This window comes from Paracoccus mutanolyticus (genome assembly GCF_003285265.1).
Lineage (GTDB): Bacteria > Pseudomonadota > Alphaproteobacteria > Rhodobacterales > Rhodobacteraceae > Paracoccus > Paracoccus yeei.
In genome coordinates, this window is sequence record NZ_CP030239.1 from 2,918,319 (window position 1) to 2,974,068 (window position 55,750).

General features: G+C 66.4%; 50 protein-coding genes and 18 pseudogenes (2 of these 68 only partly in view). 24 read left to right on the forward strand and 44 right to left on the reverse strand.

Annotated features, from left to right (window positions below; all coding sequences use genetic code 11):
* From DPM13_RS15885 to DPM13_RS24010, 4 genes and pseudogenes are all read right to left on the reverse strand, one after another.
* Positions 1-296: pseudogene (locus tag DPM13_RS15885) on the reverse strand (IS256 family transposase); its annotated part reaches 151 nt to the left of the window's first position; the annotation flags it as partial.
* A 368-nt stretch (positions 297-664) separates the two neighbouring features.
* A pseudogene (locus DPM13_RS15890) lies at positions 665-882 on the reverse strand (replication protein); the annotation flags it as partial.
* Between the two features lie 219 nt (positions 883-1,101).
* Positions 1,102-1,308: a hypothetical protein gene (locus DPM13_RS15895; RefSeq protein ID WP_223252096.1), complete on the reverse strand. Its 207-nt coding sequence runs from the start codon at positions 1,306-1,308 to the stop codon at positions 1,102-1,104.
* Positions 1,309-1,942: 634 nt separating this feature from the next.
* On the reverse strand, positions 1,943-2,167 hold the full coding sequence (locus DPM13_RS24010; RefSeq protein ID WP_223252097.1) for a hypothetical protein: 225 nt from the start codon (positions 2,165-2,167) through the stop codon (positions 1,943-1,945).
* A 1,556-nt stretch (positions 2,168-3,723) separates the two neighbouring features.
* Between DPM13_RS24010 and DPM13_RS15910 the strand changes: the two genes are divergently transcribed.
* Entirely contained in the window at positions 3,724-3,936 is a 213-nt protein-coding gene (locus tag DPM13_RS15910) for a hypothetical protein (RefSeq protein ID WP_145963434.1), read from the forward strand.
* 72 nt (positions 3,937-4,008) lie between these two features.
* A complete protein-coding gene (locus tag DPM13_RS21320) occupies positions 4,009-4,173 on the forward strand; it encodes a hypothetical protein (protein ID WP_189654734.1) in 165 nt (54 codons plus the stop codon).
* A gap of 59 nt (positions 4,174-4,232) precedes the next feature.
* Here the strand turns inward: DPM13_RS21320 and DPM13_RS24015 are convergent, their stop codons facing one another.
* The 3 genes and pseudogenes from DPM13_RS24015 to DPM13_RS15925 all read right to left on the reverse strand — a co-directional run.
* On the reverse strand, positions 4,233-4,553 hold the full coding sequence (locus DPM13_RS24015) for a hypothetical protein (protein WP_223252098.1): 321 nt from the start codon (positions 4,551-4,553) through the stop codon (positions 4,233-4,235).
* Positions 4,554-4,615: 62 nt separating this feature from the next.
* Positions 4,616-5,120: pseudogene (locus tag DPM13_RS15920) on the reverse strand (IS5 family transposase); the annotation flags it as partial.
* 472 nt (positions 5,121-5,592) lie between these two features.
* Positions 5,593-6,447, reverse strand: a pseudogene (locus DPM13_RS15925) (IS110 family transposase); the annotation flags it as partial.
* 1,001 nt (positions 6,448-7,448) lie between these two features.
* Here DPM13_RS15925 and DPM13_RS25310 point away from each other — a divergent pair.
* A complete protein-coding gene (locus DPM13_RS25310; protein ID WP_262983156.1) occupies positions 7,449-7,583 on the forward strand; it encodes a hypothetical protein in 135 nt (44 codons plus the stop codon).
* A gap of 560 nt (positions 7,584-8,143) precedes the next feature.
* Here the strand turns inward: DPM13_RS25310 and DPM13_RS21325 are convergent.
* Complete coding sequence (locus DPM13_RS21325; protein WP_189654958.1) at positions 8,144-8,380, reverse strand: hypothetical protein; 237 nt, start codon at positions 8,378-8,380, stop codon at positions 8,144-8,146.
* A gap of 465 nt (positions 8,381-8,845) precedes the next feature.
* Positions 8,846-9,799: pseudogene (locus DPM13_RS15935) on the reverse strand (IS5 family transposase).
* 65 nt (positions 9,800-9,864) lie between these two features.
* On the opposite strand from DPM13_RS15935, the pseudogene DPM13_RS27740 reads away from it, so the two are divergent.
* Positions 9,865-9,982, forward strand: a pseudogene (locus DPM13_RS27740) (IS110 family transposase); the annotation flags it as partial.
* 229 nt (positions 9,983-10,211) lie between these two features.
* Here the strand turns inward: DPM13_RS27740 and rpsO are convergent.
* From rpsO to DPM13_RS15955, 4 genes and pseudogenes are all read right to left on the reverse strand, one after another.
* Positions 10,212-10,481, reverse strand: a complete 270-nt coding sequence (gene rpsO, locus DPM13_RS15945; RefSeq protein ID WP_028719540.1) for a 30S ribosomal protein S15 — start codon at positions 10,479-10,481, stop codon at positions 10,212-10,214.
* A 142-nt stretch (positions 10,482-10,623) separates the two neighbouring features.
* Positions 10,624-11,112, reverse strand: coding sequence for a calcium-binding protein (locus tag DPM13_RS25315; RefSeq protein WP_262983157.1), 489 nt, complete (start codon positions 11,110-11,112; stop codon positions 10,624-10,626).
* The gene (locus DPM13_RS25320) at positions 11,082-11,516 is read right to left on the reverse strand and encodes a calcium-binding protein (protein WP_262983158.1); all 435 of its coding nucleotides are present in this window, start codon (positions 11,514-11,516) and stop codon (positions 11,082-11,084) included. The genes DPM13_RS25315 and DPM13_RS25320 overlap by 31 nt, the downstream gene beginning before the upstream one ends.
* 179 nt (positions 11,517-11,695) lie before the next feature.
* A pseudogene (locus DPM13_RS15955) lies at positions 11,696-12,628 on the reverse strand (IS5 family transposase).
* 308 nt (positions 12,629-12,936) lie between these two features.
* Here DPM13_RS15955 and DPM13_RS15960 point away from each other — a divergent pair.
* Positions 12,937-13,269, forward strand: coding sequence for a fumarylacetoacetate hydrolase family protein (locus DPM13_RS15960; RefSeq protein WP_262983159.1), 333 nt, complete (start codon positions 12,937-12,939; stop codon positions 13,267-13,269).
* 249 nt (positions 13,270-13,518) lie between these two features.
* Positions 13,519-13,823 (forward strand): annotated as a pseudogene (locus DPM13_RS24020) (antitoxin of toxin-antitoxin stability system); the annotation flags it as partial.
* A gap of 711 nt (positions 13,824-14,534) precedes the next feature.
* Here the strand turns inward: DPM13_RS24020 and DPM13_RS15975 are convergent.
* A pseudogene (locus DPM13_RS15975) lies at positions 14,535-14,684 on the reverse strand (IS3 family transposase); the annotation flags it as partial.
* A gap of 667 nt (positions 14,685-15,351) precedes the next feature.
* On the opposite strand from DPM13_RS15975, the gene DPM13_RS25325 reads away from it, so the two are divergent.
* The 4 genes and pseudogenes from DPM13_RS25325 (at position 15,352) to DPM13_RS15995 (ending at position 18,823) form a co-directional block, all read left to right on the forward strand.
* Positions 15,352-15,477 carry a hypothetical protein gene (locus tag DPM13_RS25325; RefSeq protein WP_262983160.1) on the forward strand — a complete coding sequence of 42 codons (126 nt, stop codon included), beginning with the start codon at positions 15,352-15,354 and terminating at the stop codon, positions 15,475-15,477.
* A 395-nt stretch (positions 15,478-15,872) separates the two neighbouring features.
* Positions 15,873-16,488 (forward strand): annotated as a pseudogene (locus tag DPM13_RS15985) (IS256 family transposase); the annotation flags it as partial.
* A 381-nt stretch (positions 16,489-16,869) separates the two neighbouring features.
* Positions 16,870-17,873 (forward strand): IS3 family transposase gene (locus DPM13_RS15990; RefSeq protein ID WP_112888378.1). Its coding sequence is split into 2 segments (ribosomal slippage): positions 16,870-17,083 and positions 17,083-17,873, totalling 1,005 coding nucleotides; the frame shifts between segments, so codons are not numbered across the junction.
* A gap of 119 nt (positions 17,874-17,992) precedes the next feature.
* Positions 17,993-18,823, forward strand: coding sequence for a GntR family transcriptional regulator (locus DPM13_RS15995; protein WP_223252099.1), 831 nt, complete (start codon positions 17,993-17,995; stop codon positions 18,821-18,823).
* A gap of 3 nt (positions 18,824-18,826) precedes the next feature.
* Here the strand turns inward: DPM13_RS15995 and DPM13_RS16000 are convergent, their stop codons facing one another.
* Positions 18,827-19,876 (reverse strand): NAD(P)-dependent alcohol dehydrogenase, encoded by a 1,050-nt coding sequence (locus DPM13_RS16000; RefSeq protein WP_112888379.1) that lies wholly within the window; start codon positions 19,874-19,876, stop codon positions 18,827-18,829.
* 100 nt (positions 19,877-19,976) lie between these two features.
* Positions 19,977-20,657 (reverse strand): SOS response-associated peptidase, encoded by a 681-nt coding sequence (locus DPM13_RS16005; RefSeq protein ID WP_112888380.1) that lies wholly within the window; start codon positions 20,655-20,657, stop codon positions 19,977-19,979.
* 558 nt (positions 20,658-21,215) lie between these two features.
* Between DPM13_RS16005 and DPM13_RS20045 the strand changes: the two genes are divergently transcribed.
* Both DPM13_RS20045 and DPM13_RS20050 read left to right on the forward strand, forming a co-directional pair.
* Positions 21,216-21,401, forward strand: coding sequence for a hypothetical protein (locus DPM13_RS20045; RefSeq protein ID WP_145963435.1), 186 nt, complete (start codon positions 21,216-21,218; stop codon positions 21,399-21,401).
* Positions 21,398-22,264: a hypothetical protein gene (locus DPM13_RS20050; RefSeq protein WP_145963436.1), complete on the forward strand. Its 867-nt coding sequence runs from the start codon at positions 21,398-21,400 to the stop codon at positions 22,262-22,264. Before DPM13_RS20045 ends, DPM13_RS20050 begins: the two co-directional genes overlap by 4 nt.
* 206 nt (positions 22,265-22,470) lie before the next feature.
* On the opposite strand, the gene DPM13_RS21335 is transcribed toward DPM13_RS20050, so the two are convergent.
* Entirely contained in the window at positions 22,471-22,641 is a 171-nt protein-coding gene (locus DPM13_RS21335) for a hypothetical protein (protein WP_189654736.1), read from the reverse strand.
* Between the two features lie 64 nt (positions 22,642-22,705).
* Between DPM13_RS21335 and DPM13_RS27745 the strand changes: the two genes are divergently transcribed.
* Positions 22,706-23,269: a hypothetical protein gene (locus DPM13_RS27745; protein ID WP_449579229.1), complete on the forward strand. Its 564-nt coding sequence runs from the start codon at positions 22,706-22,708 to the stop codon at positions 23,267-23,269.
* Between the two features lie 249 nt (positions 23,270-23,518).
* On the opposite strand, the gene DPM13_RS20055 is transcribed toward DPM13_RS27745, so the two are convergent.
* Positions 23,519-23,854, reverse strand: a complete 336-nt coding sequence (locus tag DPM13_RS20055; RefSeq protein WP_145963437.1) for a hypothetical protein — start codon at positions 23,852-23,854, stop codon at positions 23,519-23,521.
* A gap of 419 nt (positions 23,855-24,273) precedes the next feature.
* Here DPM13_RS20055 and katE point away from each other — a divergent pair, with 419 nt between their 5' ends.
* Positions 24,274-26,394, forward strand: a complete 2,121-nt coding sequence (gene katE / locus DPM13_RS16020; RefSeq protein WP_223252100.1) for a catalase — start codon at positions 24,274-24,276, stop codon at positions 26,392-26,394.
* Between the two features lie 98 nt (positions 26,395-26,492).
* Here katE and DPM13_RS21345 read toward each other — a convergent pair whose 3' ends face one another.
* The 4 genes and pseudogenes from DPM13_RS21345 to DPM13_RS25330 all read right to left on the reverse strand — a co-directional run bounded on the left by DPM13_RS21345 (position 26,493) and on the right by DPM13_RS25330 (position 28,717).
* Positions 26,493-26,690: a hypothetical protein gene (locus DPM13_RS21345; RefSeq protein WP_189654738.1), complete on the reverse strand. Its 198-nt coding sequence runs from the start codon at positions 26,688-26,690 to the stop codon at positions 26,493-26,495.
* A 211-nt stretch (positions 26,691-26,901) separates the two neighbouring features.
* A pseudogene (locus tag DPM13_RS24030) lies at positions 26,902-27,357 on the reverse strand (calcium-binding protein); the annotation flags it as partial.
* Positions 27,336-27,470, reverse strand: coding sequence for a hypothetical protein (locus DPM13_RS27390; RefSeq protein ID WP_397246415.1), 135 nt, complete (start codon positions 27,468-27,470; stop codon positions 27,336-27,338). The gene DPM13_RS27390 and the pseudogene DPM13_RS24030, both read right to left, overlap by 22 nt.
* On the reverse strand, positions 27,407-28,717 hold the full coding sequence (locus tag DPM13_RS25330; RefSeq protein WP_189654739.1) for a calcium-binding protein: 1,311 nt from the start codon (positions 28,715-28,717) through the stop codon (positions 27,407-27,409). The genes DPM13_RS27390 and DPM13_RS25330 overlap by 64 nt, the downstream gene beginning before the upstream one ends.
* Positions 28,718-28,896: 179 nt before the next feature.
* Here DPM13_RS25330 and DPM13_RS16040 point away from each other — a divergent pair, with 179 nt between their 5' ends.
* The 3 genes from DPM13_RS16040 to DPM13_RS24040 all read left to right on the forward strand — a co-directional run bounded on the left by DPM13_RS16040 (position 28,897) and on the right by DPM13_RS24040 (position 30,618).
* Positions 28,897-29,346, forward strand: coding sequence for a DUF1810 domain-containing protein (locus DPM13_RS16040; RefSeq protein ID WP_112888384.1), 450 nt, complete (start codon positions 28,897-28,899; stop codon positions 29,344-29,346).
* 136 nt (positions 29,347-29,482) lie between these two features.
* Positions 29,483-30,373 (forward strand): MFS transporter, encoded by an 891-nt coding sequence (locus DPM13_RS16045; protein ID WP_223252101.1) that lies wholly within the window; start codon positions 29,483-29,485, stop codon positions 30,371-30,373.
* A gap of 29 nt (positions 30,374-30,402) precedes the next feature.
* Positions 30,403-30,618, forward strand: coding sequence for a hypothetical protein (locus DPM13_RS24040; RefSeq protein ID WP_223252102.1), 216 nt, complete (start codon positions 30,403-30,405; stop codon positions 30,616-30,618).
* A 101-nt stretch (positions 30,619-30,719) separates the two neighbouring features.
* Here DPM13_RS24040 and DPM13_RS16050 read toward each other — a convergent pair whose 3' ends face one another.
* The 8 genes and pseudogenes from DPM13_RS16050 to DPM13_RS26235 all read right to left on the reverse strand — a co-directional run.
* Positions 30,720-31,304: a protein-tyrosine phosphatase family protein gene (locus tag DPM13_RS16050; protein ID WP_112888385.1), complete on the reverse strand. Its 585-nt coding sequence runs from the start codon at positions 31,302-31,304 to the stop codon at positions 30,720-30,722.
* Positions 31,305-31,321: 17 nt separating this feature from the next.
* Positions 31,322-32,353, reverse strand: coding sequence for an MBL fold metallo-hydrolase (locus DPM13_RS16055; protein WP_223252103.1), 1,032 nt, complete (start codon positions 32,351-32,353; stop codon positions 31,322-31,324).
* Entirely contained in the window at positions 32,341-34,062 is a 1,722-nt protein-coding gene (locus tag DPM13_RS16060) for an ABC transporter permease (RefSeq protein WP_112888386.1), read from the reverse strand. Before DPM13_RS16060 ends, DPM13_RS16055 begins: the two co-directional genes overlap by 13 nt.
* Positions 34,063-34,068: 6 nt before the next feature.
* A complete protein-coding gene (locus DPM13_RS16065) occupies positions 34,069-35,037 on the reverse strand; it encodes an ABC transporter substrate-binding protein (protein WP_112888387.1) in 969 nt (322 codons plus the stop codon).
* The gene (locus DPM13_RS16070; protein WP_262983161.1) at positions 35,028-35,918 is read right to left on the reverse strand and encodes an ABC transporter ATP-binding protein; all 891 of its coding nucleotides are present in this window, start codon (positions 35,916-35,918) and stop codon (positions 35,028-35,030) included. The genes DPM13_RS16065 and DPM13_RS16070 overlap by 10 nt, the downstream gene beginning before the upstream one ends.
* A 97-nt stretch (positions 35,919-36,015) precedes the next feature.
* Positions 36,016-36,363: pseudogene (locus DPM13_RS27395) on the reverse strand (hypothetical protein); the annotation flags it as partial.
* Between the two features lie 60 nt (positions 36,364-36,423).
* Complete coding sequence (locus tag DPM13_RS16075) at positions 36,424-37,026, reverse strand: LysR substrate-binding domain-containing protein (RefSeq protein WP_262983360.1); 603 nt, start codon at positions 37,024-37,026, stop codon at positions 36,424-36,426.
* Positions 37,027-37,221: 195 nt separating this feature from the next.
* Positions 37,222-37,350, reverse strand: a pseudogene (locus tag DPM13_RS26235) (helix-turn-helix domain-containing protein); the annotation flags it as partial.
* A 111-nt stretch (positions 37,351-37,461) separates the two neighbouring features.
* On the opposite strand from DPM13_RS26235, the pseudogene DPM13_RS27400 reads away from it, so the two are divergent.
* Positions 37,462-38,648 (forward strand): annotated as a pseudogene (locus tag DPM13_RS27400) (serine hydrolase domain-containing protein).
* Between the two features lie 11 nt (positions 38,649-38,659).
* Positions 38,660-39,808, forward strand: a complete 1,149-nt coding sequence (locus tag DPM13_RS16085) for an MFS transporter (RefSeq protein WP_223252104.1) — start codon at positions 38,660-38,662, stop codon at positions 39,806-39,808.
* 102 nt (positions 39,809-39,910) lie between these two features.
* Here the strand turns inward: DPM13_RS16085 and DPM13_RS16090 are convergent, their stop codons facing one another.
* Positions 39,911-40,222, reverse strand: coding sequence for an ArsR/SmtB family transcription factor (locus DPM13_RS16090; protein WP_051577892.1), 312 nt, complete (start codon positions 40,220-40,222; stop codon positions 39,911-39,913).
* A gap of 43 nt (positions 40,223-40,265) precedes the next feature.
* Positions 40,266-41,141, reverse strand: a complete 876-nt coding sequence (locus tag DPM13_RS16095; protein ID WP_262983162.1) for a cation diffusion facilitator family transporter — start codon at positions 41,139-41,141, stop codon at positions 40,266-40,268.
* A gap of 39 nt (positions 41,142-41,180) precedes the next feature.
* Here DPM13_RS16095 and DPM13_RS25350 point away from each other — a divergent pair, with 39 nt between their 5' ends.
* Positions 41,181-41,306 (forward strand): hypothetical protein, encoded by a 126-nt coding sequence (locus tag DPM13_RS25350; RefSeq protein WP_262983163.1) that lies wholly within the window; start codon positions 41,181-41,183, stop codon positions 41,304-41,306.
* Positions 41,307-41,721: 415 nt separating this feature from the next.
* Here DPM13_RS25350 and DPM13_RS16100 read toward each other — a convergent pair whose 3' ends face one another.
* From DPM13_RS16100 to DPM13_RS16150, 10 genes and pseudogenes are all read right to left on the reverse strand, one after another.
* Positions 41,722-42,384: an ABC transporter ATP-binding protein gene (locus DPM13_RS16100; protein WP_262983164.1), complete on the reverse strand. Its 663-nt coding sequence runs from the start codon at positions 42,382-42,384 to the stop codon at positions 41,722-41,724.
* A 472-nt stretch (positions 42,385-42,856) separates the two neighbouring features.
* Positions 42,857-43,073, reverse strand: a pseudogene (locus DPM13_RS27405) (transposase); the annotation flags it as partial.
* Positions 43,039-43,278: an ATP-binding cassette domain-containing protein gene (locus DPM13_RS16115; protein WP_223252105.1), complete on the reverse strand. Its 240-nt coding sequence runs from the start codon at positions 43,276-43,278 to the stop codon at positions 43,039-43,041. The gene DPM13_RS16115 and the pseudogene DPM13_RS27405, both read right to left, overlap by 35 nt.
* 64 nt (positions 43,279-43,342) lie before the next feature.
* Complete coding sequence (locus tag DPM13_RS26240) at positions 43,343-43,867, reverse strand: iron chelate uptake ABC transporter family permease subunit (RefSeq protein ID WP_317616332.1); 525 nt, start codon at positions 43,865-43,867, stop codon at positions 43,343-43,345.
* Between the two features lie 721 nt (positions 43,868-44,588).
* Positions 44,589-48,181 (reverse strand): annotated as a pseudogene (locus tag DPM13_RS16125) (vitamin B12-dependent ribonucleotide reductase).
* Between the two features lie 390 nt (positions 48,182-48,571).
* Positions 48,572-49,132, reverse strand: coding sequence for a 5-formyltetrahydrofolate cyclo-ligase (locus tag DPM13_RS16130; protein WP_112888390.1), 561 nt, complete (start codon positions 49,130-49,132; stop codon positions 48,572-48,574).
* Positions 49,117-50,277, reverse strand: a pseudogene (locus DPM13_RS27410) (magnesium transporter); the annotation flags it as partial. The gene DPM13_RS16130 and the pseudogene DPM13_RS27410, both read right to left, overlap by 16 nt.
* Before the next feature lie 38 nt (positions 50,278-50,315).
* Entirely contained in the window at positions 50,316-50,480 is a 165-nt protein-coding gene (locus DPM13_RS21365; RefSeq protein ID WP_189654741.1) for a hypothetical protein, read from the reverse strand.
* Positions 50,481-50,543: 63 nt separating this feature from the next.
* Complete coding sequence (hisN, locus tag DPM13_RS16145) at positions 50,544-51,383, reverse strand: histidinol-phosphatase (protein WP_112888391.1); 840 nt, start codon at positions 51,381-51,383, stop codon at positions 50,544-50,546.
* A gap of 77 nt (positions 51,384-51,460) precedes the next feature.
* Entirely contained in the window at positions 51,461-51,820 is a 360-nt protein-coding gene (locus DPM13_RS16150) for a helix-turn-helix domain-containing protein (protein WP_028720973.1), read from the reverse strand.
* A 191-nt stretch (positions 51,821-52,011) separates the two neighbouring features.
* Between DPM13_RS16150 and DPM13_RS16155 the strand changes: the two are divergent.
* The 4 genes and pseudogenes from DPM13_RS16155 (at position 52,012) to DPM13_RS16170 (ending at position 55,281) form a co-directional block, all read left to right on the forward strand.
* Positions 52,012-52,958: pseudogene (locus tag DPM13_RS16155) on the forward strand (NADPH:quinone oxidoreductase family protein).
* A 122-nt stretch (positions 52,959-53,080) separates the two neighbouring features.
* Complete coding sequence (locus DPM13_RS16160) at positions 53,081-53,851, forward strand: Bax inhibitor-1/YccA family protein (RefSeq protein ID WP_028720975.1); 771 nt, start codon at positions 53,081-53,083, stop codon at positions 53,849-53,851.
* 459 nt (positions 53,852-54,310) lie between these two features.
* A complete protein-coding gene (locus DPM13_RS16165; protein ID WP_112888392.1) occupies positions 54,311-54,583 on the forward strand; it encodes a hypothetical protein in 273 nt (90 codons plus the stop codon).
* Positions 54,580-55,281, forward strand: coding sequence for a Hint domain-containing protein (locus DPM13_RS16170; RefSeq protein ID WP_112888393.1), 702 nt, complete (start codon positions 54,580-54,582; stop codon positions 55,279-55,281). Before DPM13_RS16165 ends, DPM13_RS16170 begins: the two co-directional genes overlap by 4 nt.
* On the opposite strand, the gene grxD is transcribed toward DPM13_RS16170, so the two are convergent.
* Positions 55,221-55,598, reverse strand: coding sequence for a Grx4 family monothiol glutaredoxin (grxD, locus tag DPM13_RS16175; protein ID WP_112888394.1), 378 nt, complete (start codon positions 55,596-55,598; stop codon positions 55,221-55,223). The genes DPM13_RS16170 and grxD overlap by 61 nt on opposite strands.
* 79 nt (positions 55,599-55,677) lie before the next feature.
* Positions 55,678-55,750: the end of a BolA/IbaG family iron-sulfur metabolism protein gene (locus DPM13_RS16180; RefSeq protein WP_080622308.1), read on the reverse strand. 170 nt of this gene lie beyond the right edge of the window; 73 of the gene's 243 nt are visible here — the last part of the coding sequence; the start codon falls outside the window, past its right edge; it ends in the stop codon at positions 55,678-55,680.

The window sequence follows — 55,750 nt, forward strand, 5'->3', positions numbered from 1 at the left end:
GCCCCCTCGTTGTCGGCGATCCACAGGCCCAGAACCTCCCGCTCCCCCTCGCGGGTGACGCCGAGGGCGATGTAAACGGCCTTGTTCTTGACCATCCGGCTGTCGGCATCGCGGATCTTAACCCGCAGCGCGTCGAAAATGACGATCGGATACATCCGGTCCAGTGCCCGGTGCTGCCATTCCCGGACCTCCCCCAGCACGGCATCGGTGACACGGCTGATCAGGTCGGGCGAGACCCTCAGGCCATAAAGCTCTTCCAGATGGGCCTGGATGTCGCGCACCGACAGCCCGGCGGCATCCGTTTGTGGATCATGGCCGTGCAAGCTTCGCCACGCGAAGACACCTAGCTATCGGGCACCGAATTCTTCATGTCGGTGTTCAGTGACACAGCAGCCTGGGCAGCCGCACGACCCTTTGAGGCCGCATCGTGGGGATGCGGGCGGCCGATCTGAAAGCGGTCGGCAGGCCGCTCACAAGGCGGCATGAGCGCTGCGCGAGAGGAGTATTCGGACCGCCGGCCTAGCCCAGAGTGCGACAAAGGCAGCCAGAAGCAACCACGAGTCTGCCCCTTACGCCGGGGAGGCGCTCCGTCGCCCGACGGGCAACTGCGCGTCGGGCGATGCCCGTCCTTGCGGGCACGCGGGCCACAGCCCGCACAGGTTCAGCTGCGGATATAGCTGCGCTTCTGATAGCCGGCGGACTGACAGGCGCGGCCAGCTTGGCGGTCAGCGGGTCCATGGCGTAATGCAGGGCGAGCTGGGCCATCTCGGCGAAGGATATGTCCTTGCGCACCAGGTTCTCGTCCACCATGCGGCGGTAGAGGCGTTCCAGTTCGTCGCCACGCGCCGCGATGCCGGCCGGGATCCGGCCCCAGGTTTCGGCAGCTGCCGCTGCGCCGGAGCCGGGGATCGCCAGGGCAAGCGCGCTGGTGCCGGACCAGGAACGGGACGGGGAAAGCATCAAGGGTCCTTTCAGGGCGGAGGCGAGGGGGAAAGCCTGACCATTTTGTTAACCTTGCCATTTCCCGGCGCGTGCGGGCAAGCGGCCGGTCCCGCGCGACGGCCATCCCGTCCCGCCTGGTGCGTTCCTGCACGTATTTGTTCAGCGCATGCCATAGATCGAGGCGAGATTCGGCTGCTTCCATTCCGGCGTCGCCACCGGGGTCAGCGGGCGGCCCCGCGCGTCCACCGGGTCCCATTGCTTCAGCCCGTCGCGGATGCCCACGCGCTCGGCATCCTGGACCATCCCGCCGTCGGCATCCTTGTAAAGCCCCTCGCCAGATCGGATCCCGTGAGATGCGATTGGCATCCTCGGGCGTGAAGGCGCGCACCTGGATCTCGGTCATGCCGGTCGCGGAATCGACGCTGATCGTTACCATCCGACGCCAATAGGCTACCAATTCTTCGAGCGTGGCGTCCTCGTCAGCAACAGGCCAGAAGTCATGTTTCGACACGCCCATGGTGATGGGATAGCCGACCGGCTTGCCGTCGCGGCCTCAAGGATCTGCGCCAGCGTCCGCAGCCGGTCCTTGATCGACTTGCGTAGGCCTTGGGCAGCTGGTTAGGACGACCATGAATCGTGCGAATGCTTGCCGCAGATGCCGGACAGCGGTCCCTCGGTTGCCCGATGAACAGGTCATAGACCTTGCGCATCTGTCGATCATCTGCGCCGACATTTTCTGGCGCTTCTTCTGCGCCATCAGGCGGTCGGCCACGGCCTGATCGCCGGTCTAGAGCGGCGCAAGGCAAGGACGGCGGCGCAAAGGGCGGCGGGACGGCGAAGGCGCAAGTCGGGGACTCCGTTGAACATTTCGGCGGCGAGGGGGGTGATGCCCGCCTTATCGCTAGGGCGAATGCGGCGGCGCTGGCAAGCATTTGGCTGGCCAAGGCTGGCGACTGTTGCGCGCCGCGCCCGCGCTGGACGATCTGGCGGCCTGGATGTCTCACCCTGGCTGCGGCTCGCGGTTCAGTCGTCTGGTCGCATCCGTCGATGCCGTGCGCGTTCTGGCCCAGCTTCGGATATCGGCCAGCCGGAAGGCTTCCTCATCCGTCAGATCGCGCACTTCGATCAGGTAGCGGAACTGGGCGATAGTTGTTTGCCGCAGCCACGAGATCGCGAAGGGCGCCGCCGCCGCGCCGCGATGACCCGTACTCCACGCCCTGCCCATGGCCCAGTCGTCGCTCAGCGCGCGCTGCCAGGCACCGGGGGCGGGACGGTCCGGGATATTGGCGCGGGCGGCTTCGACCTGCTCCAGGGTGCGCTGGATGAAGCCCCGAGAACACCCTATGACTATGCGACCTTGTTTTTTCTTGACATAAATAATATCGAGAGAATATACCCTTACCTTTCTTACGGGCCGAGCGATGTGTCGTCATGGTCAGCAACTAAAAGTGATATTGCCGACCTGCATCAGCGCCTGTATGCGGCAAACACGCCTCATTGATTGCTGGCCGTTAGAAACGAAAAGGAGCGTGAGCGCCAAGAACAGCAACACCCGTTGGAGGAGCCGATTTCGCCAGCGTCAGGCATCACAAGTTTGGGTCAGATGTATGACACACACATGCAACGCAGCACGCAAGGTGCTTTTATCCAAACAAAACCAATATGCTAGCTGAGTTTGGCTCCGGCGGTAGGGATCGAATGAAGGACGAGGATATCGATTATTTTTCGCCGTGATGCCTGACGCTGGCGAAATCGGCTCCTCCAACGGGTGTAGCGTGACAGACATTTTTGCAGTGCCTGCCACCCAAATTTGCAGCACGACATTTGTGCTGGCGGTCATGCTGGGCCGCGAAATACGGGCTGAAGGCCCTGACCCCCTGCCGGGGGCGTGGGCACTTGCGAAATGGGTCCATCACGCGTCGAGCCTGATCGCGCACCGTGCATCGCCGTGCCCGCGCGAGGGCCGGGTCGATCGATCCGCCAGCTCGGCCAGCCGAACCTGCCGCGCCCTTTCCAGGCGCTGGCCCGTGCCTGGACGGACCGGGGGCACCGGGCCAGTTTTCTGGTCCTGCCCGGAGGCCCGCCCATGCCGGGGTTTGATGCGTTGACCCTGCCCGCCGCCCTTCGGTGGCGCCGCGCCGGCACCTAAGCTACCGCTTGATCCTGAACTGTGCTGCTCTGCCGCACGCCCTGGAGCAGCTACTCGAGCCTGCAACAGATCACAGCGTCTGCGCGCAAGAAACGCCTCGCGGTCAAGGATCGGCCAGGGCGTCGCGCGCGATCCGATCGCCGATGCCAGGCCCGGCCCGAGCGCTGACAGTACTGGAAATCGCGAAAGACGATGGGGTTTCGTACAAGGTCGGTCCGGACGATGCGGGGGCCGAAATGCTCGCAGCCCCATTCCAGCGCCGGCAGCGTCGACCGCCAGATGCGGCATCTTCGGGCAAGGTTGCAGCTGACCAGCCGCCTGCAGCCATCTCTCGTGCCTAGGTCATGCGAACAGTTCGTCTTCGACGCGTCGCTGAGGTCGATCTGGTCCGGCCCCGGCAAAACCCCCATCGGGGTCATGAAAGAGGTGGCTTGTGGGCGTGATGCCCGCGGCTTGGCCCAGTTGCCGTCGATCCTGAGCTATGCCGTTTTTTCCTGCGCGCCCGCGATCAGATCCTGAAATCGTCATCCGGCCCTTGGGCCAGCGGGGCCGGGCCAGCCCACGCAGATCGGCCGCATCTCGTCCTCGGTCATCCGCGTTAGGCCATGTCCTGTGACCTCGGGCGCGGCACCATGCGGCAAAAACTGCAGCGCACCGATGCAGTCGCGGCCCAGCACCAGAGCGCGATGATCACGTCCTTGTCTGGTGCTTGCGACCTGTTCGGCGATTATTTGTGCGAAATTCCGCACGGCATCCGGCAAGAGATTGACTACGAAAGCGGCAAAGACATGCTGCACCTCTTGCGCGCCCTGCACCAAAGGCAAGATCAGCTGGCGACCGGATAGGCATCTTCGTTCGACAGCCAGGTTATGCATAGCTGAGCCGATCCCGCCGTCCGCAGCCTTGCGCTGATCCTGATGTATCTTACGATGTATCCGGCGCTGGCCTTCATCGACATGTCGGTGGCCGGGGCGGCATTCTATACCGCGCCGTTCTTCATCGTCGCGCTGTCGGCCCTGTTTCTGGGACAACTCGCCGCCACGGGTGCGTCAACTGGAGGGACGTCAAGCGGCCGTCGATGAACAATCCGAATTGAGAATACATGGTTTATCCAATTTCCCTGGTTGCGACCGTGCGGCCCTCAGCGGCGGAACGGATCGCGGCCTCGGCGAGCAGCAGCGCCTGCCTGCCGTCCTCGATGCACGGATGATCGCACAGCGATGGCAAGACATTGGCAACAGGCTGGAGACCTTGAATGACAACACCCCCATTGAGGCGACTTACAGCACCCCAGGCCGGAGGTAACGACGGATCCCACATAAAGAATGTCGATGAAGTTCTGGCCCATGACCCCGGCGACCGACACGGTCAGGGTGCGGATCAGGAAGGGCGCGATCTCGATGGCCAGGACCAGGGCCGGCAGGATCGTATAGGCAAAGCCCTTGTAGCCGATGGCGGGCATCAGCTGCAGCTTGACGACTGGACCAGCTCCAGACGCGACTGGACCAGCGCCAGGCACGTATGAGGCGCGTCACCGATCCCATCGTCCCAAGATCCAAATGCCCGCATTGCCACCTTTTCGGTCAATTCCGATGTGGATCTTGCGCCAGACCCTGCGTTTAGCGCCGCCATGCTTGCGGGCGTTCCACTCGCCTTCGCCTTCAACCTTGATGCCAGTGCTGTCGACCAGCAGGTGCAGCGGCCCATCCGACCCACGATAGGGAATGCTGACCTTCAGGGTTTTCTGGCGACGGCTAAGCGTGCTGAAGTCCGGCACCGCCCAGTCCAGACCGATCAGCCGTAGCAGGCTCTCGACGAACCCAGTGGTCTGTCTTAGCGCCAGGCCGAACAAAACCTTCATCGTCAGGCAGGTTTGGATGGCGGCATCGCTATAGTCGTGCTGGCGGCCACGCTTGCCGGTGGGCTCGGCTTCCCAAGTCATGGCGGGGTCAAACCATATCGTCAGCGAACCCCGACGCTTAAGCGCTCTATTGTACGCGGGCCAGTTCCTGGTCTTGTAGGTTGGCGGTCTAGCGACTTAATCCGTTCAGGGTCGTCGCTTTTGGCGATCGCGTGAGTAAGCAGAACGCGTGTTGCGATTGGTGCAATGCATGGTCAGTACTCAGAGCCTTGCGCAAGAACGATTTCCAGCTGTTTTCCGCGTGTCGTGTGATGACAGGATAAACGACCGTCATGATGCGACCGTCTCCATGCCGCGGGCCCGTATGGTGTTCGCGGATAAGGACCGGGAAATCATCAGGGCGCTGGCCCCTGCCGGGTATTACATGGGAATCCGAATCCGCCAGTCCAAGGCGGATCTGGTGTTCAACCCTCAACCCCCCGAATGCGCAGCGAGCGGACTATGCCGCCATGGCCGGTTTCCGGGCTGGGGACATCGTCCACCCCCACCGTTTCTGCCATAAGTACCGTCTGCGGAGGTTGCAGGCTTTCGGTGCTGGAGATGTCCGACCGCAGGCGCGAGCGAAACTCGAAATGCTCCGAGATGCCGCTGTTCGCTCCGATGTCAGAAGCCTCCCAGAGCACGCTCGCCCATCCTGGCTTGTAGCCCCCAACACAGACTCCGCCGGTCGAATGCTGTTGTGGCACCAGACCAAGCCAGGCGGCAAGATCACGTGCCTTGCGGAACGTCTCGGGTGGCGGAGCCAGAACAGCAATGGCCTTGGCAATCAGCGGCCCGATGCCAGGAATGATCATCAGCCGGCGCACCACTTCGCTCTCTCGCGCACGGCGATCGATCTCGGCGTCCAGAACTCCGATCTGCCGGTCAAGCTCGGCGAGATCCCTGCCAGCACATCCAGTGAGGCCCGCGCAGTGGCGGGCAGGTCCGAAGCCTCGCTTTCGATCAGTGCGATCAACCGGCCCACGTTCCTCACGCCTTGAGGCACGACATGGCCATATTCGCCCAGATGTCCGCGCAGGGCGTTGATTGCCTGGGTCCGCTGCCGGATCAACAGTTCCCGGACACGGAAGACGCTGGCAGCGCCCTGTGTTTCCTCGCTCTTGATCGGGACGAAGCGCATGCTCGGTCGTTGCGCCGCTTCGCAGATCGCCTCGGCATCGTTCGCATCATTTTTCTGACGCTTGACGAACGGCTTCACATAGGCGGGCGGAATGAGCCTGACGTCATGGCCAAGCTTGACCAATTCCCGCCCCCAGAAGTGCGCGCCTCCGCAAGCCTCCATCGCCACCACACAAGGCGGCAGCGTCGCGAAGAAAGCCAACACCTGCGCGCGCCGCAGCTTCTTTCGAAGCAATGCGCCGCCGCGAGCATCTGCTCCGTGGAGCTGGAATACATTCTTCGCCAGATCGAGTCCGACAGTGGTAATCTCCGACATGACCGCCTCCCAGAATGGATTGTTGCGATCCCACCTTGGCACATCGATGCCGTCGGGGGGCGGTTACACCATCAACGCCCATTGAATAACCGAAAGATATACATCCTCCTGGCGGATATCCTTCGCTGGGGACCAGAATCATGCAGATCGCGAAATGTCAATTCCGCTATTTTTTCTTCAGAAGCTTTCATGCTTTGGACAAGCGTCATCGCACTGGAGCTGCGCGCCCTGTCCCATTCCCCTCACCGGCGGCAGGAGGGCTTCGAGCGCGTCAGTCTGCTGATGGAAGGACTACGTGGAAGCACCCTGAGTGTCGAGTCGGTCCGATGGAGCAGGTATGTTGTTCACCGAGTGGCGAGCAAGTTATTAGACTGAGGCGGGTGGCCTTCAGCTATTCCTGGCACTTCCTGGTCTCGTCCTGGACGGCGCTCTGGCGCGGGCCATGTCGCTGGCGGTGCTGGGATACGGCCTTGGTGCGCTGTCGCGGCTGAATCCGGGACGGGCGCTGTCAATCGGGCTGGCCAGGCGGTGGCTCGGATCGGCAAGCGCCTCGCGGTCGCCTCGCGAGGAACTTCGCGGCCGCAGGCAGTCCGATGTCCTGGCGCAATTTGCGTCCGAAGCCGGTCCTGATCGGGTTCGTCGGTCCTGGCAGGGCTATAGACGAACCAAAGTGCGTTTGCGAACCGGTGCCGTTTTCGATCGCCGCCATCCCGCCACCGAGAGCAAGGTGTTTTTGGTCTTTTGCCTGCGGAACCGGCGGGCAACCATTCAGGAAAACGCAGCAAGTTCAGCCTGCGGACGCGTTCCGGCTGACACCTGGCGCTGGGCATGCTCGGGCGCCGTGGTGATGGAGGTCGTACCCGATACCGACGCGCTGGTCGCCCAGGTGCGGCTTCCACCCGAGGCCATCGACACCGTCTGTGGGACGCAAGGCACGGGTCCGGCTGACGGCCTATCCGGTGGGCGGCTGTCGGACCGGATCGGCACGGCGAGGTACCTGCATGTCTGGAGCCGCCGATCTTCTGGAGGAACGGCGCGACGGCAGCCGCTATTTCGAGGCCCGCGTCGCCCTAGATCCTGGCACGGTGCTGTTCCGCTGCAAGGGCACGGCCAATGGCTTCCTTGATGCGAAATAGAGTACGCGACGAAACCGGACGATCTGAAAGGAAGCGCATTTGGCACTTCACCGCGTGACGCGCCTGCTCGCTGCTCGTCGGGATCACGCTCGCCGGACGGCGGCGGCGCGGAAACATCAGACTACGCTGTCTTTTCTGTTGGAGCGGCGCTGGCGGTTCTGGACCCGGTCGCGCGCGCTGACGATCCGGTCGGAGCTTGTCGCCAGCGCCCGCTCCGCATCTACCTGTCCCGATGGAAGAGCGGATCTGCGGAATAGCCTTGCGCTTTGATGCAAACGTCATGCGGCCCCGAACGCTACCAGATGCTAGCGAACTCACGTCCGACCCTGAACGATCGCCACCAGCTTTCGTGCAGGATCAGCGCCACGGCGGAGAGCGCCAGCCCTCCCAGAACCTCGGCAAGCGGCCGAACTGCGCCCCGAGATAACGTTCTATCATCACCCGCCGTGGACAGACCATGGTTCAGCCCGATCGCCGCCGCGATCAACAGGATTTGACGTCCAGAAATGCCAGCGAAACACCGAGGCCATGCGCCAGAGTCGTGCCGATGGCGGTGACGATCAGCGCGAGCATCGTCGCGGCCCGCCATCCACATGCGCTCGGGATGACGAGCCCAGCGCGTTCCACGCCAAGCGCGCCCACCGTGCCCAAAACACGCAGGCTTTCGCCGTCAGGAACGCCTGCACATAGTGACGCGGCACGTCCGCCGCCAGATTCTCGCTGGTCAGGTAAAGCCCGGCGAACACGATGCCGGTGTTGCGGTCGCCATAGGAAACGCCGTCGTCGCCCAAGGACACCGCCCGTCCCGCCGCCCCTTCGCGGGGGTCGGTGAAGGCGTGTTCGGGGTCCGTGTCGGCTCGCTCACGGCGTCGATCACCAGCACCGGCGGCGCCGTGCGACGCGCCGCTGCAGGGCGGCGGCCATTCGTAGTGTCCCCTGTCATCAGCACGTTGCGCCTGCCCATGGCGCGGTGCCCTCCACCGGCTCGCGCTGCGTCTGGTGTTCGAACATGTTTTCCGAACTTGCGCGGATTCGAGGGAGCCGATGTTGGGCACAGCTGGGCGTTTTCGATGGGCTTATTCTAGGGCTTTTTGAGCGCCTATTCGCTGGTGGATTTCTTTTGCGCCTTGGTGTCGCAGCGCGAAGTCCTTGAGTTGCACGCTCGCGGGCGAATCTGGCGGCCGAGCGGCCTGGCGAGGGACGCGGCCGGCATTGTTGCAGAACTCGGCGTTGAAGCGTGACGTCCCCTTACCCCACCAGCCTTAGGCCACGCGTTCGCTCTCGGCAGTGCCGAGGGTGTTGAAGCGGTTCATGAGGGCGATGCGGATGTGGATCTCAGCGGTCTGGCGGTCGGGGTCTCGTGAGGCGATGCGCTCGCCGAAGGACTTCAGGCGCGCATTTTTGCCTCACAGCTTCGAGCGATTTTTGCCTCGATCCGACTTCGGACGTGATAGCCGGACCAGTGCTTCCAGTTGGCTCGCCCAAAGCGTTTGCTCGCCCGAAGGATGTCGTTGCGGGCACGGGCGGCAGGGCAATCCTCCTTCCAGAGGCGCCCGTTCTTGCGGATCGGGATAACGGCGGTGCCGCCGCGATCCAGGATGGCCGTGTGGCAACGCCGGGTGTCGAAGGCGCCGTCGCCGGTCACGGTGCCGATCTGCTCATCGGGCGGGATCTGATCCAGAAGGCCCGGCAGGACAGGGCTGTCACCCTCACGACTTGAGGTGAATTCCACCGCCCGGATGTCACCGGTGGCTGTATCCATTGCCAGATGAACCTTGCGATATTGGCGCCTGCGGTGTGTGCCGTGCTTGCGCGCCAGCCATTCTCCGTCACCCTGAAACTTGATCCCGGTGCTGTCCACCAGCAGGTTCAGCGGTCCTGGCGCGCGGCGGCTTGATGTCGACCACCAAAGATCCTTGTCTGCGGCTCAGGGTGGAGAAGTCCGGCACCGGCCAGTCGAGCCCTGCCATCTTCAGAATGCTGGCCACCATCCCGGTTGTTTGCCGGAGTGGCAGGCCAAAGAGCACCTTCACCATCAGGCAGAACTGGATCGCTGCATCAGAGAACACCGGCGGACGACCAGGACGCCCCGCCTTGGGGGGCAGCCAGTCCATGTCCTTGTCCAGCCAGATCAGCAGTGACCCGCGCCGCTTCAGGGCCTTGTTGTAGGACTTCCAGTTCGTCGTGCGGTAGCGGACAGCTTCGGGCTTGCTCATGCCGAAACGCTTACTCTACCAGCCCCGCCGCGTGAATCCCGCGGGCCGAGTTCTGCAACAATGCCGGCCGCGTCTCAAAAGCTGGCCAAGCCGATATTCGGCGGCTCCTGATCATCGGAGCCATGTCGCGGCTCGGCTGGCTAGGGCTCGTGGCTGGCCCGCATGACCCGCCGCCCGCCGCGCGCGAACTGAAAGGCCACGCCCGCCCGACGGTCCTGCTGTGTACGCCCTGTGTACGCGCGGTGTACGTCCGCTGCACGGGTTTCACAGCGAAAACCCCAGCAATCCCTGGGTTTCTCCCGCCCCGGTCCCGCCCTGTCATCCCGCGCAACGCACGCTGCCGTTGCGCATGAAAAAACGCCCGCGGCTTTCGCCTCGGGCGTCCTGTCGTCCGTCGCGCGCGGCGCCGGTCTTAGCGGCGCAGGCCCAGCTTGCCGATCAGGTCGGTATAGCGGGCTTCGTCCTTGCGCTTCAGATAGTCCAGCAGCTTGCGGCGCTGCGCCACCATCATCAGCAGGCCACGACGCGAGTGGTTGTCTTTCTTGTGCGTCTTGAAATGCTCGGTCAGGGTCGCAATGCGCGAGGACAGGATCGCGACCTGCACCTCGGGCGAGCCGGTGTCGCCTTTCTTGGTGGCGAATTCGGTCATCAGGCGGTTCTTTTCTTCAACCGTGATCGACATCGGGGTCTCCTTTCGGATCAAGGGGTTATGGCGCAGCCCGGGATGTCGTCCAGTGCCGGCCCATGGAGAATCTCCCCGAAAACAGCGCCCGGGGATGCGCGCGTATAGGGGAAATGCGGCAAAAGGAAAAGGCTTTTCTGCCTCAGCGCGCCGGGTCGAGGCGGCTCAACGCGATATCCTCGACCCGCAGCCCTTGGGCGTTCAGCAGGCGGCCCACGGCCTCGCCGTCCAGCCGGATGACCGTCGCGCCGTCCTCGGCATGGTCCAGCGTTACCACCGGCTCGGGCTCGTCGGGCGCCGCCTCATAGCGCAGTTCCAAGCGGTCCGAGGCGCCGTCGAAATCGCCGATGGTCGGGACCGTGGTGCCCGGCTCGTCCAGCACGAACAGGTCCGCGCCCGCGCCGCCCTCGGCGAAATCCCCGGCGCCGGCCTGCAGCGTGTCGTCGCCCTCGCCGCCGTGCAGCCAGGCCGCCGTCCCGCCGGCCGAGCCCTGCAGCAGGTCATCGCCCGCCCCGCCGTCCAGATCGTCCTCGCCCGGGCCCGCAACCAGCGTGTCGTTGCCGGCATTACCCGAGATCCAGTCGTTGCCCGTGCCGCCGTTCAGCAGGTCGTCGCCTTCGCCGCCGAACATGGTATCGTTGCCGGCCCCGCCCAGCACGGTGTCGTCGCCCCCTGCCCGGCCAGGGAATCGTCGCCGTCGCCGCCGTCGATCTCGTCGTCGCCCTCGATCCCGTAATCGTCGTCGCCGTAGATCCAGTCGGTTCCAGCCCCGCCGCGCATGGTGTCATCACCCAGACCGCCGTGCAGGTCGTCGTTGCCGTCGCCCCCTTCGAGCAGGTCGTCGCCATCGCCCCCCGCCAGCCAGTCCGAGCCGCTGGTGCCATCGACCGCGATGCCGGGATTCTCCTCCTCGCCGCCCTCATCGCCATCGCCGGAATCGGGAATCTCCTCATCCTCGGCGGCATCGGCGCGGGTACTGGTCGTCGCATCGACGGCAAGCCCCATGAACAAAAGGCTGATCAGACTGCTCAGCATCAACATGGCGAGAACTCACGGGATTCGGGAAAATCATGAATGAAAGATTAATACGCGAGAGCCATCCGCGATCGTCTTGAAGATATTAGGTTAATCCAATGTTCTCAAAATGATCACTGATTAGGGGCTTTTCTGCAGAAAGGCAGCTTGAGATGTGACGGCCCCCTTTCCCCTTCAGGTCAGGCCAAGCGGGTGATCTCGGCTGTTCCGAGGGCGTTGAAGCGGTTCATACCCGCAGCTAGGCCGTTTGATGTTCGGCAATTTTAGGTCCGACTCAATTTGTGTGGTGTCGTCACGCCGAATGTTGGAGACGCGCAAGCAGCAGCGTCGATGCCTGCGGGGTTGTGCGGACCAGTGCTTCCAGGTGGCACGACCGAAGCGCCTGCTCGCGCGAAGGATGTCGTTGCGGACGCGGGCGGCGGGGCAATCCTCCTTCCAGAGGCGCCCGTTCTTGCGGATCGGGATAACGGCGGTGCCGCCGCGATCCAGGATGGCCGTGTGGCAACGCCGGGTGTCGAAGGCGCCGTCGCCGGTCACGGTGCCGATCTGCTCATCGGGCGGGATCTGATCCAGAAGGCCCGGCAGGACAGGGCTGTCACCCTCACGACTTGAGGTGAATTCCACCGCCCGGATGTCACCGGTGGCTGTATCCATTGCCAGATGAACCTTGCGATATTGGCGCCTGCGGTGTGTGCCGTGCTTGCGCGCCAGCCATTCTCCGTCACCCTGAAACTTGATCCCGGTGCTGTCCACCAGCAGGTTCAGCGGTCCTGGCGCGCGGCGGCTTGATATCTGAACGGCAAGGGTCTTCTGTCTGCGGCTTGAGGCGTGGAAAAGTCCGGAACCGGCCAATCGAGCCCGGCCATCTCCAGGATGCTGGCCACCATGCCTGTCGTGTGCCGAAGCGGCAGGCCAAAGAGCACCTTCACCATCAGGCAAAACTGGATTGCTGCATCGGAGAATACGGGCGGGCGGCCGGGACGCCCCGCCTTGGGGGGCAGCCAGTCCATGTCCTTGTCCAGCCAGATCAGCAGTGACCCGCGCCGCTTCAGGGCCTTGTTGTAGGACTTCCAGTTCGTCGTGCGGTAGCGGACAGCTTCGGGCTTGCTCATGCCGAAAACGCTTACTCGCTACCACCCAGCGCGCCGCGTAGCGCCGGCCGTCCCGCCGCCGATCATTGGCGGCACAGCGTGACGAAGAATCCCGAGGCATTCGGGCCGATGCCGTGACGGCCGATGCCACCATCCGCACCGGATCCACGGCTATCGCGGCGAGGTCGATCAGGCCGATCTGCCTGCCGTTGGACCAGGCCGAACTTCGACGGCGGCCGATCATGGTAGTCGATCTCGACGCCGAACCCAGTGTGATAAGCAGGGTGCGGTGCCCTTGTCATCCGTCGGACCCCATCGTCCTGCCGGCTTTGCCGGATCGCGACATCCATCACGAATGCGAACTGGCCGTCGTCATCGGCAAGGGCGGGCGGGGTATTCCCCGCGAGCGGGCGATGGAGCATGTCTTCGGCTATTCCTGCCTGCTCGACATGGTGGTGCGCGGCCGCGAAGAGCGGGTGATGCGCAAATCCTTCGACAGCTTCTGTCCGCTGGGTCCGCATATCGTCACCGCCGACAGCATCCTGCTCTCGATCCAGCCTGAGCATGACGGCACGCAGCTTTGGAACGCGACGAGAACCGAGCGACCCCGGCGGACATCCTGTCCGTCAGAGGCGGGCGTTTTATTCGTTTCAAGGGGCTGAAGGGCAGGGGCGTTGCAAACTGTGATCGCGGCGAATGCGCGCTCGACTGCGCGTTCCTCGACGGGTTCGGCGTCTGGTTCAGCCTCGATCTTCCATCAGCGAAAGCGCCAGGCTGCAGTTCCCAATGCTGGCTGTCCTCGGGTTCTGGCAAGGAGTGATCCCTATTGTGATGGTCGACCCGTACGCTCCGCTGTCCTGCTGCGTATCACAAGCCCACCCATCTCAAGCGGCTCTGCACCCTCGGGATATGCGGTCTATGAGGATTTTGAGCGGATCTGCGAGATCCTTGGCATCCGCCTCAAGACCACCTCCGTCCGCCTGATGGGCGGCGGGATGGGGCAGCGGCTCTGCATCTGGTTTTCCGGCTTCTGGAGCCAGGGCGATGGGGCCTGCTTCGAGGGCTATTCAGCCACCGCAAGCACGCCTCGCGCAGGATCAGGAAATACGCGCCGCAGGATACCGAGCTTCACCGCATCGCCGAAGCGCTGCAGTCGGTCCAGCGGCGCAATTTCTACCAGCTGCGCGCGGAGGCCAGCCATCGCGGACATTATTTTACCCGAATGCCGCATCTTGACCTCTGTCGAGCGTGATAGCCGGACAGGTAGGACATGACCGCCGCCTCCACGATGGCGGATTTCGAGACATTGCGGCGCAGCGCCACCGAGCGACGCAGCGCCAGCGACGCAGCGCCATCGCCTCGATCTGCGGAATGAGCGCGGAGTCGAAATAGAGATTCAGGCGCCTGCGATCTCGCTTCTTTTCTCCGTCCGGCCGGCGCTACGGCCGATGCAGCTGTCGACAGGGATCGGACAGGTATCGTGATAGATCAGGTCCGGATGAAGTGTGCCTCACATACAGCAAACCAATCATGCATCGGCGGCGACCTCATAAGCAAAGCGAATCGCCATAGTTGAGCGAAGCCGAATGCGACTAGCAAAGCACCCTCGCCCTTAGCCGTCGGCGACCCTGACGCTGACCGACGCCGCAGTTACCGGCGCCGCCCGCAAACCCAAGCCCGGAGATCAACGTGCCGCCACCTCAGCTACCGACATAGCGCCGTCCCGCGTCGATCAGCGCCTCCGCCACCGTGCCTGCGAAACACCAGACATCGGCGCACCAGATCGCCCCAGATAGCTCGGCCTGCGATCACCGGCACCCAGCCATAGGCCGAGGTATCGACCGAATGCGGGATGCGCAGGAAATCTGCATCCTTGCCCTGGGCATCAAGGTCGATGCCCGACCAAACCCTGCCCTTGACTTGCCCGGATCACCTCGGTCTTGAACAGACCGATGATGCTTTCGGCGAGAGCGTTGTCATAGGAATCCCCCACACTGCCGACTGAGGTATCGATGCCTGCCTCAGCCAGTCTCTCGGTGTATCGGATCGACAGATACTGGCTGCCCCGATCACTGTTTTATCCGAAATTGGACCTGCATAGGACCATGCAAGATGGACTATCTGATGGTCCAAGTCAATATCTGCGATCATTGAGACAGGAGACGGAATGCCGGGACGGGTTTGAGCCAGTGCGGTCGAGAGGAGCCCTGCGCGGCATCATACTGCCATCTCTCTGATGGCATCCCCTGTTGCAAGTACTTCCGCCGCCGTGGCGCTTCCGGCCGCGACCATCACAGTATTCCTTCGATACTGGCGTCGCTGTCTATCAGGCAGCGCTTCTCCTGCTTCCCCATCACGAACGTGACGCATTCGCTGCACCTGCCCCTGGGCGCCTGCGGGTCGTGGACCGCGCTTTATACCGGTTTGCGCAAGCTGTGCGACGACGTGGTCGCCGCATCTGTATCTGGAGGCCACGGTCCTGTTCCCGCAAACACGAGAAATGGGCTTATTCCGTACACCGGGTCTCAGGCAACCAGCCTGCCGCTGCTCACGAAGGTTGCCGGCCGATGCCCACCATGCGCGCCGGCGCCGATGTGGGCTGACTAATGGGCTGGAGTTCGAGGGTTTCCGCCCGCCTGATCGCCGCCAGCGCCGCCGCCATCCCGCCCGCCGACCGGGTTCGAGACCATCGGAGGAGCCGGGCGGCCGGCCATTCTGGCCGATATCGCCGGCGGCACTCGGTGTTGAACGAGCTGGCCGATCTCGCGCCGAGCTTCTCGCCGACCTCGTTTCCGGTCAATCCCGGACCCTTCGACGCGGCGCAGATCCACGACCATCTCGATCCGAGCATCGTGCCAGCGTCGTGCTGATGAACCCGCATCGCAGGACGCAGAACTGTTCCTGTTTTCCGCCGACGACGCGGCCGGGCTCGATGCAGCGCTGGCGCGTCTGGAAGCGCGGGCGGCGGGGCTGAGCTTGGCGGAACTGGCCGAAGCGGCGGCCTTCTGTGCCGCATCGGCCGGTGCACACCTGCAAGGGGTTCCGCGCAATTATCGGGCAGGAGGATTCGGCCGGCAAGGGACTATTATGACTAATCTTTCTCAATTCCGTGACGACGCGGCGCCAGGAAAAAGGGCAGGCCGGCATTGCGCCCGACCTGCCCCGTGATGGCAGGGTCGGCGATCAGTTCGTCGCCCCGCGCCTGCCGGTCGATCCCGCGATCTCGGCTCCTGCTGTCGTCCCGGCCGCACCGAAAACCGTGCGCGGCTATCGCGAGCGCGCCCTTGATACCCGCCTGGGCACATTGAACCTGCGCGTGCCGAAGCTGCGGCAGGGCAGCTACTTCCCGGGCTTCCTCGAGGCGCGCAAGACCTCGGAACAGGCGCTGGTGGCCGTGATCCAGGAGGCCTGGATCGCGGCGTCTCCACCCGTCGCGTCGACGATCTGGTGCAGGCGATGGGGCTGAACGGCATCTCGAAGAGCACCGTCTCGAAGCTCTGCAAGGAATGAGCCGGGCCAGAAAGCGATCCGGTGGATCGTTTTCCCGGCGAATGACGAACGCGTCGGCGAGTTCCTGAACCGTCCGCTGACCGGCGAATGGCCCTATGTCTGGCTGGATGCCACTTACCTCAAGGTCCGCCAGGGCGGGCGGATCGTGCCGGTGGCGGCGATAATCGCCGTCGCGGCCAACACCGAAGGCCGCCGCGAAATCATCGGTCTGGGCATCGGGCCCTCGGAAGCACAGACCTTCTGGACCGAGTTCCTGCGGTCCCTGCGCGCCCGGGGCCTCGGCGGCGTCCGGCTGGTGATCAGCGATGCCCATACCGGCCTCAAGGCCGGCCATTGCCCGGGTATTCGAGGCGACCTGGCAGCGCTGGCGGCACCCTCGACTGGCAGATGACCGGCCTCGGCGCCTCCCGCCTCGCCATCAAAGGCCGATGCGTCCGGTCGGTGCAATCGCAGTGCCGAGCTGGCGCTGAGGATACGCCCGAAGGCGGCGTCACCAACGTGGACTACACGCTGGACGACGCCAAGAATATCGGACCGGTGCGGAGAAAGACAAGTCATCAGGGCAAGCATCGTCGGCATCGACGGTCCTCCTGGCCGGGCAAGCGAGGGCAGCCGCCGGAATGGCCCGGTGGCAGGGTAATCCTCGTGGTGGATCAGCGGGTCAGGGTTCTCACGCCCGGAGACTGTCGCTCAGGCGGTGCACGATGGAGAGACCCGCTGACTGATGTTCCGGATCAGAGCGGACTGGTCGCCTGGCGGAGGGCGGGCTGCCCGTTTCCGAGCTTTGCCGCGAGCATGGGATCAGCAGCGCGACGTTTTACAAATGGCGCGCGAAGTTTGGCGGCATGGATGCATCCATGATGAGCCAGATGAAGGCCCTCGAGGATGAGAACAGGCGACTGAAGCGCATGTTCGCCGATCTCAGCATGCAGGCCGATCTGCTTCGAGAGGCTCTGGGAAAAAAGTGACGCGTCCAGCTCAGCGCCGGGAGCTGGCCGAGAAGGCGGTGGCGACGAAGGGGGTTAGCATCGCGCTGGCCTGCCGGGCGTTCGGCGTCAGCGAGACCTGCTTTCGCTATAGTCCGAAGCGTGACGACGAGAACGAGATGATTGCCGATCTGCTGGTCGGGCTGACGAATGTCCACGAGACCTGGGGTTTCGGCCTGTGTTTCCTACACCTGCGGAACGTCAAAGGACATGTCTGGAACCACAAGCGGGTCCACCGGATCTACTGCGAGTTGGAGCTGAACCTGCGGATCAAGCTGCGGCGCAGGCTGAAGCGGGAGAAGCCCGATGAACTGGCAGTTCCAGAAGCCCCGAACCTGGTCTGGTCGATGGATTTCATGGCCGATCGGCTGGCCGACGGGCGGCAGTTCCGGCTGCTGAATGTGCTGGACGACTTCAACCGCGAGGGGCTGGGTATCGAGGTCGATTTTTCGCTGCCCGCCGAGCGGGTCGTCCGAGCCCTGAACCAGATCATTGAATGGCGCGGCAAACCGCTGGCGATCCGGGTCGATAACGGCCCGGAATACGTCAGTGCCACGCTGACAATCTGGGCCGAGAAGCAGGGCATCGCCCTGACCTACATCCAGCCCGGAAAGCCGCAGCAGAACGCCTATGTCGAGCGCTACAACCGGACGGTTCGGCACGAATGGCTCGACCTCTACATCTTTGAAACCATCGAGGAGGTGCAGCAGATCGCCACCGAATGGCTATGGACCTACAACAACGAACGCCCGAACATGGGCAACGGCTGATTGCACACGCCGCCATGAACGGAAAAGCCAGCGTCAGTTCCGCGGTCGCGGCCCCGTATCGGGATCGAACTCGAGCCGCTGCGAACGCGTGCTGGACGAATGCTCGCCGGCCGCACAAGGTGGCGATTCTGCGCCGCCGTGCTGCAGGTCGCTGGCGGGCAACGGCAGGAGTGGCCAGCCGGATCCCCACACCCACCTTGCCCGGGCATATCGTCTACGATATCGTCGCCCCATGCCGGGACAAGGGGACAGCGCATGCCGTTGAACGATATTCAGGCCCCGAACCTGGGCGCCGCGCCCACGGCGTCGGACGTGATCCTGAAATTCCTGCGCAACGCCATCTCGGACGGTTCCCTGGACGAGGGCGAGCCGATCCGCCAGGACGAGGTTGCCTGCGGCTGTTCAACGTCTTCGGCCCCGGACAGGCGCTCGAACGGCTCGAGGCCGAGGGGCTGGTCGCATTCCAGCGCAACAAGGGCGCGGTCGTCACCTCGGTCTCCGAACCCGAGATCGCCCAGATCTTCGAAACCCGCGCCATCCTGGAATCGAATGCCATCCGGCTGTCGGTGCCGCACATGACCGAGGAGACCTTCCGCGAGGCAGAGGGATTCTGCGACGCCTTCGCCCGGGAAACGGACGTGGCGCAGTGGTCGGCGCTGAACTGGCAGTTCCACAGCCGCCTTTACCTGGATGCGCAGCGGCCTTTCCTGGTCAGCACGATCCGGTCGGTCAACGACCGGCTGGAACGCTATCTGCGGGTCCAGCTGGCCCTGTCTGCCGGGCAGGGCAAGGCCGACCGCGAACATCGCGAGATCCTTGCAGCCTGCCGGGCGGGCGATGCAAACCGGGCCGAACGCCTGCTTTACGCCCATATCATGGGCGCCTGTTCGTCGCTCCTGCACCACCTGCCGGGGAACAGGGGGCAGGGCCAGGGCCCGCCCGCCGGCTGACGCTCATCCCGCCATCGTGGCGATGTCCATGACGAAGCGGTACTTCACGTCGCCCTTCAGCATGCGTTCGTAGGCGGTCTCGATCTCGTCTGCGCGGATCATCTCGATATCGGCCACGATGCCGTGCTCGGCGCAGAAGTTCAGCATCTCCTGCGTCTCGGGGATGCCGCCGATCATCGAGCCCGCGAGGCTGCGCCGCTTCATGATCAGGTTGAAGACATTGGGCGAAGGATGCGGGGTTGCCGGCGCGCCGACCAGCGTCATGGTGCCGTCGCGTTTCAGAAGCGCCAGGAAGGCGTCCAGATCGTGCGGCGCGGCGACGGTGTTCAGGATGAAGTCGAAGCTTTGCGCATGGGCCGCCATCTCCTCGGGGTTGCGCGACACCACGACCTCGTCGGCGCCCAGTGCCCTGGCGTCCGCGACCTTCTCGGGCGAGGTGGTGAAGGCCACGACATGCGCGCCCATGGCATGGGCCAGCTTGACGCCCATATGCCCGAGGCCGCCGATGCCCACGACGCCGACCTTCCTGCCCGGACCCGCGCCCCAGTGGCGCAGGGGGGAATAGGTGGTGATGCCCGCGCAAAGCAGCGGCGCCACGGCGGCCAGTTGGTCTTCGGGGTGGGTGATCTTCAGCACATAGCGTTCGTGGACCACGATGGCCTGGGAATAGCCGCCCAGGGTATGGCCCGGCGGGTCCTGGGTCGGGCCGTTGTAGGTGCCGACCATGCCGTCGCAATAGTTTTCCAGCCCCTCGGCGCAATCCGGGCAGTCCTGGCAGCTGTCGACGATGCAGCCCACGCCGACCAGGTCGCCGGGCTTGTGGCTGCGCACATGGCTGCCGACCGCGGCGACGCGGCCGACGATCTCGTGCCCCGGCACGCAGGGATAAAGCGTGCCCGCCCATTCGCTGCGCGCCTGGTGCAGGTCCGAATGGCAGATACCGCAATAGACGATCCGGATCTGGACATCATGGGGCCCGGGTTCGCGGCGGGCGATCTCCATCCGCTCCAGCGGATGGTCCGCGGCCGGGGTTCCATAGGCAAGGACGGTCATGGCGTGCTCCTTGGTGTGCGGGGCCCGACGAGGCAGATTCGCGGACCGTTCGGTGTGGCATCATGCCTGCCCCCGGGCGGGGCGTCGATCCCGGGCGGGATCAGCCGGCATCTTCGCGCGCGCCTTCGGCGACGATGCGCAGCAGGCCGTCGGGCAGGGGGCGTTGCAGGGCCAGCGCCTCGGGCGCGGGGGCGGTCAGCCACAGGCGCCATTCCGCGGGCTCGGTCAGGATCACCGGCATCGCCTTGGGGTGGACCGGTGCGACCTCGGCGTTGGGCGGGCAGGTCAGGAAGCCGAACAGATCGGCGGCGACCTCTCCCTCTTTCAGCTTGCGGACCGAGGTCCAGCGCGTCCAGATCCCGGCAAAGAAGGCCAGCGGCCGATCCTTGGCCAAGGCGAACCAGACCGGATGGTTGCGCGGCGCCCCCGGCCTGCCGTCGATTTCGGAAAAGCTGGTGAACGGCACCAGGCAGCGGTGCTCGACCCCCAGCCAGCGGCGCCAGTGGGGCGAGGCACATTGCGGATGTTGGTGACGCCCGCGGTCCGTGCGCTTGCCCTTGAGCGCGAAGGCCGGCGAAGGCATCCCCCAGCGCGCCCGCATCAGCTGCACGCCGGACGGCGTCCTCCGGACGATCGGGGCCGGATAGTCGGGAAAGATGCCGGGTTGCGCGGGCAGGTTGCCGGTCAGGTCCTCGATCACCTCGTCGTTGTCCTCGACGACCGCGTCAAGGACATGGCGCAGCCGGTCCTGGCTGGCGATCTGGGCGTAAAGATTGCACATTGGCGGCTCCGGCGTGGGGGGCGTGGCGGGAACAATGCCAGAACGCGGGGCAGGGGGAAAGTGCCTTGCCGCGCCTTGTCCGGGGGGCGTCCGACACTTTGGCGCGCGGTCCGCCATAAGCCCCGGAATTCACAAAGCTTGCCATGAGGGAACAGGCCCGCAGCGGCGGCGTTGGTGTCGCGACGCTGCGGAGAAGCCCGTGGACCTGCCCTTCATCTTGCCCGGTCTTCGCGCCGATGCGCCCCGATCACGCAGATCCGCGTGGCGGTGCCGATCCGCAACGAAGCCGAGCGGCTGGAGGGCTTGCTGACCAGTCTTGCCGAGGCGCCGATGCCGTGGCCCTGCGGGTCGCGCCGGACGCGGTTGCGAACAACTGCACCGACGGCAGCGCCGCCCCGCTGCGGGCCTTTCGCCATCCCGCCGTGACGCTGGACCTGACGCGATAACCGTGCCCGCCCGCGAGGCAAGCGATCGGCCGCGCCGGCTGCTGGCGAGGACCGGGCGGCCGGAGCGGCGCGCTGGTGATGACGACCGCGCGGATTCGGTCGTGGACCCCGGTTGGAAATCGCGGCGCGCGTCGCGGTCGACGCCTACGCCGCCCGCGTGCGAGTGGTCGAGGCGGATCTGGCCGATCCGTCCTGGACAGCCAAAGTGATGGAAGCAGCCCGATCTTTATCGGCCCTCCCCGGCTCGCTGGTCTGGACCGTCACTGCAGCGACCGCACGACCGGGCGGCAGCCCATGACGACCACATCCGCATTATTTCCATCTGGCGTATGCTGCCCTTCCGCGCCGCCGCATCGCCATATCGGCTGGCTGCCGGCGCTGTGTGCCAGCGAGGACCGGGCGCTGGTCCATCTGGCCGGGACCCATGGGCTGGCGATCACCTACAGCCGGGACATGCGCGCCCGCGCTCGGGGCGGCTGGACGGGCGGGGGCGGGCGCCATGGCGGGATCCTGCGAAGCCGGATGCAGGACGACGATCCGCTGGCCGACCAGGCCATGCTGGCGCCCGAGTTCCTGGCGAGCTGTGGCAGCGGGCGAGGACCGGCCTGCTGCCGCCTATCCCGACCGCAGCCTGCCGGTCGGCCGCCGCCTGCGCGCCTCGGACCTCGAGGCGCGCCTTGCCCCGGTTGCGCGCATTCGTGGACACCACGGTGCGGCCGCAAGAGGCCGACTGGCGCGCGCTTGGGGCGGGGCGGTCTGATACGGCAAATCGACGACGCCGGGCGCCTGCTGGCCAGCGCCCCACCCGATGGCGAGGGGCCCCTGCGGGCGACCCTGGTGGCCGCGCTGCCGACAGCGGACTGCTGGCAGCCTGCGGGCACGCTGGACCATCATCCGGGCGACCCTCGGGTGCTGATGCGGGCCCTGGTCGCGGTCGGGCGCGCGAACCTTTCCGCGGGCCGCCTGTTCGAAGGGCATGTGAACGCCGTCAAGCTGCTGCATCTGCACGGCGGGCCGACCGACGGCATCGCGAAAGGCGAACTGCGGGGCGTCTGGGCGCCGACGGGCCCGATCCCGCGCATATCCGGGACGGGGTCCTGCACGGGCAGAAGCTGTTCGCCAGCGGCGCCGATGTGCTGGACCGGGTCATCGTCGCGGTGAAGCAGCGGGACGGCCGCCCCCAGCTTCTGTTGCTGCGCCGCGATCAGTTGCAGGGCCGGCTGTTCCCCGAGGAATGGGCGGTGTCGGGGATGAAGGCCACGGCCTCGGGGCGCTGCGACCTGGAGGGACTGGCAGGCGGACGCTATCCTGCTGGGCGGGCCGGGCGATTACCAGCGCGAGCCGCATTTCCAGGGCGGCGTCTGGCGCTACGCCGCCTCCAGCTGGGGGCGATGCAGGCGCTGGCCGCCATCGCCGCCGACCGTTGCAGCGCCGGGCAGGGCGGACGCGCCCCTGCAGGCCCAGTGGCTGCGCCGGATGATGACCGCCTGCGAAACGGTGCGGCTGTGGCTGGAGAATCCGCCTGCGCCGTCGAGCATCCCTCTGCCAGGCCGGGGCCGAAGGGCGGACGCGCCCCCTGCAGGCCCAGTGGCTGCGCCGGTGATGAACGCTGACGACCGCATGGGCGGGGCACCTTTGCGCTGCATCGACCGCATCCGCCGCGACCTGAGCTTTTACATCCGCCAGGCCGACCCGGACGGGCTGGGCCGCCGCGACGGAACGCATCGCGCATGCGCCGGCCTGCCCGAGGTGGCTGCCATGAGCGGGTTTCTGGACGCGCTGGCAAGTGCCCCGGGATCTCGGTCGATGATCTCTTGGGCGGGCGGGCGCTGGTCGTCCTGTCCTCGCACCCCGATGACGGGACGCTGGGATGCGGTGCCCTGCTGCAGGGTGCGTCAAGCCAGGGTGTGCCCTGCCATGTGGTCTGCGTCACCGACGGCAGCCGGTCGCACTCGAACTCGACGGCCCGCGTCGCGCTGCCAGCGCCGGGCCGAACTTGAGGCCGCCATGCGGATCCTGGCCACTGACGCCCGCCAGCACTGGCTGGGACATGCCGACTGCGCCGTGCCCGAGGATGCCGATGCCGTCGCGTCCATTGCCGCGCTGATCCCGCAGGATGCGCTTGTGCTGGTCAGCGGGGCCCTTGACCCCCTTGCGACCATCTGAGCGTGGCGCGGCTGGCGCAGGCGGTCGGGGCGATCCGCCCTGACATCGCCCTGCGCATGGTGCTTTCTGACCAGCGCAGGCCGAGGTGATCGACCGTGCCGCGCCGGCCCGGCCTGCGGTCCCGATGCGGCGTGGCGGTCCAAGGCGGCGGCGCTGGCCTGTCACCGCAGCCAGATGAGCCCGCTGATCGAGGACGCCCGCAGGCTTGCAGGAGGACTGGCGCCAGGGTCATGGCCTTGACACCGGAGATCATCCTGCGCCAGCCGTGATGTCCTTGACCATCTGCCGGGCTTCGTGCGGCCGAGCGACGATCCCGGCAGCACCGCTCCAGCCCCTTGAGGCCGGCAGTTCAAGCGCACCCTTGCCGCCATCGGCCCCGGCCCCTTTGCCGCGGCGCTGGAAATGGTTGCGGCAATGGCACGCTGGCGCGGCTGCTGGCGCCCCGGGCAGGCGCCTGGTGGCGATGGACTGCATCCCGGCCGCGATCCGGGCGGCGCGCATGGCGCTTTCTGACCAGCCGCAGGCCGAGGTGATCGAGGGGGCGGCCCCCGCCGACCTGCCGCCGCTGATCCCGATCTGGTCCAATGATGATGTGAGCGCATTTAGATTTCGTGCTGCCCACTCCGATCCCATATAAGCAGCTAGAGCCAATCCGCCAATAGCGATGGCCTCGTCAACTGGACCGGCCCCACGGACGAGCCGCTGGGTGGGCCCGGCGCCGTGGCCTGCCTGTCCCGAACCTTGGGCGGGGGCGTGACCGGCGCCTTTCACGGCTTTCGCATCGACGTGTTCAGCCGATGACGGACGGCGCCATGACAGCCTTTGTCGGGAACAAGCGCCGCGCTGGCGAATTGTCTTGCCGGCCAGCGGTGGTTTCGGCAGGGCGCGCCGGCGGCATGCCAGCCTGCGTCGACCCGATCCCGGCACCGTGTTTCCACCTTGCGCCGCGCGGGATCGTGCGGCGCGCCCAAGACCCCGCTTTACAGCCAGCAGGAGACGCTAGCATGGACAAGAAGACGAACCCCGGAAACGCCCCGTCGGAAACGGCCCGGATCCACGACCAATCCGTCGCCCGCGGGCAGGGGGGCGAGCTGCACCAGACCGCGCAGGGGGACATGCCGACCCTGACCACGGCCCAGGGCACGCCGGTCGCGGACGACCAGAACACGCTGCGCCAGGGGGCCCGCGGCCCCGCGCTGCTGGAGGACTCGCATTTCCGCGAAAAGATCTTTCACTTCGACCATGAACGCATCCCGGAACGCGTCGTCCATGCGCGCGGGTATGGCGCGCACGGCTATTTCGAGACCTACGAGTCGCTGGCCCAGTACACCCGCGCCGACATCTTTCAGCGAGCGGGCGAAAAGACCCCGGTCTTCGTGCGCTTCTCGACCGTGGCGGGGTCCAAGGGCTCGTTCGACCTGGCGCGCGACGTGCGGGGCTTTGCCGTCAAGTTCTATACCCGCGAGGGCAACTGGGACCTGGTCGGCAACAACATTCCCGTCTTCTTCATCCAGGACGCCATCAAGTTTCCCGACCTGGTCCATGCCGCCAAGCCCGAACCGGACCGCGCCTTTCCGCAGGCGCAGACCGCGCATGACAATTTCTGGGACTTCATCTCGCTGACGCCGGAAAGCATGCACATGATCATGTGGATCATGTCGGACCGCGCCATCCCGCGTTCCTTCCGCTTCATGGAGGGCTTCGGCGTCCACAGCTTCCGCTTCCTGAACGACAAGGACGAATCCACCTTCGTCAAGTTCATATGGAAGCCCAAGCTGGGGATGCAGTCGGTGCTGTGGAACGAGGCGGTCAAGATCAACGGCGCCGATCCCGATTTCCACCGGCACAGGGTTCTGTGGGATGCGATCCAGTGCGGCGAGTATCCGGAATGGGAGCTGTCGTCCAGCTGTTCGATCAGGATTTCGCCACACGTTCGATGTAGAAGTCCTGGCCCCATCAAGCATTTCATCCCCGAGGAGGTGCTGCCCCCGATCCCCGTGGGCCGCATGGTGCTGGACCGGCTGCCCGACAACTTCTTCGCGGAAACCGAGCAGGTTGCCTTCATGACGCAGAACGTGCCGCCGGGGATCGACTTCTCGAACGATCCGCTGCTGCAGGGGCGCAACTTCTCGTACCTCGACACGCAGCTGAAGCGGCTGGGCTCGCCCAATTTCACGCATTTGCCGATCAACGCGCCGAAATGCCCGTTCCATCATTTCCAGCAGGATGGGCACATGGCGATGCGCAACCCGCGCGGTCGCGTCAATTACGAACCGAACTCGTGGGGCGAGGGCCCGCGCGAGGACCCGAGGAAGGGCTTCCGGTCCTATCCCGCCACGGCCGATGGACCCAAGGTCCGGCTGCGGCCGGAAAGCTTTGCCGACCATTACAGCCAGGCGCGGCAGTTCTATATCAGCCAGACCCCGGTCGAGCAGACGCATATCGCGATGGCCCTGACCTTCGAATTGTCCAAGGTCGAAACCCCCGCGATCCGCGAACGCATGCTGTTGCATCTGCTGAACATCGACCAGGATCTGGCCCGGACGGTCGCGACCAGGCTGGGGCTGCGCGATCTTCCGCAGCCTGCGGATGCGGCGGTCGCGCCGCGCACCGATCTGCCGGCCTCGGACGCGCTGAGCATCATCCTGAACGGGCCCGACAGCTTTGCCGGCCGCAAGATCGGCGTGCTGGTCAGCGACGGGATCGACGCGGCGCTGCTTCAGGGGCTTGAACAGGCGGCCATGGCCGAAGGCGCGATGGTCGAGATCGTCGCCCCGCGCGTCGGCGGCGTCGAGGCGGCGGACGGCACGCTGATCCCGGCCAAGCAGATGATCGACGGCGGGCCGTCGGTTCTTTACGACGCGGTGGCGATCATCGTCAGCCCCGAGGGCGCCGCCGAGCTGGAACAGGAGGCGACGGCGCGCGACTTCGTGGCCGATGCCTTTGCCCATTGCAAGTTCATCGCCCATGTCGATGCCGCCGCCCCGCTGTTTGCCAAGGCTGGGGTGAAACCGGATGAGGGGTTTGTCAGCATCGGCGGACCCGACGATTTCGCGGGCTTCGTGAAGACCTGCCGCCAGCTGCGCCTGTGGCCGCGCGAAAGCAAGGTCAAGCTGCCGGCCTGATGGCGGAAGGCTTCTGCCGCGTGGCCTTGTGCGCCGGCGGCATGGACGGATCCCATAAAGGGGGGCAGGTCTTGCAGGACCTGCCCCCTTTTTCGTGGTCAAAGGATGAAGGCATTCGCCCCCAGCGCCAGGCTGTCGTCCAGAAGGATCGAGAAATCCGCCACGCGGTCGCCGTTCACGTCGGCCAGGATCAGGGTACCCCCTGCGGCCAGTTGGGCGCGCAACTGCCCGGACTGGCCGGTAAAGCCCGCCCCTCCGATATAGGAAAAGGCCTGGTTGCCGGGCAGGCCCGCCACGGCGTCCAGCGCGCCCAGGTCGATGCGGTCGCCCTGGCCGGTTGAAGTCGCTGATGATGTCGCGTCCAACCGCCGCCGCCGGGAATCCACAGCGCGGCAAAGACGAAGGTGTCGGCGCCCGCACCGCCCGCCAGCCGGTCCGCGCCCCGGCCGCCCAGCAGCCGTCCGCGCCCGCGCCGCCCGCCAGGGTATCCACGCCGATGCCGCCTGTCAGCGTGTCATTGCCGTCCATCCCCGCCAGAACGTTCGCGCCGCTGTTCCCGGTCAGAAGATTGCCCAGGGCGTTGCCGATGCCGCGCAGATCGGCGAAGCCGGTCAGCGTCAGCCGCTCGACATTCGCGGACAGGGCGAGGTTCACCGAACTCAGGACGGTGTCGATCCCCCGGCCGACAAGCTCCAGCACCCTGTCGCCCGCATTGTCCACCGAATAGACGTCGTTGCCGAAGCCGCCGGACATGAAATCCGCCCCGGTGCCGCCGATCAGCCTGTCCGCCCCCGGGCCGCCCTGCAGCGTGTCATTGCCGGCAAGGCCCGACAGGATATTGTTGCCGCCGTTCCCGGTCAGCAGGTTGTTCGATGCGTTGCCCGTGCCGTTCAGGTTGGCGCCGCCGGCCAGGACCAGGTTCTCGACATTCGCGGCCAGGGTCAGGCTGGCCGCGCTTTGCACGCTGTCGAGGCCGCCGCCTGCAATTCGACGATCTGGTCGGCGGCGCTGTTCACGACGTAAAGGTCGTTGCCCGCGCCTCCGACCATCGTGTCCGCGCCCAGGTCGCCCTGCAGCGTGTCGGCCCCAAGCCCGCCCGCCAGCAGGTCGTTGCCCTGGCCGCGGTCAGGAAGTCGTTCCCGTTCCCGCCATAAAGGCTGTCGCTGCCTTCAAGGCCCCGCAGGGTGTCGTTTCCGTCCCCGGCCTGGATGGCCGTTCCCGCATGCCTACCGACGATATGATCCGGACCCGCGGTGCCGCGGATCAGGTCGCCCCGAGGATCGACGATGCGGACGATGTCCTGGAAGGTGTTCGTCGAATCGCCCGTCTCGGTCTGGTAGATGATCGCGATCCGTCCGTCGGGCATTTCGGTGATGTCGCGCAGCACCTGGTCGCCGGGCAGGTCCACGCGCAGCGTGTCCAGCAGCGTGCCGTCCGCGTCGAAGCGGCGCAGCACCACGTCGCCATCGACCGATCCGTCGCCTTCCGTGCCGTAATAGCCGGTATAGGCGATGAGGAAGCCGCCGTCCCGCAGGCTGACGACCTCGGGCAGGATGGCGAAATCCTCGTGGATGTCCTGGCGCGGGCTGGTGGGGGTGCCGTTGGGGTTCAGCACGATGAACGAGATCGTGCCCGCCGTCACGTCCTGCCAGGTCAGCAGCGCCCGCCCGTCCCCGAGCGCGGTCGATTCAAGGGAGGCGATGTTCGGTCCGGTGGCGACGGGCACGCTGCCTGACAACGGGTTGCCGTTCACGTCCAGGACCTGCACGCGCACCGTCGGGGCGGTCAGATAGTTTGCGATCCAGGACACGACGATGTTGCCGTTGGACAGCTGGGACAGCGTGGGGCTGGTGAACGAGCCGCTGACCCCGCCGGTCAGGATCGGTATCGGCGCGCGGTCCGGCAGGAAAAGCGATACCGCCGTCAGCCCTGAGGCACCCGAGGTCCCGTACAGCAGCGCCGTGCGTCCGTCGGCCAGCACGGTGAAATCGCCCACGGTTTCGGTGGTCGTTGCCGCGGTGGGCGTCCGGGCCGCGCCGTCCTCGCCGATCACATAGGCGTCGATGTCGGGCGCGACATAGTCGTATTCGGCCGCGGCCCAGATCGTGCCGTCGCGGCCGGTCGCAAGGTCCTGGATGCGCTCGGGGCCGCCGATGATGTCGTCAAAGCCCAGATAGCCGCCCAGGACGCCATAGTTCACCAGGCGATAGGCGCCGTCCACCAGGGTCGAGATATGGATCCCGTCGCCGGTGGCGACGACGTGCAGACCCTCGGACGAGGCAGAGCGGATCGCGCTGCCGGCATTCCAGAAAACCAGTGTCATCGTAAACTCCCTTGCTTTTCCAACTTGGACAAATAAGGGTAATTGTCCGCCCGCATCGCGGCCTTGGGAACTTGGCTATTCGTTAGGTTTTTCTGCGGAGCAGCGCGCCCCGGTGGCGCCGTCGCGACGCTGGCGGCGGCCGGGCAGGGGTGCTACCCTTTTCCGGACAGGAGGACGCGATGCCCCGGACCCCCGCCGATGACGATCCCGCCGCGCTGGAGCGGTTCATCGCCGCGCAGGAGGGTGTTCATGACCGCGCGCTTGCCGAACTGCGCCAAGGCCGCAAGCAGAGCCATTGGATGTGGTTCGTGTTTCCCCAGTTGCGGGGGCTGGGGCAGTCCCGCACCGCATGGTTCTATGGCATCGAGGACGCCGACGAGGCGCGGCGCTATCTGGACCATCCGCTGCTTGGGCGCCGCCTGATCGACTGTGCCGAGGCCGTGCTGACCCACGGCGACCGGACCGCCGAGGCGATCTTCGGCCCGGTCGATGCGGTCAAGCTGCGTTCCTCCGCAACGCTGTTCGGGGCCGTCGCCCGCCGTCCTTCGCCCTTCGGTGAGCTGATCGACAGGTTCTTCGACGGGACGCCCTGCCGCCTGACCCTGGAAAGGCTGGGCGGCACCTCCTAGGACGCCGCGCCGCGCCGCGCCGTGTGGCCTGGGCTGGCTCTCTGGTCCCCATTCAATCCCGGTGCGCGGGATGCTAGGGCCTTGCATCGGGGCGGCCATGCTGCCTGCCCGGGCGCTTGCGAGGAAGGATTCCAGGATGACAGGCAACGATCGCCCCGAAACGCGGCTGGCCACGCGCCTTTCCTTCCTGGCGGCGGGGTTCGCCATGGCCTGCTGGGCGCCGCTCGTGCCCTTTGCCAAGCGCAATGTCGGCGTCGATGAGGCCGGCCTGGGCCTGCTGCTGCTGTGCCTGGGCGTGGGGGCGGTCGCGGCCATGCCGCTGACCGGCGGGCTGGCCGCCCGGGTCGGCAGCAAGCCCCTGATCCTGGGGGGCGGGCTGGCGCTGGTGCTGCTTTTGCCGCTGCTGGTGCTGGCGCAGTCGGCGGCCCTGCTGGCCCTGGCGCTGGCGGCCTTCGGGGCTGCGCTCGGGACGCTCGATGTCGCCATGAACATCCATGCGGTCGAGGTCGAGCGCGACGCCCCAAGGCCGATGATGTCGGGCTTTCACGCGATGTACAGCATCGGCGGCTTCGCGGGCGCGGGCGGGGTGACGCTGCTGCTGGGGACAGGGGTTGGCCCGGCCCTGGCGGCGGCTTGCGGCAGCCTGCTGACGCTGGCGGCGCTGCTGGTCGCCTGGCCGCGCCTGCTGACGGCCCGGGCCGGCGCGCCGGTGCCCTTTGCCCTGCCGCATGGAAGCGTCCTTGTGCTGGCGCTTCTCGCCGCGATCACCTTCCTGGTCGAGGGCGCGATCCTGGACTGGGGCGCGCTGCTGGTCACGGCCCGCGGATTGCTGGAGCCTGCTCAGGCCGGGCTGGGCTACATGCTGTTTTCCGGCGCGATGACGCTGGGCCGCCTGACCGGCGACAGGGTCGTGGCGCGCCTTGGCGACGCCCGCATCCTGGCGCTGGGCGGCGGCCTCGCGGTCCTGGGCTGGGGCTTCTGCTGGCGGCCCCCGGCCCCATCCTCGCCCTGCCGGGCTTTGCGCTGATCGGGCTGGGCGCGGCGAACATCGTTCCGGTGCTTTTCAGCCTGGCCGGGCGGCAATCCGTCATGCCGCCCGCGCTTGCCATCGCGGCGGTCACGACGGTCGGATACGGCGGCATCCTGCTTGGCCCCGCGCTGCTGGGCTTTGTCGCCCACAGGTTCGACCTGGTGGCGGCCTTCGCCCTGTTGGCCGTGCTTCTGGGGATCATTCCCGCAACCGCAAGGCGGGTTGCCGGAGCCGGGCGGTAGGGGGCCTTCCTGCAAGCTCGGGTCCATGGCCGGTGGCCGAACCCGATCCCGCACGGCGTCGCGTGCCCGCTTGATGCGGCACCGATCCCTACCGGGACGGGCTAATCGCGCAGCAGGGCGGTCAGGCCTTCGCTGGCCAGGACCGCGCGTGCGAGATCCAGCATCGGGGGCAGCGGGTAGGTGTCCGAACTGCCGCGCGCCCGGCGGACATGGGACACCGCGCTGTCCAGCGTCGGGAACGTCGCGCGGGCGCGCAGATGCAGATAGATCGCCAGCACGATCACCGACCGGGACCGCCCGCCCCGGCAATTCACCAGCACATGCCCGGCGCGATGGGCGGGATAGTGCGGCTTGCCTGGGCTCGGCTGCGTGACCAACCCTTCCAGCGCCAGCACGGCGGCGGCAAGGTGGGCCGGCGTGTTGCCCGCTCCGTCGATCAGTCCCACCTTGGCACGGCGCATATGGGTGCCGTCGGGCAGTTGCAGGGGTGCGACGTCGATGTTCAGCGACACGTTCAGCGATGACGTGATGCCCGCCGCCAGCAGCGCCGCGCCATCGCTGGCGCCGGTCTGGTTGCCGACGTAAAGGCGGCAGACCCGGCCTTGCGGCAGGGCCAGGTCATGGACCGGGACAAGGATCGGGGTATCGTTCTCGGCCCGTTCGCGGGCGGTTTCCGTGACCAGCATGGGTTTGGCTTTCTTCCTTAGGGGCAGGTGCGGCCCGGTCGCCAGACCGGGGCCAGGGCGCGCGCGAGGTCCGGGGCGTCGCCCGACGCGCCGAAGGCGGGGACCAGATGGCGGGCGCCGGTGACATGGGCCAGCCAAAGCTGGTCGCGTGCGCGGGGATGCACGTTCCAGGGCCGACGGCTGGCGCGCCCCTGGGCGATCAGCCCGGCCGCCGGGCTGCCCGGCGCGACATGGCCGGTAAAGACGAAGCGCCAGCCTCGCGGATCGGCGATCAGGCAGGACACCAGGTCGCCGGCGCGCTCGGTATCGGCGGCGATGACCACGTCGCCGTCGCGCGCCTCGGATGCGGTGGCGACGCAGCGCAGGTCGGGCAGGGCCTCCTGCAGCTCGGCCCGGACCTGCGGGCAGACCACGGGCGACAGGCCAAGGGCGGCCAGCCGCCGCGCCATGTCCGCGCCGCGCCCCAGGATCGGCACCGGCAGCACCGTTCCGGGCGCGATGCTGTCCGCCAGCGCCGGCACCTGCTGTGCCAGCGCCTGATCGCGGTCACCATAGGACAGATCGGTAATCACCAGATCGGCCCGAGGCGGCGGATCGAAGGGCAGAAGCCCGGATTCGCGGCTCCAGTCGCCCATGTAAAGCGCGCCGCCCTGCTGTGGCAGATGCAGCCAGATGCCGCCCAGGGCGTGCCCGCTGCGGCCGACCGAAACGGGCAGGTCCAACAGGTGCGCAGGCCCCTGCAAGGGCAGGTCGTGGCACGCCTCGGGCGGCAGGTGCAGGCCCAGCAGCGGCAGGGCATCGAAGGTGATGCGGGTGGCAAAGACCGGCGGGCGGCCCAGCCGCGGCCAAAGGTCGATGGCGCCCACATGGTCGATATGGGCATGGGACAGGAAGATCGCATCGACCCGCCCGATGCCGTCCAGGTCCGGGCGCTGGCCGGGTGTCGGCCCCTCGCCCAGGTCCAGCAGGATGCGCCGCCCGGCGATTTCCAGCAGAAAGGCCGCCGGGGTTTTGCCGCCGAGCCCGCTGAAGACGGTCAGAACTGCCATGGCAACACCCCCTTGGGCAGGAACCGCGACAGGGCCGTCGACAGCAGCATCAGCGCCAGCACGCCCAGGATCATCAGGCAGCCCACGGCGGCGGCAAGGGTCGAGGCTCCGCCTTCCTCAAGGAAGATGATCATGGGCCCGATGGTGCGCGTGCCCGAGGAGATCAGCAGGATCGAGGTCTGGATCTCGTTGATCGCGGTCATGAAGACGATCACGGCGGCGGCGATGGCGGTGGGCGCGATCAGCGGCCAGATCACGTCGCGCATCCGGCGCAGGAAGCCCGCGCCGGCGACCCGGGCGGCCTCCTCCAGCGCGCGGTCGATCTGGGCATAGCCCGACAGCACCGGGCGCAGCGCCAGCGCAAAGAAGCCCGCGACATAGGCCGCCAGGATGATCCAGGGCGTGCCATAGATCGAAACCCCGATCCCCGGCAACGGCCGCAGGAACAGCAGGATCATCGCGACGCCCAGGGTGATGCCGGGCAGGGTATAGGCGGCCTCGGACCCGAAATGCAGCAGCCGCACCAAGGGCCCGCGCCGCCACGTCAGGAAATAGCCAAGGAAAACCGAGGCCAGCATCAGAAAGCCCACGGTGACCAGCGTCAACCAGAGCGAGGTGACAAAGGCATCGCGCAGCGACACCTGCTGGAACAGCGCCGAGACGTAGTTCTTCAGCGTCATCGTCTCCGCCGTCAACGGCAGGCCGTATGCGGGGACCAGCGACGCTGCACCAGCGCCCGACAGGGGCAGCAGGAGCGAGACGACGAGATAGGTCCAGAGCAGCGCCGCGATCACGGCGCCGCTTCGTCCCAGCGGCAGCATCAGGGGCCGGCTGCCCAGATCGACGCGGGTATCGCTGCGATCGCGCGCGGCCAGCAGCACGCCCGCCACGGTCAGCGCGGTCAACACCAGGGACAACGCCGCCATGTTCGGCAGGGCGCCTGGCCCCAGCCCGTTGATCTGCTGATAGATCTGGGTGATCAGCGTCGGCACCCGCGCGGGAATGCCCAGCATGGCCTGAATGCCGAAATTCCCGATGGCCGAGACGAAGGCAAGGCTGGCCGCCGCCACCATGCCGCCGCGCGCCAGGGGCAGGATCACGGTCAGCAGCACCCGGCCCGGCCTGGCGCCGGCTGCCCGCGCCGCCTCGGCCAGGTCCAGCGGAATGCGGCGCAGGCTGGCCTGCATCGCCAGATAGACCAGCGGGGCATTGTAGATCCCCAGCAGCAGGATGATCCCGGCCTTGGAATACAGGGGATGCCGCGTGCCTGCCTCCATCGACAGGCCAAGAAGGCCCAGCACCGGGCTGGAGGGCGAGAAGGCCTGGATCCAGGCCATGGCCGTCACCTGCGGCGGGATCATCAGCGGCAGCACGAAGGCAAAGACCAGCGCCGATTTGCCGCGCAGATCGGTCTGCACCATGATGACCGCGAAGATCGTCCCGACCAGAACGGAAACGAGGGTCGAGGCCAGCGAGATCTGGACGGTGTTCCAGATCGCGGCCCCGGTCTGCGGGCGCGAGAACAGCTTTGCCAGCCGCTCGACCGCCAGCCCGCCGTCATCGAACAGCGCCGCCTGCGCCAGCCGCAGCATCGGCGCGACGGACACTGACAGAATCAGCACGGCCAGCAGGGCCAGCACGATGCTTTCCGAGGAAAGCCGGAAAAGGGGCGCGCGCGGCGCCCCCTTGCTTTGCGGAATGACGGTCATTCCCGGTCAGCCGCCGAAGATTTCGGTGAACCTGGCGCGGGCCTCGGCATCCTCGGCCACCGCGCGGTCGGCATCCAGCGGCATCAGCTTGATCTCGGACAGCGCGGGCATGCCCTCGGGCGAGGCGACCTTGGGGTTGACCGGGATATAGCCCTGTTCGGCAGCCAGCTTCTGGCCATCCTCGGACAGAACGAAGCTGACGAACGTCTTTGCCGCCTCGACCTGATCGGTGTTGGCGAGGATCGCCACCGGCTCGGTGAAGAAGGTGGCGCCTTCGGTCGGATAGACGAATTCCACCGGCGAGCCCGCCTTCCTGGCACGCTGGACGTCCGCGTCGATGTTGACCCCGTATTTCACCTGGCCCCCGGCCACGGCCTTGAGCACCGGGCCGTTGCCGCCCTCGGGGACCACGCCAAGCGCGTTCAGGCGTTCGTAATAGGCCCAACCCTGCGTCGGATCCTGCAGCAGCGAATGCATGTGGACCAAGGCCGCGCCGGAATAAAGCGGGCTCGGGGCGACGATCTGGCCGGCGTTGGCGTCCTGGAAGAGATCGGCCCAGCCGGTGACGGGTTCGGCGATCTGGGTGTTGTAGACGATGCCGGTGGACGAGATCTTGGTGCCGAAGAAGGTCTTGTCGGCGTCATACATCAGCGGGTCGATGCCCTCCAGCGGCGCCTCGGGCCAGGCCAGCAGCAGGTCCTGGCTTTTCAGCGTGCCCAGGTTGATGCTGTCGGCGACCAGCAGCACATCGGCCTTGATGCCGCCGGCCTGCTGTTCGGCGGACAGGATGTTCATCAACTGCGAGGTGCCGTTGCGCATCCATTCCACGGTGATGTCGGGGTGCTTGGCCATGAAGGCATCGACGGTCTGCTGCGCGATTTCCGGCGATTGCGAGGTATAGAGCGTCAGCGTGGTCTGCGCCGAGGCCGCGGTCGCGGACAGCATCAGGGCAAGGGTGGTGGCAGTCAGGCGCATTGGAATTGCTCCGTAAGATGCGAGGAGGAGGTCGGTGCCGTGCCGGGACCCGGGACGCCGGCAGGCGGGATGGCCCAGAGGTCGCGGAAGGCCAGGTCAAGGCGCGCGCCCGGTTCGGGCGCCGCCGCCGTGTCGGGCAGCACCATGGGCAGCCGAAGGGACGGATCCGTCTCGGGGCGCAGTTCATAGGACCAGCTGCCGCCGCGATAGCTGCGCGCGATGACGCGGGCAGGGATGCCGGCCTCGCCCGGATGAGCGGGCTGGATATCGGCGGGATGGGTCGAGGCCATGGCGAAGGGTCGGGCGGTTTCCCCGCCATGGCAGCGCAGCCGGACGCGCGATCCCAGCAGGTCCGCCATGGCAAGGCCGCCCGCCATGGGGCGCAGGTTCTCGACCGCCAGCACCAGGCCGTTCCCGATGAAGGCGGCCACCGTGGCGTCGGCGGGTTCGCGATACAGCTGCCGGGGGCTGGCGCATTGCAGCAGGCGGCCCTTGTCCATCACCGCGATGCGGTCGGCCAGCGCCATCGCCTCGGATTGGTCATGGGTGATATAGACCAGCGTCGCCCCGCTTTCGCGGTGGAAGCGGCGGAACTCCTCTTCCATCGTGGCGCGCAGATGCACATCCAGGTTGGCCAGCGGCTCGTCCAGCAGCACCAGGTTCGAGCCGGCGGCCAGGCAGCGCGCCAGCGCGACCCGCTGGCGTTGCCCGCCCGACAGATCCGCCGGGCGGCGGCCGGAAAAGGGGGTCAGGTTGACGGTGTCCAGCGCGCGGGCCACCCGCGCCGCGCGTTCCGCCCGGGGCAGGCGCGCGACCTTCAGCGCATAGCCGACGTTGTCGAACACGGTGCGGTTCGGCCACAGCGCATAGGACTGGAACACAATGCCGATGCCGCGCTTCCGGGGGCACCATGACGTTTCCGCCCGCCACCGGCCGGTCGCCCAGGGCGATCGTGCCCTGATCGGGGCGGTCGAAGCCCGCGACAAGCCGCAGCAGGGTGGTCTTGCCGCAGCCCGAGGGGCCCAGCACGGCCGACGAATTCACCCGCCGCGATGTCAAGGTCGATGCCCGACGAACCCTGGTCTCGCCATAGCTCTTGCCGATGTTCGACAGCCGCAAACCCGTCATGCCGCGCTGTCCCTTTCCTGTCATTCCGGCGCGACTGATGCAGCGGCCGCATGACAGGCGCGTAGCCATTCTGTAAAACCTTGATGAAGCTTGCGGCTTGGGTCGCGGGGGGATCGCGCGGGCGCCGGCGTCAGGATGTTCGGCTGATGTGCCGCGATGCGCCAGCCGGTGCGCCTGCGCCCGCCACCGTTTTGGCATCGGGCCTGAGCGTTGGCTGGGCTGCGGGGACTCCGAGGCCCCTCTCGCACGGGGCAGGTCTCAATCGAGCGGATCGGGCGCGGGAAAGGCTCTGCTCTCTCTCGGGAAAACCTTCGCGCAAAGGAAATCCACCAGCGCCCGAACCTTCGGCGACGGATGCCTGCTTGCCGGCCAGAGGACGTGGAACACCCCTGTGCTTTCCAGATGATCGGTCAGCACCGGAACCAGCCGGCCATCGGCCAGTTGCGGGTGGATGGCGAAATCGGGAAGGAAGGCAATTCCGAGACCCTGCAGCGCAAAGCACATCCGCGTCTCGATATTGTTGCAGATCATCGACGTCGGCAGGTGCAGTTCCGGCTCACCGTCATGACGCCTGATATCCCATGTCTCAAGCTTGCCGCTGTTCGGGAAGCGATAGTGGAGGCAGCTGTGGCCGGTCAGATCCGCCGGCGTCTGCGGCACACCGCGTCGCGCCAGATAGTCCGGCGAGGCGACCAGATAGCGCCGGAACCGGCCCAGGCGGCGCGCCGACAACCGGGAATCGGCGGGCTCGCCGGTGCGGATCACGGCATCGAACCCTTCCTCGATCACGTCGACCATCCGATCGGTGAAATCCAGATCCAGCTCGACCTCGGGATAGGCCTGCATGAAGTCGCCCAGCACCGGCAAGACAAGCGAGCTGACCAGCGGCAGGCTGACGCGCAGCCGCCCACGCGGCGCGGCGCTGGCCTGTGACAGTTCAAGTTCGGCCGCCTCGAGTTCGGCAAGGATGCGGCGGCAGCGTTCGAGAAACAGCGCGCCCTCTGCAGTCAGGGCAACGCTGCGGGTGCTGCGGTGGAACAGCCGCACGCCAAGGCGCTGCTCCAGTCGCGCCACGCTTTTGCCGATGGCAGAGGCAGAGATCCCAAGCATCCGTCCGGCGGCCACGAAACTGCGGGTTTCGGCAACCTGAACAAAGACCGTAACGCCGCTCAGCCCATCCATCATCGCCTCATATTGCGGACAGTTCAGTCCGCATAACACGGAAACGCGCCCGTCTTTTTCCGTGATAGCGCGAATTCTATCGTCCTGGCATCAGAAATCTCCGGAGAGCCTGCAATGACGATATCGCTAAATTCCTCTCGCGCGGGCACCCCGCCCGCGGCTTGTGACGCAAGCATCGGGCGCATCGTTCAGGATGCCATCGACGCAGAGCGTCTGGTCGGCGCGGTGGTGCTGGTCGCGCGTGATGGACGGATCGTCCATCAGCAGGCCGCAGGCTGCGCGGACCGCGAAACCGGTCGCCCGATGACCATGGAGACGATTTTCAGGCTGGCATCGGTCAGCAAGCCCATCGTCTCGACCGCGGCGCTTGTGCTGGTGGCGCGGGGACGGCTGGATCTTGACGGCGATATCGCGCAGTGGCTGCCGGCGTTGCAGTTCCGCCTTGGCGACGGCCAGCCCGCGCGGATCACGCCGCGCCAACTTCTCAGCCATACGGCGGGGCTGGGTTATCGCTTCCTTGAAGCCGACACCACCGGTCCTTTGGCGCGGGCCGGGGTTTCGGACGGCATGGACGCATCGGGCATCAGCCTGGACGAGAACCTGAATCGTCTGGCCCGTGTGCCGCTGCTTTACACGCCGGGCACGGCATGGGGCTATTCGCTTGCCATGGACGTCCTGGGCGGGCTGATCGCGCGGATCGAGGGCGTGCCGCTGGACGTGGCGGTGGCGCGGCTGGTGACAGGCCCGCTGGGGATGGCCGACACCGGCTTTGCCGCCCGGCCCCGGGCCGCGTCGCGACCCCTTGTCGCGACACCCCCCGCCCGCACCCTCTGGCCGAGGGCGAGGTGGTCTCGCCTTTCGAGGGCGCGGTCGGCATCCCCTTCAGCCCTGCGCGGATCTTCGATGCGGGGGCCTTCCCCTCGGGCGGCGCGGGCATGGCCGGAACCGCAGGCGATCTGCTGCGCCTGCTCGAGACCCTGCGCAAGGGGGGCGCCCCGATTCTGCCTGCCGAAATGATTGCCGAGATGGGGCGGGACCAGACCCACGGGCTGGATCTGCCCACCGCGCCGGGTTTTGGTTTCGGGCTGGGCTTTTCGGTCCTGCGCGCGCCGGATATGGCCGCGTCGCCAGAATCGCCGGGCACCTGGCGCTGGGGCGGCGCCTATGGGCATTCTTGGTTCGTGGACCGGGCGCGCCGCCTCAGCGTCGTCGCCCTCACCAACACGCTTTACGAAGGCATGTCGGGTCGTTTCGTCACCGATCTTCGCGATGCCGTCTATGCGGCCGAGGATCTGCGGTGATGGCGCCCCGAATGCCGCTTTCCGCGCTGCTGGCGCTTGCCGCCGCAGCCTTCATCACCATCCTGACCGAAGCCCTGCCAGCCGGGCTTCTGCCGCAGATGGCACGGGGCCTTGGCGTCTCCGAGGCCTGGATCGGCCAGACCGTGACGATCTACGCGCTTGGTTCGCTGATGGCCGCGATGCCGCTGACCGCGGCGACGCAGGGCCTGCGCCGCCGCCCCCTGCTGCTGGCAGCCCTTGCGGGGTTCGCGCTGTCGAATACCGTCACTGCATTATCGGGCAGCTATGTCCTGACCATGGCGGCGCGCTTTCTGGCAGGGGTGTCGGCTGGTCTGCTCTGGGCACTTCTGGCGGGCTATGCCGCGCGGCTGGTGCCGGACCATCAGCGTGGCCGGGCGATCGCTATCGCAATGGCGGGAACACCGCTGGCGCTGTCTCTGGGCGTGCCGGCCGGCACCTTCCTTGGCGCGGTGGTCGGCTGGAGGCTGTGCTTTGGCCTGATGAGCCTGCTTGCCCTGGGCGTCATGCTGTGGGTGCGCCTTGATCTGCCGGATTTCGCCGGACAAAGCGCGGGGCGAAGGATGCCGCTTGGGCGTGTCTTTACCCTGCCCGGAGTGCGCCCTGTGCTGGTCGTGGTACTTGGCTTCGTGCTGGCGCATAACATCCTCTACACCTATGTCGCGCCGCTGCTGGCTGCGGCAGGCATGGATCAGCGGACGGATCTGATGCTTCTGGTCTTCGGCCTCGCCTCGCTGCTGGGGATCTGGATCGTCGGCGCGCTGATCGACCGGCATCTGCAGGCGCTGACTTTGGCCAGCATCCTGCTGTTCGGCCTGTCGGCGCTGATGATCGGCGTTGGCCAGGGCAGCACCCTGCTGATCGTCATCGCCGTGGCGGTCTGGGGCCTGGCCTTTGGCGGTGCGGCGACCCTGTTCCAGACGGCGCTGGCCAGGACGGCGGGTGAGGCCGTGGATGTGGCCCAGTCGATGCTGGTCACCGCCTGGAACGCGGCGATTGCCGGGGGCGGCATCGTCGGCGGCCTGATCCTGGGCTGGCTGGGCGTCACCGCCTTTGCGCCCGCGGTTCTGCTGCTGCTGGGCGCGACGCTGGTGGCGGTACTGACGACGAGGGACCATACCACGCCCCGGCCGTCTCACTGATCGGAAGGCATATGCATCGCGGTGCCGCTGACGAGCATCGCGCCCGGGCGGACCCCGGTTTTCATGCAATGGGGCACATGCTCGGGTGATGACGGGGCGGGGTCATTCCTCCTCGTCTTCTCGGATATGGATGACCATGTCCGAGATCATGCCGCTGACATGCCGGTCGGCGATCTCGTAGAAGACGTTCTTCGACTGCCGTTCCCCCCTGACCAGCCGTGCACCGCGCAGCAGGCGCAGGTGGTGGCTGACGAGCGACTGCGACAGCGCCAGTTCCTCGGACAGTTCTGTGACCGTCTTCGGTCCCGCCGAGCACGAGAGCAGGATCTTCAGCCTGCTGGAATCCCCCAGCAGGCGAAAGGTTTCGGACAGGATGGTCAGTTCCTGGGCGGAAAGGGCATCGGCCTGGGTCATGGAAACGATCCTTTGCTGCTGTCGGGTCGGGTCCGCGGGGCTGTCAATGGGCGTGCCCATGATGGGAACCGGCCGGCGCCGGCCCGTCGAGGCTGCAGGTGCTGATCCCGTCCCAGTCGATGCCGACGGTCGCGTGTTCGATGCCGAAGCGCTCTTTCAACTCGTGCTCCACCCGGCGAACGGTCAGGGGAATGTCGGCGCCGGGTTCGGGCTGAAGCTGAAGCGTGGCCAGGACTCGGCCCGAGGTGATCGACCAGACATGGACATGGTGGATGGCGCGCACGCCGTCCACGGACGTTTTCAGGTGCCCGGCGATCTTGCCCGGCTCGGCGTCGGCCGGCGCCCCTTCCAGAAGGATATGCAGCGTCTTCTTCAGAAGGCTCCAGGCGCTGCGCAGGATCAGCAGCGACACGAAGACCGACAGGATCGGGTCGATGGGCGTCCAGTCCGTATACCAGATCACGATGGCGGCGACGATGGCGCCGACCGATCCCAGCAGGTCGCCCATCACATGAAGAACGGCCCCCTTGACGTTGACGTGCTCGGAGTCGCCGCGCGTCAGATACCAGAGCACGAAGAGGTTCACCGCCATGCCGATGACGGCGACGACGAACATCGAACCGGCCATGACGGGCTGCGGCTGGCGAAAGCGTTCGATTGCTTCGAAGACGATCCAGCCGACGATGCCGAACAGCGTCAGCGCATTGATCAGCCCGGCGATCACCTCGAAGCGGGCGTAGCCGAAGGTGCGCCGCCCGTCTGCGGCACGACGGCCCAGGCGGAAGGCGACATAGGCGAGGCCGAGGGCGATGGCATCGGTCAACATGTGCCCCGCGTCGGCCAGCAGCGCGAGCGAGCCCGAGATGATGCCGCCGGCCGTTTCGACCAGCATGAAGGAAAAGATCAGCAGGAAGGACACGAGGATCTTGCGCTCGTTGTCCGCGGTTACGGTGGGGACATGATCATGATCATGATCGTGGCCGCCGTGGTCGTGCCCATGATGGCCGTGGCCCTTGCGGGCGTCCCGGCCCAGGTCGGAAGCGTCATCGGCCGTGTGGGCGACATGCTTGTGCGAGGAGTCTGACATTGCTGTTCGCCCTGTTTCGATTCAATGATTGAATATATATTCATATGATAAGTGTCAACCGGCCGGAATGCTTGGCCGTGAGGCCGGCCTGTGAAAAGGGCACCCCCTTTCCAAGCAGGCGGGACAGGGTACGGCAAGCTGGCCAGGGTATGCGAAGGGTGACGAGAAAAGCGTCGATGAACCTTGCGCCTATCAGGCCAGGCATGGCGCGCGCGGACATGGTCCGAAGCGCATGGGGCTGGGAATGGCCGCAAACCTGTACAGCCTTCCTTCGCCTGTCTGGACCATGGCAATGCCCAAGTGAAGGCGGCCGTCAGGTCAGGGCTTGACGTGCGGCCGTCCGGGCTTGTCGCCCTCGGCGTCCGGCAGCCGCGCGATGCATTCGCCAGCCAAGGTGCCGCGATGGGCGCAGTCAGTAGAAATGCAGGTGCCCGGATGCGGAAAGCTGGCGCTTGATACCGATCCCATAAAGCCGCGACAGATTGACTTCGGTCATGGCGTCCTTGGCCGGACCGCTGGCAAGGACCCCCTCGCGTCCCATCAGCAGCACCTGATCGGCCAGGGCCGCAGCGTGGTCGGGATCATGGCTGGACAGGATGATGCCACAGCCTTCGCGAGCCAGATCGCGGATGGCGCGACCGACCTGGCGGCGGTTCGCGAAATCGAGGCTGGCCGTGGGTTCATCCATGATCAGCGCAGAGGCCTCTTGCGCGATGGCGCGGGCGATCAGCACAAGCTGGCGCTGGCCGCCGGAGAGCCGATAGATCTCGGATGGCGCCAGACCGGCGATGCCGAGCCGGTCGAGCGCGGACATCGCGCGGGCGGTCTCGGCCCTGCCCGGGCGCGCGAAAGGTCCAAGCCGTGCCGACGCTCCCATCAGAACGATGTCGAGCGCAGTGAAGGCAAAGGGGCTGGTCAGTGCCTGCGGCACATGCGCCAGCCGCGCCGCGATCCTGGGCCGCGACCATTGCTCAAGCGGGGCTCCGCCCAGCATCACCGCACCCGCGACGGGCGGGATCAGCCCTAGCAGCGTGCGGAAAAGCGTGGTCTTGCCGGCACCGTTCGGTCCCAGCACGCACAAGACCCGTCCCGGCGTATCGGTTTGCGATCCGCCGCCAATCCTGAGGCGTGCGAACATGTTCTCGTTCCGGTGACGCAGGCGATCGTGCTGGAGAAGTGCTCGATCAGGTTCTTCAGCGTGCTGTCGGGCATCTGGGCCTTGTCGGTCCAGTTTGCGTTGCCGAAGACACCCTGAAGGCGCTCCGGGTTCGCGGCCTCGATGGCGAGGAAAGCAGACAGCAGCGCCCGCCCCACATCGCGGGGTGCCCCGGACGGACGTCGTTCCAATGCGCGCCTTCGGGGATCACGCCAGGTCGGCAGCTTCGAGTCCAGACCGCCCTTGGTCCGCCCGATCAGCCGTCCGCGCCCCCTTTTTGAATGCGCATAGGCCTGAATGCGCATATTCTCGAGCGCACCGCACGGACGAGGATCATGCCATGTCTTGGCCTCGCCATGGAAGCCCTCCGAGTGCCAGCGGTGGCGCCGATTGTCGCTCCACCGCTTCCAGCGGTTGTAGAGCGTCCTGGGCGGGCCATATTCCTTCGGCGCGTCGCGCCACCGCAAGCCGTTGCGATTGACGAAGATTATGCCGCTCAACACCCGCCGGTCATCGACGCGCGGCTTGCCGTGGCTCTTGGGAAAGAAGGGCTGAAGCCGCTCGATCTGCGCATCAGTCAGCCAGACAAAGCCGCGACCATTGCTCAAGCGGGGCTCCGCCCAGCATCACCGCACCCGCGACGGGCGGGATCAGGCCTGCTAGCAGCGTGCGGAAAAGCGTGGTCTTGCCGGCACCGTTCGGTCCCAGCACGCACAAGACCCGTCCCGGCGGCACCTGGAAATCAACCCCGCGGATCAGCGCCTTTCGGCCATGGCCGACGGCCAGATCACGCGCCTCGAGCAGCGGTGTCATTCGCTCCACCCCCGCGCCCCGCGCGCCAGCAGGCCGACAAAGACCGGTGCGCCTGCAACGGCGGTCAGGATGCCCAGCGGCACCTCGATCGGGGCGATGCTGCGGGCAGCGGTATCGACCAGCACCTGAAGCCCGCCCCGATCAGGACCGAGGCCGGCAGCAGCCGGTCGAAGCCCGGGCCGATCAGGAGCCGCGCCATATGCGGCACCATCAGCCCGACCCAGCCGATCACCCCGGCCATGGCGACGGCGGCCGCGGTCATCAGCGTGGCGCAGGCGATGACCAGCAGCCGCAAGGGCCGGCATGGATGCCCATGCGCGCGCGCCTCGACCGGGTCGAAGCGCGATCCGTCATCAGGCGATCCGGGCCGCGAAGCGGGGCGAGCTGCGCGGCCTCTCGGCCAGTCGTCATAGGCATCGGCGGTGGTGCCAAGCGCGGCATACCGCGACTGCGCCCTCTCGCCGGATCGAGCGTGACCAGGAAGTCGAACATGTGGTGCCGCACCACTCCAGGACCAGTCCCGCCAGGGGCGCGCAGGCGGCCGATCGGCAACGTCGGGGCGGGCGCGAAGCACCTCAAGCACCAGCATCTAAAGATGACTCGTCGAAATAGACGACGCGGGCGCCGCGAAACCAACGACAAGCTCCCCAGTCACATAGAACGCGCCGCGACCAATACCACTGTGACGCAGATCCACAGCGCCGACGGCAAGAATCGGTTAAGTATCAATGAGACGGAGTCAGGAAAGCTATTTCCAAGACACGTAGACAATAAGAATGCTGCGAAAGCCATAGGCAGATGCGCCTGCCCGCGCCGGGTCAGGGTCGGAAACCGCAACCAGCCGCGCCCCCGAAAACTCCTCAGCGAAAAGACGGGCGTGCAACACGCCCATGACACCGAAACGAGGCGGCATGATAATCGGGCGCGTTTCTTGTGAGGCATCGCGTCGATCATAAATGTTTGCCGGGAAAGACGAAAAGCCCGCCAAAAACATGGATATCGGAAAACGGTCGTGGATGCAAAAAACATTATAGCCAAAAAAGGTCGTGGTTCGCTGATTTATTAATAAAAAAAGGAGATTGTTACCGTTTTGGTCGGGTAGAACTGTTCAACGCGCTCCGAGACATCTGGCGGATTGTTCACGCCCGCTGAGTGCTGGAACTACCTTCAGGCAGCTGGGTATGTCGCAGGTTAATCCCGAACCGCTTTAATCTTGTCCGGAGAGATCGGAAAGGACAAACCTTAAAGGGCGAGAATGGACAACTCGCCCTCCAGAATGGCCAATTTATGGGTTACGCGACATGCCCCGGTCAGCTGCAGCCGCTGGTGCCGCCGCAGGTGTTGCACTTCATGCAGGTGCCGTTGCGCACCAGCGTATAGTTCCCGCATTCGGCGCAAGGGTCGCCTTCGTATCCCTGCAGGCGGGCCTTGGTGCGCAGGTCCACGGCGGCACCGCCCTGTGTCACGGCCAGGGTCGAAACCCCGGCCTGCAGCACCATCAGATCCTGCGGCAGGCGCTTGCGCAGATAGCCTGTCGAGCTGATCTGCTTGAGCATCTCAAGCGAGCGCGTGGCGCCTTCGACGGCCGGCGGGACAGGGGCCTGGGTTTCGCGCTCGCCCCCGCCCAGGTCGTCGAACCGCGCGCCTTGCGGCTGGACATGCGCCAGATCGGTGCGGTCCAGGTAGCTGACGGCCAGTTCGCGGAAGACATAGTCCAGGATCGAGGTCGCGTTCTTGATGCTGTCGTTGCCCTGCACCATCCCCGCCGGCTCGAACCGGGTGAAGGTGAAGGCATCCACGAACTCCTCCAGCGGCACGCCGTATTGCAGGCCGACCGACACGGCGATGGCGAAATTGTTCATCATCGCACGAAAGCCCGCGCCTTCCTTGTGCATGTCGATGAAGATCTCGCCCAGGCTGCCGTCGTCGTATTCGCCGGTCCGCAGATAGACCTTGTGCCCGCCGACCATCGCCTTCTGGGTATAGCCCTTGCGGCGCTGGGGCAGCTTTTCGCGGTGGCTGCGCACCGCCTCCTTGACGATGATCCGCTCGACCACCTTTTCGGCGATGACGGTGGCGCGTTCCTGCGGGGTGCCGCTGGCCAGCACCTCCTCGGCCTCGTCATCGCCCTCGACCAGCGCGGCCGCCAGCGGCTGGGACAGTTTCGAGCCGTCGCGGTAAAGCGCGTTGGCCTTGATCCCCAGCGACCAGGACAGTTCATAGGCCGCCAGCGCATCGGCAATCGTGGCGCTGTTGGGCATGTTGATCGTCTTCGAGATCGCGCCCGAGATGAAGGACTGCGCCGCCGCCATCATGCGGATGTGGCTTTCCACCGACAGATAGCGGGTGCCCTTCTTGCCGCAGGCATTGGCGCAGTCGAAGATGGCCAGATGCTCGGGCTTCAGATGGGGGGCGCCTTCCAGGGTCATGGTGCCGCAGACGTGGTCGTTGGCTGCCTCGATCTGGGCCTTGGTAAAGCCCAGGTGGCGCAGCATGTCGAAGCTGGGGTCCAGAAGCTTCTCGGCCGGGATGCCCAGGGTCTGGCGGCAGAAATCCTCGCCCAGGGTCCACTGGTTGAAGATGAAGCGGATGTCGAAGGCCGATTCCAGCGCCGCCTCGATCCGGCCACCTTTGATGTCAGCGGAACCGTGGCCGACCAGGCTGGCGTGGTTGATATGGGGCTGGTTCCCCAGGCTGGCGAGGCCCACGGCATCAGCCTGAGAAACCGCCCCGTGGAGGGGCCATTCGCGTCCGCAGCGCGGCGGGAACCGAGCGGTTGATGATCTTGAAATAGCCGCCGCCCGCCAGCTTCTTGAACTTGACCAGCGCGAAATCGGGCTCGATCCCGGTGGTGTCGCAATCCATGACCAGACCGATGGTGCCGGTCGGGGCGATCACGGTCGCCTGGGCGTTGCGATAGCCGTGCTCCTCGCCCAGGGTCAGGGCCTCGTCCCAGGCGTTCTGGGCCATGGCGACCAGGCGCGGGTCGGGGCAGTTCTCGACGTCCAGTTCGACGGGACGGACGTTCACCCCGTCATAGGCGCCGGTGCCATGGGCAGCGGCGCGGTGGTTGCGGATCACGCGCAGCATGGCCGCCGCATTCCGTGCATAGCCGGGGAAGGGCCCGCGCTCGGCCGCCATTTCGGCCGAGGTCGAATAGGCCACCCCCGTCATGATCGCGGTCAGCGCGCCGCACAGCGCCCTGCCTTCGGCGGAATCATAGCCCAGACCCATCGTCATCAGCAGCCCGCCGATGTTGGCATAGCCCAGGCCCAGCGTGCGGAAGTCGTGGCTGCGCTGCGCGATCTCGGCCGAAGGGAACTGCGCCATCAGCACGCTGATTTCCAGCGTCAGGGTCCACAGCCGCGTGGCGTGGACATAGGCGTCCGCGTCAAAGCCGGTGCCGTCCCAGAAGGTCAGCAGGTTCATCGACGCCAGATTGCAGGCGGTATCGTCCAAGAACATGTATTCGCTGCACGGGTTAGCTGGCACGGATCGGCCCGTCCTCGGGGCAGGTGTGCCAGGCGTTCACCGTGTCGTGAAACTGGATGCCGGGATCGGCGCAGGCCCAGGCGGCATGGCCGATCTGGTCCCACAGTTCGCGGGCGCGCACGGTCTTGGCGGTGCTGCCGTCGGTGCGGCGGACCAGCTCCCACGGCAGGTCGTCGCGGACGGCGCGCAGGAAGGCGTCCGTCACCCGCACCGAATTGTTCGAGTTCTGCCCGGAAACCGAGGCATAGGCATCCGAATCCCAATCCGTGTCATAGGTCGGGAATTCAATCGAATCAAAGCCCTGCCGAGCATATTGCAGAACCCGGTTGATATAGGTTTCGGGGATCATGCTGCGCTTGGCGCCCCGGATCGCCGCCTTCAGGGCGGGGTTCAGGGCGGGATCGGTGGCATCCTGGGTGCTGCCGTCCCATTCCCGGATCGCTGCAAAGATCTCGTTCAGCTTCCGTTCGTGCATCTTGGATCCGGCCACCAGCGACGCGACCTTCTGTTCCTCGATGACCTTCCAGTTGATGAACTGCTCGATGTCGGGGTGATCCATGTCGCAGATCACCATCTTTGCCGCGCGTCGGGTCGTACCGCCCGATTTGATCGCGCCGGCTGCCCGGTCTCCGATCTTCAGGAAGCCCATGAGCCCCGAAGATTTCCCGCCGCCCGACAGTTTCTCGCCCTCCCCTCGAAGGGACGAAAAATTGGTGCCCGTTCCCGAGCCGTATTTGAAAAGCCGCGCCTCGCGCACCCACAGGTCCATGATGCCGCCATCGTTCACCAGGTCGTCGCTGACCGACTGGATGAAGCAGGCATGGGGCTGGGGATGTTCATAGGCGCTGTCCGACCGCACCAGCTTGCCGGTCCGGTAATCGACATAGAAATGCCCCTGGGACGGGCCGTCGATGCCATAGGCCCAATGCAGCCCGGTGTTGAACCATTGCGGACTGTTCGGCGCCCCCATCTGGCGCGCCAGCATGTGGCGCATCTCGTCGTAATAGGCGCGGGCGCTTTCCTCGTCCGAGAAATATTCGCCCTTCCAGCTCCAATAGGCCCAGGCGCCTGCCAGACGGTCGAACACCTGGCGGGCCGAGGTCTCGCCCACAAGGCGCTGAGCTTCGGGCAATTCGGCCAGGGCCGCCTCGTCCGCGACCGAGCGCCACAGGAATTCCGGGACGCCCTTTTCCTTGACCCGCTTCAGCCGCGCCGGCACCCCCGCCTTGCGGAAGTACTTCTGGGCGATCACGTCCGAGGCGACCTGGCTCCACCCTTCGGGAACCTCAACGGCCTCGTTGCGAAAGACGATCTGGCCGTCCGGGTTGCGGATCTCGCTGGCGGTCGTGGTAAAGGCGATCCCGCCATAGGCTCCGCCGCGTTCGGTGGTAAAGCGCCGCTCGATTTTCATCCTGCACCCCGATCTGCCTGCCGTCCGCCCGGATGCACGGCGCAGACCCGGCGACGCCATGCGTCGTCCAGGACCGCAGCGCGCGGGCAAGGCTGTTGATGTCTGTCTGTCTGCCGCCGCTGCCCGGACCGTGCGTGGCACAAGATCTGGTGGCTGGGCGATCATGACGCACAAACTGACGCGCGTCGCGAGTCGATTCAACGTGAAAATTTTTACATGAATGTCAGCTTGAGGTTGACAGTCGCCCCGGCGCGACAGGCCGCAGATTCGTCGTCCCCCCGGGTTAATTTCATCCACCTGTGCGGCCCTTGGGCAAAACCCAAGCGATCCGGCGGTTGGTCACAGCTTATCCACCGCCTTGCCCACAGGTCGGGTTGCGGCTTTGTTCGCCTAGCCCCGCGCCAAAGGTTTTTTCGCCGGAACCAGAATCCGGCGGTCCGTGACGACCAGATCCAGCGGCTGGTCGGTCGGTTCGGCGGGAATCGGGGGCACCTCTTGCGTGTCATAGGCGAATCCCACGGCCAGCACCTCCCCGTCCCGGCGCAGCACCTCGAGCGTGCGGTCATAGAAGCCGCCGCCATAGCCCAGCCGGTTGCCGACCAGGTCAAAGCCGGCCAAGGGCACGATCAGCACCTGGGGAACCAGAACCGGCGCGTCCTCGGGCGGATGGCTGGTGCCGAAAGTCCCGCCCTCGAGCCGGCCGTCGTGGCGGCGAAAGACCAGCGGCCGGGCCGGGCCCGTCACCACGGGCAGGCAGACCGGCCCCGCATGCGCGTCCATCGCGGGACGCGGATCGGCCTCGCCCCGCATGGGCCAGTAGCCGGCCAGGACCTTGCCCGCATGGGGTTCCAGGACCTCGCGCAGGTTCCTCGTCAGGGCCGCGTCGTCGCCCCCCTGGGCGCGCGCGGCCAGCGCCCGCAGGCGCAATTTGGATTTCAGATCAGCATCCATGTCGCCAGCCCCAGGAAAGCAAAGAATCCCATCATGTCGGTCATCGTGGTGACGAAGGTGCCCGAGGCCAGTGCCGGATCCAGCCCCAGCCGGCTAAGTCCCAGCGGCACCAGCACGCCCCCCGTGGCGGCGACGATCTGGTTGGCGATCATCGCCATGCCCAGCACGACCCCGATCATCGGCGCGCCCAGGATGAAGGTGCCGGCCAGGAACAGGATCACCGCCAGTCCCAGCCCGTTCAGCAGCCCCGCCGCCAGTTCGCGCAGGATGACGCGCCGTGCATTGCCGCTGGTCAGTTCCCGCGTGGCCAGCGCCCGGACCGCGACCGCCAGCGACTGGGTGCCCGCAATGCCGCCCGTCGAGGCGACGATGGGCATCAGCGCGGCCAGGATCACGAGCTGCGCCACCGTCGCCTCGAACCGCGAGATGACCAGCGCGGACAGCGAGGCGGTGAACAGGTTGATGACCAGCCAGGGCAGGCGCTGCCGCGCCGTCTGAAGCGGCCCGTCCGAGACATGGCTTTCGTCCGAGACGCGGGCCATGCGCAGGAAGTCCTCCTCAGCTCCTCGGCCCGAGCCGCGGTGCCCGACCGCGTTCTGCGCGCCATGTCCGCTCAGGTCATCGACCACCGCAGTCCCGAATTCGGAGAACTGGGCCTGAACGCGCTGAAAGCCGTCAAGCCATCGTCCTGCCGGGCCGAGATGGTGCGGAAGCTGTCCTCGGTGATGTCGCGCAGGGGGATGTGGCGGCGCGAGGCCAAGAGCTTGCCCAGCGTTACATAGCCCGTCGGATGGCGGCGCGGATCGACCAGGACGACGTGATAGAACTGATCGGGCAGCCAGTCCTCCTGCCGCAGGAAGTCGATGGTCTCGCCCACCGTCCAGTGTTCGGGTGCCGTCACGACCTCGGACTGCATCAGGCGGCCGGCCGAGTATTCGGGATAGGTCAGCGACTGTTCGACGGCCGCCCGGTCGCTGTCGTCCAGCGCCGCCAGGATGGCCTGCTGCTCGGGCGCCTCCATGTCCTCGATCAGGTCGACGACATCGTCGCTGTCCATCTCGCGCACGGCTTCGGCCAGCACGGCGCGGGGCAGCTGCTCGATCACCTCCACGGGTCGACTCGTCGATCTCGGTCAGGATGTTGCCATAGGCGTCGTAGGTGTAGCGACCGACCAGCCGCGTGGTCAGTGTTGGTCGGGTTGCCGGTCGGCCACGTGCTCGGTCCAGAAGCCATCCAGAAGCGGGCCGTCGCCCTCGTCGATGGCCCGCTCGATGGCGTTCAGGTCGTGCCGGCTCAGCTGGAAGTCGTCTTCCGTTGCGTCGGCTTCGGCATCGCGATGCTCGGTCATGGCGGGCTCACTTTGGGCGGGCGGTTCGTGTTGGCGGCACCATAGGGGGGATGGGGCCGCGCCTCAATCGTCCGCCGGGCCGAGAAGCGCCAGCGCCTGGGCGTGAAGCGCGGGCGACCCGGCGGCCAGGATCCGGCCGCCGCCATGGGCAGGGCGGCCCTGCCAGTCGGTCACGACCCCGCCCGCCGCCTGGACGACGGCGATCGGGGCGGCCACGTCATAGGCCTGCAGGCCCGCCTCGATCACCAGATCGACATGGCCCGCGGCAAGCAGGGCGTAGGCATAGCAGTCAAGGCCATAGCGGGTCAGCCGCACCCGGTCGGCGACGCGGCGGAAGGCGGCATGTTCGGCAGGGCTGCCCACCTCGGGGTAGGTGGTCATCAGCGTGGCCTGGGCCAAGTCGACCCCCTGGCGGGCGGCCAGCGCGCGGGTGCCCGCGCGATCCGACAGGCTGGCGCGGCCGAACCCGCCCTCGAACCGCTCGCCAAGGTGGGGCTGGTCCACGATGCCATAGATCGGGCCGTCGGCCGCGGTCACGCCGATCAGGACGCCCCAGCTGGGCGCCCCGGCCATGAAGGCGCGGGTCCCGTCGATCGGGTCCAGCACCCAGGTCAGGCCGCTTGTGCCGGGCTGTGCGCCGAATTCCTCGCCCAGGATGGCGTCGTCGGGGCGGGCCTCGGCCAGGATCGCGCGCATGGCGCGTTCGCTGGCACGATCCGCCTCGGTGACGGGGTCAAAGCCCTTCTGGGCTTTGTTGTCGGGATGCAGGTCAGGGCTGCGGAACAGCCGCAGCGTCTCGACCCTCGCCGCGTCGGCCAGCCGGTGCGCCGTCGCGACGATCCCAGCGGCCGTGTCCGGGGAAATGCCGGCACTCGTGCCGGCCGGCCTTTGGACTTCGTGCATGGACACCCCGCGGCTGTGACAGGGATCACAGATAGCGCGCCTTTCCCCCAAGCGAAAGCCCAGGCGCCCCGGTCGGGTCAGGCGGCGTCCGACAGCACCCGCGCCAGTTCAAAGATCTGGCGGCGCTGCGCCTCGGGCATGGCGTAATAGGCGCGGACCAGCTGCAGCGCCTCTTTGTCGCCCAGGATGTCGCCTTCCACTGTGGCCTGAACCTGCCCGTCCTCGAGCCCCTCGAAGAAGAAGCTGACCGGAACCTCGACCGCCTGCGCGATGTCCCACAGGCGCGATGCCGAAACCCGGTTCATGCCGGTTTCGTACTTCTGGATCTGCTGGAACTTGATGCCGACCTTTTCGGCCAGCTGCTGCTGGGTCATTCCGATCATCCAGCGACGATGGCGGATCCGCTTGCCCACGTGGACATCGACGTTATGCTTCATGGTAACACCTCACTCACTCAATCTGAACGTGCACTATAGCACCGTGCCGCAATTTTCGAGCGCGAACTGGATCACCTGACCAAAAAGACAATCCCTTTGACGCTCTGCCCGGCTTTGCGGTTACTTGCGCAAACCCGGTGGCAGCTTCGGGGAATATGGCAGGGGGAAATATGGCTGGATACTGGAAAGTGATGGGGTTGTCCGAAAAGGCAACTTCGCCCGCGATGGGCGAGTGGCCCGCCCGTGCGCCGGGACCGGACGAGGTGGCGGTCAGACTGCGCGCGGCGGCGCTGAACTTTGCCGACCTGCTGATGCTGGACGGGCGCTATCAGGACACCCCGCCGCGCCCCTTCATCCCCGGCCTCGAAGGCGCGGGCGAGGTGATCGAGGCCGGGCCCGAGGCGGGGCTCGCGCCCGGCACGCGGGTCGCCGTCTACAGCCAGGGCACCATGGCCGAGGCGAATGTCTTTCCCGCCGCGCATTGCGTGCCGATCCCCGACACGATGGGCTGGGCCGAGGCGGCGGGTTTCCTGATCGCTTACGGCACCAGCCACCTGGCGCTGTCCCATCGCGCCGGCCTGCGCGCGGGCGATGCGCTGGCCGTGCTGGGGGCCGCCGGCGGGGTCGGGCTGACGGCGGTCGAGATCGGCGCCGCGCTGGGGGCGCGGGTGATCGCCGTGGCCCGGGGGGCGGCGCGGCTGAAACGGCCCGCGCGGCCGGCGCGGCCGAGACCATCGACAGCGAGACCTGCCCCGACCTGCGCGCGGCGCTGCGGGCACTGGGCGGGGTCGATGTGGTCTATGACCCCGTCGGCGATGCGCTGGGTGAGGCGGCGTTCGGCGCGCTGCGCCCCGGCGGACGCTTCCTGCTGATCGGCTTTGCCGGGGGCAAGCCGCCCCGGCTGCCGCTGAACCATGCGCTGGTCAAGAACATCGCCATCCACGGGCTGTACTGGGGCGCCTATCGCACGCTCGATCCCGGTGCCATGCGGGACAGCCTGACCGCGCTGATGGCGCTTTACCAGGCGGGCCGGCTGCACCCCCATGTCGGCGCCACCCTGCCGCTGGAGCGCCTGCCCGAGGCCTATGCGCTGCTGGAAAGCCGCAGCACCTCGGGCAAGATCGTCGTGACGATCTGACTTTTGCGTCACCGGCCGGGCGGCGGGGCGGTGGCGCATTGAAAATCCTGCGAACTCTGCCAATATCCTGCGTGATGGTGGGCCGGCATGGCCGCACCGCGATTTTCGACCGGGGAGAACCGATGCAAGACTACAACACGATCCGCACGGCCGGGACCGCGACGCGCTCGGCCGCCGTGGACGAAGGGCTTCGCGCCTATATGAACAAGGTCTATGGCCTGATGGCCGTGGGCATGCTTGTTACCGCCGGCGCCGCCTGGGGCATGGCCGGACTGGCGTTGTCGGACGTGCAGACGCCCTATGCGCTGGGTAACGGCCAGTACCTGACCGAGTTCGGCAAGACCCTGTACCTGTCGCCTTTCAAGTGGCTGGTGATGTTCGCGCCGCTGCTGATGGTCTTTGCCTTCGGCGCCGCGCTGAACCGGCTTTCGGTGCAGGGCGCGACCACGCTGTTCTATGCCTTCGCCGCCGTCATGGGCGTGTCGATCAGCTGGATCTTTGCCGCCTACACCTCGGTGTCGATCGTGCAGACCTTCCTGGTGACGGCCATCGCCTTTGCCGGCCTGTCGCTTTACGGCTACACGACCAAGCGCGACCTGTCGGGCATGGGCACCTTCCTGATGATGGGCCTGATCGGGCTGATCGTCGCCTCGATCGTGAACATCTTCCTGAAGTCCAGCGCCATGCAGTTCGCCATCTCGGTGATCGGCGTGCTGATCTTTGCGGGGCTGACCGCGTTTGACACGCAGAACATCAAGAACACCTATCTGCGCCTGGCGAACTCGGACCGGGACTTTTTGGGCAAGGCCGCGATCATGGGCGCGCTGCAGCTGTATCTGGACTTCCTGAACCTGTTCATGTTCCTGCTGCAGTTCATGGGCAACCGCGAATAAGCGGGCGTTCCATCCACGAGATTCGCGACAAGGCCGGGCATCTGCCCGGCCTTGTCCATTTGTTCTGCCATGGTTCCTGCGCAGGGATCCCGGCGCTCTGACCCTTTGGCTTCGCCGGCCTGTCGCCTGACGATTTTCCAGACATGACGCACAAAAGCACGCGGAATGATTATCCATGAAATCCAATGCGATGATGCAGGTAATATTGGTTAACTCTTTCATTTAAAAAGATTCCGTACTGACAAGTTCAGCAATTCTTCTTGCCAGGCAATTAAAGCAAATTAGACATGATGGCGCCGGTGCATTCCGCGCCGGTGCCGTCTCGATGCAGTCCGCCAACTTCCTCCGGTCCATTCTGACCGGATAACGCCCTTGGGCGAACGGGAATGTCTGTCTTGATTGTCGATGCGGTGAACCGATCACGCCATGCATTGGGCGTGTCTGATAGCGAGTACTTGAATGACTTCCCAGAACAAGCACAACGGCAGCAACGACCACGGCGGCCATGGGCATGACCATGGCCACGACCACCACCATGGCCACGGGCACGACCACCACCATGGCGGGCACGGACATGGTCACGGGCACGACCACCACCATGGCAGGCACGGACATGGGCACGGGCACGACCACCACGGCGGCACGGCCAGGGCCATGGGCACGGACATGGCGGACATCATGGCGGTGGACATGGCGGCGGCTGCGTTCCCTGCTTTGCCGGCGGCACCATGATCCTGACCGAGGCGGGCGAGATGCCTGTCGAACGCCTGGTTCCCGGCACCCGCGTCATGACCCGCGATAACGGGCTTCAGGAACTGCGCTGGACCGGATCGCGCGTCGTCGATGCCGCGATGCTGGACCAGAACCCGAACCTGCGCCCGATCCGCATTGCGGCCGGGGCGCTGGGGAACGGCCTGCCCAGGCGCGAGCTGATCGTGTCGCCCCAGCACCGTGTGCTGGTGCGCTCCCGGATCGCGCAAAAGATGTTCGGGGCGGCCGAGGTTCTGGTCGCCGCCAAGCAGCTGCTGCAGATCGACGGCATCGACGTTGCGACCGACCTCGAGTCGGTCGAGTACTTCCACATCCTGTTCGACCGGCACGAGATCGTCCTGTCGGAGGGCGCGGAAACCGAGTCGCTTTACACCGGCCCCGAGGCGCTGAAGGCCGTGGGCCCCGCCGCCTGCGAGGAGATCTTTGCGATCTTCCCCGAACTGCGCGACATGCCCGAGGATCACGCCCCCCAGGGCGCGCGCCTGCTGGCCTCGGGGCGTCAGGGCCGCAAGCTGGCGATCCGCTCTACGGCAAACTATGGGGCATCCGGCCTGTGGAATGCGGCATCGTCTACGGACGCCGAGCCGGGACCGCCCTTTCATTGGGACCTGCCGTTTGGAAGCCGCTCTCGGATCTTGTTCGCGGCGTCCTTGTCATAGGCGACGCCGGCCTTGTCGAACAGCTGGTCCAGCTCGCCCGACAGGGTCATCTCGGTCACGATGTCGCAGCCGCCCACGAACTCGCCCTTGACGTAAAGCTGAGGGATCGTCGGCCATTCCGAAAAATCCTTGATTCCCTGGCGGATGTCGGCATCCTTCAGCACGTCCACGTCGCGATAGTCCACGTTCATGTAGTTCAGAACACCGGCCACGCGGCTGGAAAACCCGCATTGCGGCATTTCCTTGCTGCCCTTCATGAACAGCACCACGTCGGCGCCGTCGATGGTGGCCTGGATCTTTTGACGAACATCCGTCATCTGGTTTTCCTTTCGTTTCCTTCGCCGGCAGGCGGGCAGGTCGATCCGGCCCGGCCCGGCGGGCCTGTCTGCGGGCCGGTTATTCGGGGGCCTTTGTGGTCAGGGCCAATGCGTGCAGTTCGCCGGTGGGGCCGTCCATCTTGCCCTGAAGC

Excerpts from the sequence above, each read along its gene's own strand:
- grxD (WP_112888394.1), bottom strand. The coding sequence starts at position 55,598 with ATGACGGATGTTCGTCAAAAGATCCAGGCCACCATCGACGGCGCCGAC.
- DPM13_RS24015 (WP_223252098.1), bottom strand. The coding sequence starts at position 4,553 with ATGCCCGCCATCGGCTACAAGGGCTTTGCCTATACGATCCTGCCGGCC.
- DPM13_RS16040 (WP_112888384.1), top strand. The coding sequence starts at position 28,897 with ATGCCCCGGACCCCCGCCGATGACGATCCCGCCGCGCTGGAGCGGTTC.
- DPM13_RS21365 (WP_189654741.1), bottom strand. The coding sequence starts at position 50,480 with ATGACCGAGCATCGCGATGCCGAAGCCGACGCAACGGAAGACGACTTC.
- DPM13_RS16160 (WP_028720975.1), top strand. The coding sequence starts at position 53,081 with ATGCAAGACTACAACACGATCCGCACGGCCGGGACCGCGACGCGCTCG.
- DPM13_RS16065 (WP_112888387.1), bottom strand. The coding sequence starts at position 35,037 with ATGCGCCTGACTGCCACCACCCTTGCCCTGATGCTGTCCGCGACCGCG.
- DPM13_RS25330 (WP_189654739.1), bottom strand. The coding sequence starts at position 28,717 with ATGACACTGGTTTTCTGGAATGCCGGCAGCGCGATCCGCTCTGCCTCG.
- DPM13_RS16150 (WP_028720973.1), bottom strand. The coding sequence starts at position 51,820 with ATGAAGCATAACGTCGATGTCCACGTGGGCAAGCGGATCCGCCATCGT.
- DPM13_RS16115 (WP_223252105.1), bottom strand. The coding sequence starts at position 43,278 with ATGACACCGCTGCTCGAGGCGCGTGATCTGGCCGTCGGCCATGGCCGA.
- DPM13_RS16085 (WP_223252104.1), top strand. The coding sequence starts at position 38,660 with ATGCCGCTTTCCGCGCTGCTGGCGCTTGCCGCCGCAGCCTTCATCACC.
- DPM13_RS16165 (WP_112888392.1), top strand. The coding sequence starts at position 54,311 with ATGACTTCCCAGAACAAGCACAACGGCAGCAACGACCACGGCGGCCAT.
- DPM13_RS25350 (WP_262983163.1), top strand. The coding sequence starts at position 41,181 with ATGATCATGATCATGATCGTGGCCGCCGTGGTCGTGCCCATGATGGCC.
- DPM13_RS16050 (WP_112888385.1), bottom strand. The coding sequence starts at position 31,304 with ATGCTGGTCACGGAAACCGCCCGCGAACGGGCCGAGAACGATACCCCG.
- DPM13_RS26240 (WP_317616332.1), bottom strand. The coding sequence starts at position 43,867 with ATGCTGGTGCTTGAGGTGCTTCGCGCCCGCCCCGACGTTGCCGATCGG.
- katE (WP_223252100.1), top strand. The coding sequence starts at position 24,274 with ATGGACAAGAAGACGAACCCCGGAAACGCCCCGTCGGAAACGGCCCGG.
- DPM13_RS21320 (WP_189654734.1), top strand. The coding sequence starts at position 4,009 with ATGTATCTTACGATGTATCCGGCGCTGGCCTTCATCGACATGTCGGTG.
- DPM13_RS16090 (WP_051577892.1), bottom strand. The coding sequence starts at position 40,222 with ATGACCCAGGCCGATGCCCTTTCCGCCCAGGAACTGACCATCCTGTCC.
- DPM13_RS24010 (WP_223252097.1), bottom strand. The coding sequence starts at position 2,167 with ATGGGCAGGGCGTGGAGTACGGGTCATCGCGGCGCGGCGGCGGCGCCC.
- DPM13_RS25315 (WP_262983157.1), bottom strand. The coding sequence starts at position 11,112 with ATGTTCGGCGGCGAAGGCGACGACCTGCTGAACGGCGGCACGGGCAAC.
- DPM13_RS16005 (WP_112888380.1), bottom strand. The coding sequence starts at position 20,657 with ATGTGCAATCTTTACGCCCAGATCGCCAGCCAGGACCGGCTGCGCCAT.
- DPM13_RS15895 (WP_223252096.1), bottom strand. The coding sequence starts at position 1,308 with ATGCCAATCGCATCTCACGGGATCCGATCTGGCGAGGGGCTTTACAAG.
- DPM13_RS21335 (WP_189654736.1), bottom strand. The coding sequence starts at position 22,641 with ATGCTCGACGGCGCAGGCGGATTCTCCAGCCACAGCCGCACCGTTTCG.
- DPM13_RS16170 (WP_112888393.1), top strand. The coding sequence starts at position 54,580 with ATGATCCTGACCGAGGCGGGCGAGATGCCTGTCGAACGCCTGGTTCCC.
- rpsO (WP_028719540.1), bottom strand. The coding sequence starts at position 10,481 with ATGTCGATCACGGTTGAAGAAAAGAACCGCCTGATGACCGAATTCGCC.
- DPM13_RS16130 (WP_112888390.1), bottom strand. The coding sequence starts at position 49,132 with ATGGATGCTGATCTGAAATCCAAATTGCGCCTGCGGGCGCTGGCCGCG.
- DPM13_RS16060 (WP_112888386.1), bottom strand. The coding sequence starts at position 34,062 with ATGACCGTCATTCCGCAAAGCAAGGGGGCGCCGCGCGCGCCCCTTTTC.
- DPM13_RS27745 (WP_449579229.1), top strand. The coding sequence starts at position 22,706 with ATGAACGCTGACGACCGCATGGGCGGGGCACCTTTGCGCTGCATCGAC.
- DPM13_RS20050 (WP_145963436.1), top strand. The coding sequence starts at position 21,398 with ATGACGACCACATCCGCATTATTTCCATCTGGCGTATGCTGCCCTTCC.
- DPM13_RS25310 (WP_262983156.1), top strand. The coding sequence starts at position 7,449 with ATGTCTGGAGCCGCCGATCTTCTGGAGGAACGGCGCGACGGCAGCCGC.
- DPM13_RS16000 (WP_112888379.1), bottom strand. The coding sequence starts at position 19,876 with ATGACCGTCCTTGCCTATGGAACCCCGGCCGCGGACCATCCGCTGGAG.
- DPM13_RS25320 (WP_262983158.1), bottom strand. The coding sequence starts at position 11,516 with ATGCTGAGCAGTCTGATCAGCCTTTTGTTCATGGGGCTTGCCGTCGAT.
- hisN (WP_112888391.1), bottom strand. The coding sequence starts at position 51,383 with ATGCACGAAGTCCAAAGGCCGGCCGGCACGAGTGCCGGCATTTCCCCG.
- DPM13_RS16055 (WP_223252103.1), bottom strand. The coding sequence starts at position 32,353 with ATGGCAGTTCTGACCGTCTTCAGCGGGCTCGGCGGCAAAACCCCGGCG.
- DPM13_RS15910 (WP_145963434.1), top strand. The coding sequence starts at position 3,724 with ATGCGGCAAAAACTGCAGCGCACCGATGCAGTCGCGGCCCAGCACCAG.
- DPM13_RS16045 (WP_223252101.1), top strand. The coding sequence starts at position 29,483 with ATGACAGGCAACGATCGCCCCGAAACGCGGCTGGCCACGCGCCTTTCC.